This is a genomic window from Janthinobacterium sp. SUN073 (assembly GCF_030397665.1).
In the GTDB taxonomy this organism is placed as follows: Bacteria; Pseudomonadota; Gammaproteobacteria; order Burkholderiales; family Burkholderiaceae_D; genus Janthinobacterium.
This window is the reverse complement of record NZ_JAPUBT010000011.1, coordinates 56,480-112,896: the sequence shown is the minus strand read 5'-3', so window position 1 is coordinate 112,896 and position 56,417 is coordinate 56,480. Positions and strand designations below refer to the sequence as shown.

Genomic DNA, 56,417 nt, shown 5'->3' with positions numbered 1-56,417 from the left:
GGCAGACCGCTGCTTTTAATCTTTCGGACCGAAATAATTTCCCCAGTTGGCAGTTGCTCGATCTTGAACACGGCGCGCGGGTTGCCCGGCACGTCCGTGCTACCGCTGTACGCGATATTGCTCTTGATCTTGCTCGTCAGGGCAGCGACATAGCCGCTGTCCTTGCGTGGCGCGGTCGCTTTCGCGGCCGTGCCCGTTGTGCCATTGCCTGCCTGCGCCATCAGCCGCTTCATGGAATCGGCACGGATTTTGTCGGCGGCGGCATTTTCTGCTGCCGCTTTTTTTGCCTTGGCGGCTTTTTCGGCCGCCGCTTTTTTCTCGGCCAGTTCTTTCTCGGCTTTTTCTTCCGCCGCTTTCTCTTTGGCTTCCTTGGCTTTCTCCAGCTTGTCGGCTTTTTCTTTTTCCAGCTTGTCAGCCTTGTCTTTTTCTTTCTGTTTCTGTTTTTCCAGTTCGCGCTTTTCTTCCTCGCGTTCCTTCAATTCCTGCTTGCGGCGTTCTTCCGCTGCCGCTTTGTCTTTTTCTTCCTTCAGCTTGGCCTTCTTGCGTTCCAGGGCGATTTCCGCCTCGCGCAGGTCAACCTTCGGCTCGGGTGCTGCCACGGGCGGTGGCGGCGGCGGGGCCGGCTGCTCCACCTGCGGTTGCGGTGGAGGAGTCGGTGTCGGCTCCGGTTCGGTCGCCACGTCGGGCGGCGGCGCGGCCGTCTGCACTTTCAGGTCCCACACTTCCGCTTCGACGGCGACCGGTTCCGTATTTTGCCAGTGTACGCCCACCCACAAGAAAAACAGCAGGCCAAGGTGCATCGCCAGCGCCAGGCCCAGCGAGGGCCAGCGGCTGCGTTCGCGCGGCACGCTGTAAGGCTTGCCGAGTACATGGTCGATTTGTTTGGTCTGCAAAGTCTGGTCTATCTAAAAACGGTCAAGTCTGGAAACAGGGTAATGCGCTTACTTGGTGGCCAGGCCGACGCGGGTAATGCCCATCTTTTTCGCTTCCGAAATGAGCTGGATCACATCGTCGTACTTGCTTTCCTTGTCGCCCGCGATCATCACGGGATAGTCAGGATTGCTTTCGTGCAAACCGCGCAACTTGCGCAGCAAGGCGTCGCGGTTCGGCTCCGTTTCCGGCGACAGCTGTTCCTTGCCGATGACGCCGATCGACAGCGAACCATTCGGTTTCAACACGATCTGAATATAGTCATCGGGCGGTTTGGCCGACCTTTCCGCGTTGGGCAAGTTCACCACGCTGGGATTGTTCGACGATGGCATCACCATGAAAATGATCAGCAGCACCAGCATCACGTCGATATACGGCACGACGTTGATCTCGGACTTGAATTTGCGGCCACGGCCGCCGCGCATGCCGCCGCTATTGAATGAGGAACCCATGGACCTTGCTCCCTCTTAGCGCGACTGGCGCTGCAAGATGTTGGAGAATTCCTCGACGAAGCTCTCGAAGCGGATCGCCAGGCGGTCGATGTCATGCGAAAAACGGTTGTAGGCGACGACGGCGGGAATGGCGGCGAACAGGCCGATGGCGGTGGCGATCAGCGCTTCGGCAATGCCGGGCGCGACGGCGGCCAGGGTAGCTTGCTGCACGTTGGCCAGGCCGCGGAAGGCGTTCATGATGCCCCACACGGTGCCCAGCAGGCCGATGTAGGGCGAGACGGAACCGACGGAAGCGAGGAAGGCCAGGTGCGATTCGAGCACGTCCATTTCACGCTGGAAGGCGGCGCGCATGGCGCGGCGTGCGCCGTCGAGCACGGCACCCACGTCCAGCGCTTCGCGCGAACCGTAGGATGCCTTGCCCTTGATGAATTCGCCCATGCCGGCGTCAAAAATGCGGGCCAGCGCGCCGCTCTGGTCGCGGTTGCCGCTGGCGCTTTGATGCAGTGCATGCAGGTTGCCGCCGGCCCAGAAGCTGCGTTCAAATTCGATGGTCTGCTTGCGCGCCTGGCGCACGGCAAACATCTTGCGGAAGATGTAGGTCCAGCTGGTCAGGGAAATCAGCAGCAGCAGGGCCATGATCAGTTGCACGATCAAATGGGCATTGGAGATGAGCGCGAGGAAAGAAAGATCTTGTGTAACGTTCATTGGCTGGCAGTCTGTTGGGTGAATTGTCCGGGGGTGGCGGTAGGGCTCAGGCGGCGCGCATGCGGGCCGCCACTGCATCAGGCACGGCGCGCGGGCGCAGTGCCGAGTCGACGCAGCCGATCTTGACGCGGGCTGTGTTCAGCAGGCGGTCGCCGCACCAGGCTTGTTGCAGGAAAACGATGGAGGCGCGCCCCATTTTTTCTATGCTTAAGGTTAATCTTACCGTGTCATCGAGCCTGGCTGGCGCATGATAGTCGGCGTTGACGTTTTTGACAACGAACATCGCGTCGTGCTGTTCCAGCAATTCCTGCTGGCCCACGTCGATGGCGCGCAGCCATTCGGTACGCGCGCGTTCGAAGAATTTCAGGTAATTTGCGTAATAGACGATGCCGCCGGCGTCGGTGTCTTCATAGTAGACACGTACGTTCCAGGTAAAGACTGAAGGCATGTTTATTGCGCCAGTAGTGAGATTGAGCAACATTTTACGCGATTTTTCTTCTTGTGACTGTGGGCGCTTGCTGGAAAGCCATGCAAAAGCTGCATATAAGTTGCACCGCAGCATTGTAAATCCGGGGGGCGCAATGGCAAGCTTCGTAACATACGCTTACATGCCGCAGCCAGGTTTACGTTCAGCTTAAGAGCCGCAGTCACGCTCTGGGGCGGCCTGTGGCCATGCCCAGGCTGCGATGGCGCGCGGCGATTATAGCTGCACGGTTGCATTCCTTGCTCAATTTGGGCACTTAACTTACAATTTGATTTCCATTACGTCTCACGTGACTGGCGAAAAGTCGGGCGATCTCCATGGATGGCGATCGGCAAACCGGCGAAAGGTGGGCACCCACCGGGAAACGTGAGATTTTTCATCAGCCGTTCGCCTGGGTAGCCACTATGGAAAAGCACGAAGAGGCTGCCTGTCCAATGTTGTTATTCACTTAACGCCGGCTCCCCTCATTCGATCCAACCTGCCAGTACAAGCACCCTCATACTTGGAGTTTTTACATGTTTGCAAAAGATCACACCCTCGCCAACGTCGATCCTGAATTGTTCGCCGTCATTCAAAAAGAGAACACGCGCCAGCACGACCATATCGAACTGATCGCGTCGGAGAACTACACGTCGCCAGCCGTAATGGAAGCACAAGGCTCGCAGCTGACAAACAAGTACGCCGAAGGCTATCCAGGCAAGCGCTACTACGGCGGCTGCGAATATGTCGATGTGGCCGAGCAACTGGCCATCGACCGTGTGAAACAGCTGTTCGGCGCCGAATGCGCGAACGTGCAGCCGAACTCCGGTTCGCAGGCGAACCAGGGCGTGTTCTTCGCCATGTTGAAACCGGGCGACCTGATCATGGGTATGTCGCTGGCCGAAGGCGGCCACCTGACCCACGGCATGCCGCTGAACATGTCCGGCAAGTGGTTTGACGTCGTGTCGTATGGCTTGACGGCGGAAGAAGACATCGACTACGAGGCGATGGAACGCCTGGCCCGCGAACGCAAACCGAAGCTGATCATCGCCGGCGCCTCGGCGTTCTCGAAAAAGATCGACTTCGAACGCTTCGGCAAGATCGCCAAGGAAGTGGGCGCCTACTTCATGGTCGACATGGCCCACTACGCCGGCCTGATCGCCGCCGGCCTGTACCCGAACCCGGTGCCGTTCGCCGACTTCGTCACCTCGACCACGCACAAATCGCTGCGCGGCCCCCGTGGCGGCATCATCCTGATGAAGGCTGAGCACGAAAAAGCCATCAACTCGGCCATCTTCCCTGGCATCCAGGGCGGCCCGCTGATGCACGTGATCGCCGGCAAGGCCGTCGCCTTCAAGGAAGCGCTGAGCCCGGAATTCGTCGAATACCAGAAGCAAGTGGTCAAGAACGCCGACGTGCTGGCGAAAACCCTGATCAAGCGTGGCCTGCGCATCGTGTCCGGCGGCACCGAATCGCACGTCATGCTGGTCGACCTGCGCGCCAAGAACCTGACGGGCAAGGAAGCCGAAGCCATCCTCGGTTCCGCGCACATCACCTGCAACAAGAATGGCATCCCGAACGACCCGCAAAAACCCTTCGTCACCTCGGGCATCCGCCTGGGTAGCCCGGCGATGACGACGCGCGGTTTCAAGGAAGCGCAAGCGGAAGAAGTGGGCAACCTGATCGCCGACGTGCTGGACAATCCGCATGACGCCGCCACCATCGAGCGCGTCAAAGCGGCCGTGAAAGTGCTGGCCGACGCGCATCCAGTGTACGCATAATTATTTGTCCAGAATGTGTCATACAGAGTAAGATTCTGTATGACACATTCCTTCGTGCCCCAGGGCGCCCGGAGTGATTCGGGCGCCCTTTGTACAAGGGCGGCGATTTCCCGTAATTATTACTATAAAGTTGTAGCCAGCCCATGAAATGTCCATTTTGCCAGCACGGCGATACCCAGGTTCTCGATACGCGCGTATCGGAGGAAGGGGATGCCATTCGGCGCCGCCGCCGCTGCGGCAAATGCGACAAGCGTTTTACCACTTATGAACGCATTGAACTTATCATGCCGGCCGTCGTCAAAAAGAATGGCAGCCGGACGGAGTTCGCTGCGGATAAGCTGCGCGGCAGTTTGATGCTGGCCTTGCGCAAGCGTCCCGTCGCGGCCGCCTCCGTGGATACGGCTATCGCCTCCATCCAGGAAAAACTGCTGACCAGCGGCTTGCGCGAAGTCGATTCCGGCTATATCGGCGAACTCGTCATGCAAGAACTCAAGCGCCTCGACAAGATCGCCTACATCCGCTTCGCCTCCGTCTACAAGAATTTCGAAGACCTGGCCGAGTTCCAGGATGCGATCGCCGAAGTGGGGCAGGCGCGCAAGCCCTGACGTTCACTTTGCCGACAACGGGGCGCTCATGTGCCCCATTTTCGCGCCCCGTGTTCACCATGCCAGCGTTCGCCTGGCAAGCGGTCTGATCAATCCCAACGCTGTTCTTCTCACCTTATCGCCGTGCTGTTTGCGCCAGCGCAGACCCGTTTTTTTGCGCGCGCCTATCGTGTAGCTGGGCCGCCTGTTCTTGCGACTCTGTCTGCGGAAGGGAGTAGCGCATGCACAATGGCGGTCGCACGATGTTTCCTGTGGGTGGCAGCAGCCTCGTCGAGGTGCTGGTGTCGCTGCTGCTGTTGGCGCTGGGCTTGCTGGGCGCCAGCATCCTGCAACTACATTCTCTGCGCGCGCGCCACGAGTCAGCGCTGTTGTCGGCAGGCGTGCAACTGGCCGCCGGCATGGCCGAGCGCATGCGCGCGAACAGCGTGCTCATGAATGGCCCCGATACGGGCAATCCCTACCTGAACGTGGCCTATGCGGCGGCGGACGACACGGAAGCAGGCGGTGGCGCGCCCGACTGCCTCGGCGTTGCCGCCTGCAGCGCGGCCGAACTGGCGCAATTCGATATCGCCGAATGGAAACAACAACTGCAAGCGGCCTTGCCCGGCGCGCGCCTGCATATCTGCCGCGATGCGTCCGCCTGGGATGCCGCCGCCCAAGGCTTGCACTGGGTGTGCAGCGGCGGCAAGGGCGCGCCCATCGTCATCAAGCTGGGCTGGCGCGGCCGACAGCCCGATGGCTCGCCCGCCGTGAATGGGGCAGGCGAGTCGCTGCCCAGGCTGGCATTCCAGCTGGGCGGAGGCGGCGCATGAACACGGTCTTGCGCCGGCATCGCGGCATGAGCCTCGTCGAATTGCTGGTGGCCCTGTCGCTGGGCGCGCTGCTGATGCTGGCCGCCAGTAGCGTGCTGCTGGCGGCCAGCGGCAGTTATGGCGACCAGTCCGCCAGCGCGCGCCTGGACGACAACGGCCGCTATGCGCTCGACACCATCGCCCGCGCCGTGCGCCAGACGGCCTATGTCAACTGGGACAGCAGCGCCGCGCCCGTCGCCCATGCCGCGCACGACAGCGCGAATATCGCCGGGCTCGACGCGCGCAGCCTGGGCAAGAACAGCGACGGCATCAGCGACGCGCTGCCCGGCGCCCTGCATGGCAGCGACGTGCTGGCCCTGCGCTATTACGGTGCCGGCAAGGAAGAGGGCGGCGACGGTTCCGTGCTCAACTGCGCCGGCTTTGGCGTGGGCGCCGCGCAAACGCAGGCACAACGGGGCTGGAGCATTTTCTATGTGGCCCAGGGCGCCGATGGCGAAGGCGAGCTGCGCTGCAAATACCGTGGCGCGAACGGCTGGGGCGCGGACGCCATCATCCGTGGCGTCGACGGTTTCCAGGTGCTGTATGGCCTCGATACGGATATGCCGCCCGACGGCGTGGCGAACCGCTATGTCAACGCCAGCGCGCTCGACGCCTACGATGCGGCGCTGGTGCTGGTGGGTGCGGATGCGGCCGCGCGCCAGCGCGATTTGCACAGCCGCACGCACTGGAAGCGCGTGGCCGGCGTGCGCGTGGCGCTGCTGTTGCATGGCGAAGCGGGCCAGGCGGACAAGATGGCGGAACTGGGGCCGGCGCAGTTCGACCTGTTTGGCAAGGCGTATGCCGAGACGCACGGCGCTGGCGACACGGGCGTGCGCATCGCGCGTACGGCCTTGCCCGTAGCAACGCGCTCGCGGCTGCGGCAACTGGTGCAGATAAGCATCATGCTGCGCAACGGGCCGGCCTAGGCGGGCGGTGCGATGGCTGGCGCGGGCGTCCGCTGTTGCGAACCTTGGTGCGTAGCTCGTGTGCGTCACGGTGGCGCCACCCTCGTGTATGTGCTGTGCCTGCTGGTGATCATCTTGCTGCTGGGTATATCGGCGGCGCAGATGGCCTTGCAGGGCGAAAAGGCGGCACGCGGCGAGCGCGACCGGCAGATCGCGTTTCAGGCGGCGGAGGAGGCATTGGTGGATGCGCAGAACGATATCGAAGGCTTGCCCGGCGCGCCGGGGCGTAGCAGCCTCTTTGCACCAGGCAGTGCGGCCGGCTTCGCGGACGGCTGTGGCGAGGCAGGCGCACTGGGTCTGTGCCTGCCCGCAGCCCCGGACGCGCCGGCGCTCTGGTTAAGTACGGATCTCGATGGCGCCGAAGGGGGGAGCCGCGCCGTGCCATATGGCCAGTTCACGGGCGCCGTCATGCAGACGGGGCAGGGTTTCCTGCCGTCGCGCCGGCCCCGCTACCTGATCGAACTGCTGCCGTTCCACCCGCCCGGCGCACAGGCGGCGACAGTGACTGGCGGCCTGGCCACGGAAAGCTATGTGTACCGCATCACGGCCATCGGTTTTGGCGCGCAGGAAAGCACGCAAGTCGTGCTGCAAAGCTACTATCGCAAAGAGGCGGCGGGAGCGGGGCCATGAGGGCTTGCTCATCCGCTTTGTGGTCTGCCTGGCTGCTGCTGATCGGCCTGGTTTGCCTGGTTTGCGGCGGCGCCGTCGCGGCCGAACCTCCCGTGACGCTGGCGCGGGCCGACGCGGGCTTGCACGGCGCCAGGGTGCCGCCGAATCTGCTGCTCAATCTGTCCCTCACGCATGCGGCCGCCACGGCCGCGCATGGCGGCGACTATGCGCCGCAGCGCGAGTACCTGGGGTACTTTCATGCGCGCATGTGCTACAGCTATCCGTATCGCAGCAAGGATGGCGTCATGCAGCCGGACTTGCGCGTAGCGACCGCTTACTTCTCCGTGCTGAAACGGGCCGATGCGCTGCACGGCTGCGGCGGCGATAGTTTTAGCGGCAACTTTCTCAATTGGGCCAGCGCCAGCATGCTCGATATCGTCCGCTATGCCTTGACGGGCGGCGACCGCGTCATCGACGAGGTGCGCAAGACGGTGCTGCAGCGCGCCTGGCTGCCCGATACCGATGGCCCCGTCGACTTCTTTGCCCACCCTGTCTTTTTCCCGCGCAAGGTCCTGCAGGCCGGCGTGGCGGCGGCGACGCCGTTTGCGCTGGCGCAACTGGCTATCGTTTCCTGCCGCAACCGCCTGCTGTTCGGCGACGCCACCTTGCCGCCGGGCGGCAGTTGCGACGCGCCCGGCACTGCCGCCACGCATGGTGTGTTCCTCGCCCGCGTGCGCGTCTGCGACGTTGCCGAGGGGCCGCTGCGCGACGATTTATGCCTGGCATATGGCAAGCACTACAAGCCGGTGGGCGCCGTGCAGCGCCATGGCGGCAGGGTGCGCGTGGGCGTGTTTGGCCACTTGAGCAGCGTGTTTGCCAGCGCCGGCCCCGTGTATGGCGGCGTGCTGCGCGTGCCGCTGGCCCACGTGGGACGGCAGCGCTGGACGGCGCCCGACTATATGCCGCAAGACAATGCCGGCGCCGAATGGCATCCCGCCACTGGCGTGTATGTAGCCCAAGCTGCGGGCCAGGACGCGGGCCCTGGCGGCGGGGTGACCGCTTACATCAATGGCCTGGACCGCGGCAACACCGCGCATCCCGGAACCTACGCCAGGGCAGCTCCGCTGGCTGAATTGCTGTACGAATCGCTGCGCTACCTGCAGGGACGGCAAGCGAGCGCAGTGGTGCCGCCGGTCACGGCCCCGCCTGCCATCGACGACGGCTTGCCGGTCGTGACCCAATGGAGCGACCCGCAAACGGCCAGCTGCCAGCGCCACATCGTCGTCACCCTCGGCGATGCGGGCATGGCTGGCGACCGTTACGTGCCCGGCAATGTCCCGGCGACTCCCGCATCAAACGGCGACCTTGCCCGCGCCGCCGATGGCTTTGCGTCGCCGCCGTTTGATGCGATGGCCTGGACGCATGCGGTTGGCGGCCTGGAAAGCGGCGGCACGCAGGGTAATCCCGCGCCACGGGCCGAACTGGCGGCGCTGGAATTGCTGGCCGAGGGGGCGGGCGGCGCCAGCTACCATGCGGCAGGACTGGCCTACTGGTCGCATGTGCAGGCGCTGCGTCCTGGCGGCAAGAACGACGGCATGGTAAAGGTCGAGCACTATGCGGGCGACTTGCGCCAGAGGGACCCGGCCGGCGTGCCCGCCACCACTCCCGCCTCTACGCCTTTGTTACTGGCGGCAAAATATGGCGGTTTTATCGATGCGAACGGCGACGCCAACCCCTTCAAGAGCGCTACGGGCAGCGCGCTGGAGGAGTGGAGCGTGGATGGCCGCTGGCCCGCCCATTACTTGCCCGGCAGCGATCCCGCTGCCCTGATCGCGGGACTGCGCGCAGCCTTTGCGGCCACCGACAAGGCCACCTTGCCAGCGACGCTTGCCGGACCGGCCCTGATGGCGCTGGCCAGCGGGACGGAAGAGGCATACTGGTTTCAGACGCAGCTGCGCCTGGCCGATGGCAGCATGCGCTTGTCGCGCACCGCGTTTGCCGTGGGGGCCGATGGTGCACTGCTTCCTGGCAAGCCATGGTGGCGCGCCGGCGGGCAGGAGCAGCCCGTGCCGGATGGCACGCCCGCGCCCTTGCGTCCCGTCTACACGCTCGACGCCAAGGGCGCCCTGATGCCGCTGGCCTGGACGCGGCTCGGTGCGGAGCAGCGCAGCGCATTCGACGGCGGCGATGGGCAAGGAGAGGTGCGCCTGGCGTACCTGCTGGGGCAGCGCACGCACGAGGTGGGCCAGCCGGGCGGCTTCCTGCGGCGCAGGTCAGGCAGCCTGGGCGCGGCACCCTACGGCAATCTGCTGTACGTGGGCGCGCCGGGGCTGGGCATGCCGGGCGCCGGTTATGGCGTGCACCGCCAGGCGCTGCTGCAGCGGCGCAGAATGTTGTATGTGGGCGCCAACGATGGCTTGCTGCACGCCTTTGATGCGCGCACGGGCAGCGAAGTGTTTGCCTATCTGCCGCAGGCGCTGCTGCACACGGCGGCAGCCGCTGCGAGCACTCACTACAATCCGGGTCCGATGCTCGATGGAGCCGCGGCCACGGCGGAAGTGCTGGCGTCGGGACACTGGAAGACAGTGCTGGCGGCGGGCATGGGTGGCGGGGCACAAGGCGTGTTTGCGCTCGACATCACCGACCCGGCGCGCTTCGCGCAAGACGGAGCGCTGTGGGAATTCACGGGCAGCGACGACAAGCTGATGGGCAACGTGCGCGCCTCGCCCGCCTTTGCGCGCATCAACATGGGCGGCAAGGAGGGCGCGCCGGCCTACCGCGATTTTGCCATCGTCGCCAGCGGCTACAACAACCATGTGAATGACGGCAAGGAGACGACGGCGCCCGCAGCGGCCGCCGCCATTTTTCTGCTGGCGCTGGACAAGGCGCCTGGCACACCCTGGCTGTTGGGAGGTAATTACTTCCGGCTCAAGGTGCCCGTGGCCAGTGGCGGCGGTGGCGGCCATGATACTGATGCGGGCGCCGATGCCGATGCCGATGCCATCCTCCACGCGCTGGGGCCGCCCGCCGTGGTGCCGGGCGGTGACGGTGCGCTGGCGTACATCTATGCCGGCGATTTGCAGGGCAATATCTGGCGTCTCGACATGGCCGGCGGGCCGCCGTGGAAGGAGGGTCAGGGGCGCAAGCTGGTCTTTGTCGCGCGCGACGCGCAGGGGCGGCGCCAGCCCGTGACGCAGCAACCGAGCGTGGCTTACGCGCCCGGTGGCGGCTATGTGCTGCTGTTCGGCACGGGCAAGCTGGTCGAAGCGGCCGATACCTGGCCTTCCGCCTTTCTGTCACAGTCGTTTTATGCCGTGCACGATGATTTGCGGGAAACATCCCCCACGCGCAGCCGGGCCGACCTGGAGCCGCGCGGCTTGGGCGAGGCGGTGGGCGGCGTGCGCGTCGACGGCGCCGAACTGCGCTATACGGGCAGCGAGGCCAGGCGTGGCTGGTACCTCGATTTTATGAACACCGCGCAGACGGGCGAACGCAGCATCAATAGTCCCGTACTGGCCGCCGGCAAGGTGCTGTTCAACACCGTCCTGCCGGGGCGCGACGCTTGCGCCAAACCGGCCACGCGCCTGTACGTGCTCGATGTGCTGAGCGGCTTTGCCGCCGATGGCGCCGGTGTCGTGCAGGCGGGCGCACAGACGGGGCGCTTGTTCGATGGCCTGGCGCGCGCGCCGCCGCTGGCGCTGGAGTTGAACAGCACGGTGGGCGCCGCGACGGCGGCAGGGCGGGCCGAGGGACGCAAGGAACTGGCCGTGCTGCAACCTGGCTTGCCCGGTGCGGCAAGCGGGGTGGGACTCAAGGTCGTCAGTGCGCCGCTGCCGGCCCGGCGCCTCAGCTGGCGTGAAGTGGCGAACTGGCGCGAATTGCACGAGGCAGCCAAGAAAAAATAAGCCCAGCAAGGCTGGCGCATCGTATCGGCTGGCGTTTTTCGAAAAGAGGGAGTTCGCATGGGGACGTTGGTAAGGGGAAACTGGCCCGCTGCACACGGTGGCGCGCCTGCCGCCGCCCTTGGCTTCAGCCTGATCGAACTGTTGTCCGCGCTGGCGATCATGAGCCTGCTGCTGGCGCTGGCCGTACCCGCTTATCATGGCCATGTCGTGCGCGCCAAGCGGGTGCAGGGACAGGCGGCCCTGTTGCGGCTGATGCAGCAGCAGGAGCGCTATTATTCGCAAAATAATCACTATCTGGCATTTTCCTCGGCCTCGCCGGCGCCGCAGGTACAAGCGTTTCCGTGGTGGTCCGGCGAAGGGGGCGCGGCCGGCAGCGCGTATGAAATCGAGGCGCTCGCCTGCCCCGGCTTGACTATCGGGCAATGCGTGTTGTTGCGGGCCATGCCGGGCACGTCCAAGGTCGATGCGCAATTCCAGGATGCCGATTGTGGCGTCCTGTCCTTGAGCAGCACTGGCCAGCGCGGCAGCAGCGGCCCCACCAGCCATTGCTGGCCCTAGGCCATGGCCGCGCGGCAGCCGATACCGGACAGTGGGGCACAGCGCCCATGCAGCCTCTCGCTTTCTTACGGGAGCAGCCTGCACAGGCGGCCACCGTGGATCGGGTACACCTTCGGGCACACCATGCTCGAATTGCTGGCCGTGCTGGCGATTGCGGCGCTGCTGGCGGCCGCGGCCATGCCCAGCTTGCAGCAGGTGCTGGCGCGCCAGCAGGTGCGCGCGGCGGCGACGGACTTGTTCTCGGCCATCGAATTGACGCGGGCGCAGGCGATGGCGCGGGGACAGCGCGTGCTGCTGATGCCGGCCGGGCCTGGTGGCACGGACTGGGGCACGGGCTGGCTGGGATTCATCGACCGCAATGCCAACCTGGCGTTCGATGACGGCGACGAATTGCTGTTCCGTCAGGGGCCGCTGCCGGCGGGCATTGCGGCCCAGTTTGCGTTTTCCTCGGCCACGGCGCCGTTTTATATCGCCTACAATGGCGCAGGACGCAGTTGCAGCGCGACCAATAGTCTGGCGGCGCGCTGGGGTACCTTGTCCCTGACTTTGGGAAAGCAGGTGCGGCATATTAAAATCAATATGCTGGGCCGGGTGCGCGTGTGCGATCCCCAGCAGCAGGCGGCCAATTGCAGCGGCGTGGCCGACAGTTCGTAACCCGACTTATCTATTACTCACTATCAAAGAAGCCCGTGGAAATACTCAACGATATCGATGGCATGCGCCTGGCGCTGGAATGGGCTGCGCGCGGTTTATACACGACCTCGCCCAATCCCCGCATCGGCTGCGTGATCGTCCGGGATGGCCAGGTGATCGGCGCTGGCGTGACGCAGGCGGCGGGGCAGGATCATGCCGAGGTGCAAGCCTTGGCGAATGCGGCGGCGAGCGGCAACGACGTGCGCGGCGCCACGGCGTACGTCACGCTGGAGCCGTGCAACCACCATGGCCGCACGCCGCCCTGTTCCGATGCGCTCGTGCGCGCGGGGCTGGGGCGCGTCGTGGCAGCCATGACGGACCCGAACCCGCTGGTGGCGGGGCAGGGGCTGGCCAAGCTGGAAGCGGCCGGCATCGCCGTCAGCACGGGCGTGCTGGCCGACGTGGCATATGAAATGAATATCGGCTTCTTTTCGCGCATGCAGCGCGGCAAGCCGTGGGTGCGCATGAAAACGGCGGCCAGCCTGGACGGCATGACGGCCTTGCACAATGGACAAAGCCAGTGGATCACGGGACCGGCAGCGCGTGCCGACGGCCATGCCTGGCGCGCGCGCGCCTGCGCCATCCTGACGGGCATCGGCACGGTCAAGGCCGACGATCCGCAATTGAACGTGCGCGCCGTCGAGACGCCGCGCCAGCCGCGCCGCATCGTCGTTGACAGCCAGCTCGACATCAGCCTCGATGCGCGCATCTTGCAAGGCGGCGGCACGTGGATCGTGGCGGCCGTCGCCAACCCCGAGAAAGAGGCGCAGCTGCGCGCCCTGGGCGCGGAAGTCATCGTGTTGCCGAACGGGGACGGCAAGGTCGACCTGGCCGCGCTGATGCTGGAACTGGGACGCCGGCAAATTAATGAAGTCCACGTCGAGGCCGGCACCAGACTGAACGGCTCGCTGATCCGCGAAGGCTGCGTCGACGAGCTGCTGGTTTACCTGGCGCCCACCTTGCTGGGCGATGCGCAAGGCATGTTTGCCTTGCCCGCCTTGACGGATCTCAAACAGCAGCGCACTTTGCAATTTCACCAGGTTCAGCAAGTGGGCGAGGATTTGCGTATCCTTGCAAGATTCGCGCAGCGCAATTAATACACTCACACTTTTTATAAGGTTAGCTCCATGTTTACAGGAATTGTTGCCGCCATCGGCAAGATTGAAACCGTGCAAGCACTCGAAGGCGGCCTCGATGCCGGCGTGCGCCTGACCATCCATGCGGGCGGCTTGCCGCTGGCCGACGTGGCCCTGGGCGATTCGATCGCCATCAATGGCGCCTGCATGACGGTGGTGGAAAAGTCGGACACGGGCTTTGCCGTCGATGTCTCGCGCGAAAGCCTCAATTGCACCGTGGGCCTCGATACGACCACGGAAGTGAACCTGGAAAAGGCCCTGACCCTGGCCGAGCGCCTGGGAGGCCACCTGGTGTCCGGCCACGTCGACGGCCTGGGCATCGTGCGCAAGTTCGAAGCCGTGGGCGAATCGTGGGAGCTGGTCATCGAAGCGCCGCATGAACTGGCGAAATACCTGGCCTTCAAAGGTTCCGTCGTCGTCAATGGCGTATCCCTGACCGTCAACCGCGTGGAAGACCTGGGCGCGGGCGCCGTCAATGGCTGCCGCTTCTCGATCAACCTGATTCCGCACACCATCGCCATGACGACCCTGAAGCACTTGACGGTCGATGGCAAGGTCAACCTGGAAATCGACCTGATCGCCCGCTATGTCGAGCGCATGTTGTCGCTGGACAAGGTTGCCGCCTGAAATAAGAACTGAACACAGCAACTGAACACAGCAACACGTCCGCCGGCCTTCGCATCTTGCCAGGCGTGTGTTGCTTTTCTTGCAGACGCGCATACTATGAAGCTTTCCGCAGTGGAGGCTAGCCATGGACCCGATTTCGCGCGCAAGCGTGCCCAACACCATCCCGGCCACGTCCCGCGTGGGCGCAACTGCGCCGCTGGCGCCGGCGCTGCCCGTGCCGTCGTCCAGCGCGGCGGCGGCCCTTGCCGCTCCGTCATCGACCCAGGTCGACCTCTCTCCGCTGGGGCAGTTCCTGTCCGGCGTGGCCTTGTCGCGTCGGCAACTGCTGGCCTTGCAGGGCGCCGCAGAGCAGGCCGGCGCGGCAAATACCCCCGTGAATGTCAATGACGACTTGCTGGCGCTGGCGCGACAGCTGACGGAATCGTTCGCCCTGCTGCAAACGAGCGGCATCGATGCCAGCCAGCTGGCGACGGCGGGCGAGACGCCGGGCAGCCTGGCGCAGCGCTACGATTTGTTGTCGGGCGACGGCACGACGGATGCGGCGGCCGCGCTGGCGCAGGACGGCAACTTGCTCACCCAGGCGGGTCTGGCGCGCATCGGCATCGATTTGCGCAATGAAGATGTCGACGCAGCCACTTTACAGGCCGCGTATGCGGCCGACAGTAAGGTCACCCTGGATGCCTTGCAACAGGGAACGGACGTGCTGGCGCAGGTGGGTGCCGTGCTGGTCCGGCAGCAGGGCGCGCCGCTGGCGGCCGTGGTCGAAGCGGATTTGACGGGCGCAGCACTGCCGTCCAGCGCCGTGCAGGTCGCGCAGCCGCAGGCCGTCGATGCGGCGCCGCCGCAAACGGCTGCCATTGCACAGCGACAACTGGAGCTGCAGCAGCAACTGGACGCGGAAGAGCTGAATGTGGATTTGCAGGCGCAGCGGGCAGACAGCCTGCGTGTGGATGCCCAGCGCATCGACGGCGAACGCATGAATACCGAGCAGCAGGTGCAGCAGGAGGAAGCCGCGGGGGCGATACAGGCGGCGTCCGACCGGGCTCAGTCGCTGGCGCGCGCAACGCAGGGGCAAGCCGATGCGGGCCTGGCGACGTCGCAAGCCCAGCTGGCCCAGCAAAATGTGCAGGCGCAAGAGCTGGCCGCGCAAAACGCTGGCATGGCCGTGCCGCCGCCCTCGTCGCAAGACCCGTCCGTGGCGGCGGCCATCGCCGCGTATAACCTGAACAATGCGGCCCTGAATCCCGGTTTGATGAACCGCCCATTGCCGGCCAGCGACTCGCGCCTGCCGCTGGTGGCGCCCGTCGCTGCCGTGGAGCCCGTCAAGCCCGTGACGAAAATCTAGGGCAGCAGGGTAGCGTCCAGGGTAATGTTGGCTTTAAGTAATTTCGATACGGGGCAGCCGGCCTTGGCCTTGCCCGTCAGTGCTTCGAATGTCGCCTGGTCGGCGCCCGGTATCTTCGCTTTCAGGATCAGGTGGACGGCCGTGATGGCAAAGCCGTCGTCGACCTTGTCGAGGGTCACTTCGGCCGTCGTTTCCATCTTTTCCGCCGTCAGGCCCGCTTCGCCGAGGATCAGCGACAGGGCCATGGTGAAGCAGCCCGCGTGGGCGGCACCGATCAATTCTTCGGGATTGGTGCCGGGCTTGCCTTCGAAGCGGCTGGCAAAGCCGTAGGGATAGTCCCGCAAGGCGCCGCTGCGCGTGCTGATGGCGCCCTTGCCGTCCTTGATGCCGCCTGACCAGATGGCCGATCCGTTGGTTTTCATGTTGCCGCTCCTGTGTAGGGTGTCGCTGCGAGTGGGGTGCCAGCGCCGTGGCGATGACTGGCTGATCTTATGCTCTTCGCGAGGCCTGCGGCGCGCGTCTTGCCCCTCCGTGTGCGCCGGATCAGGGAACCGGCGCTTTGCGGGACAAGCTGCGGCATCCGTGCCGCAAAGCTGTCTTATTTCAGGTCTGCAAGCGCTAAATCCTTTAAAATAGCAGGTTATAAGAAAATTCCCGGAAATTCGCGGAATATTCGCACGCGATGTTTCAGTTTTTAGTCTCACTAAGAGGATCAATGATGTCTATATCCAGCACCGAAGAGATCGTCGCTGAATTGCGCGCCGGCCGCATGGTGATACTGGTCGATGAAGAAGACCGGGAAAATGAAGGCGATCTGGTGCTTGCCGCCGATTTCGTGACGCCTGAAGCCATCAATTTCATGATCACGCATGCGCGTGGCCTGGTCTGCCTGACCCTGACGGAAGAGCGTTGCGACGAGCTGAACCTGTCGATGATGACATCGCGCAACGGCACGGCGTATGGCACCAACTTTACTGTCTCCATCGAAGCGGCCGAAGGTGTGACGACGGGCATTTCCGCCGCCGACCGCGCCAAGACCATCCAGGTGGCCGTGGCCAAGGGCACGCAGCCCAGCGATATCGTCCAGCCTGGCCATATCTTCCCCCTGAAAGCGCAAAAAGGCGGCGTGCTGATGCGCGCAGGCCATACGGAAGCCGGTTGCGACTTGACGGCCATGGCCGGCCTGACGCCCGCTTCCGTGATTTGCGAAATCATGAAGGACGACGGCACCATGGCGCGCCTGCCGGACTTGCTGGTGTTTGCCGAGCAGCATGGCCTGAAAATCGGCACGATTGCCGATCTGATCCATTACCGCAGCCAGACGGAGTCGCTGGTCGAGCGCGTTGCCGAGCGCACCCTGCACACGGCGCATGGCGAATTCCGCTTGATCGCGTTCCGCGACAAGCCCAGCGCCTCGGCTCACCTGGCCCTCGTGCATGGCGACCTGGCGCCCGGCCTGGAAGCGCTGGTGCGCGTGCACCAGCCTGTTTCCCTGCTGGACGTGCTGGAAAGCGAAGCGACCACCCACTCGTGGACTGTAGCGGCCTCGATGGCCGCCATCAAGCAGTCCGAACGGGGCGTGATGGTCTTGCTGAACTGCGGCGAGACGTCGGGCGAGCTGTTTGCCCAGTTCGCCGCTCTGGACACGCCGCAAGCCAAGCCGAAAGGCCGTGCCGCCAGCATGGACTTGCGCAGCTACGGCATCGGCGCGCAAATCCTGCGCGACCTGGGCGTGAGCAAGATGCAATTGCTGGCCAGCCCCCGCAAGATGCCGTCGATGGCCGGTTTCGACCTGGAAGTAACGGGTTTTCAGTGCCATCCTGGCCAGCAGTAATTAATCACCTTCAGTGGCCCGGCGCACGGCGCCGCCGCTGAGCACATATAAAGAGGCATATGATGAGCGTAGGAACGTATGAAACCAATTTTGCCGGCGAAGGTTTGCGCGTCGGTATCGTCCAGGCACGATTCAATGAAATCGTCGGTGGTGGCTTGCTGTCGGCATGCCTGGAAGAGTTGAGCAAGCTGGGCGTGGCCGATGAAGATATCCTGCACGTGACCGTGCCGGGCGCCCTGGAAATCCCACTGATTCTGCAAAAAATGGCAGAAACCGAGCAATTCGACGCCCTGATCGCACTGGGCGCCGTGATTCGCGGTGAAACCTACCACTTCGAGCTGGTATCGAACGAATCGGGCGCAGGCATCACGCGCATCGGTCTCGATTACGGCATCCCCATCGCCAACGCAGTGTTGACGACCGAAAACGACGAGCAGGCGGAAGTGCGCATGCTGGTCAAGGGAGCCGAAGCGGCACGCGTGGCAGTGGAAATGGCTAATTTAGCGCAAGCGCTAGAAGAGTTGCAGGACACCGACGAAGATTAAGCGCGTGTGATAAGAATGCCATGGCTGCGTTGCAAGGCCTCGCCGTACTTTCGTACTGTCTTCGGCCTCGCGCCTTGCCCTGACATCCTTCTCACGCACGCTTGAATTGCGGCTGCGCTGCCTAAAAGCGCGCCGCAGTGTCTCGCCGGAATTTGTAGTGAACACGTACTTAAGAACAGGTAACAATCATGACTGAGAAAAATTTGCTCGCCAATCCCAGCAAAAACCGCACGCCGCGTCACCGCGCGCGTGAGTTTGCGCTGCAGGGCTTGTACCAGTGGCTGCTGAACAATGAAGACGCGACCACCGTCGTGAACAATATTCGCGCCGCGCATGGTTTCGACAAGGCCGATGGCGATCATTTCACGGTGCTGCTGTACGGCGCCATCAAGGATTCGCTGGCGCTGCGCGACAGCATGGCTCCCTTGATCGACCGCAACATCGCGGAACTGTCGCCCATCGAACACGGCATTCTGCTGATCGGCGCGTTCGAGCTGAAGAACAACATGGAAATCCCGTACCGCGTCGTCATCAACGAAGCGGTCGAGCTGGCCAAGTCGTTTGGCGGCATCGACGGCCACAAGTATGTGAACGGCGTGCTCGACAAGCTGGCAGTGAAATTCCGCGAGGAAGAAGTGGGCGCCAACAAGCGCAAGTAATATAGAGCGTAGTTCCTGCGGCTGCTGCCGCAGGGCAATAAAAAAGCCACCGGCACTTGCGTGCGGTGGCTTTTTCATTGGGTGCTATTTTTGGGTGCTGCTTTTTGGATGCCCCTGTGAGGGCTTTTAAAGGGTCACAGGCCAGCGATCTCGTTATGTGGTGCAATCTTGATGGTGATGCTGCCGCTTTCCGCTGCCGGCGCCTTGGCTGGCGCTGGCGTGTTCGATGCCATCACCGGCGTGCTGGTCGGCACGCGCTGGCCAGCCGATACTTGCTTCAGGCGGCGGTATTCGGCCAGCACGCGCGAGCCGTAGCCCGAGTCGGTGGCGAAATTGGCGGCGCCTACGTAGGTTTTCAGGCCAGCTTCGACGGAACCGCCACGCGTGACGTAGTCTTTCAGGATCAGCGAGCCGACGCGGATGTTGGCGACCGGGTTCAGGGCCGCTTGCACGCCGCCCATTTCCTGGAAGCGCTCATGGTGCACTTTCGACATGACTTGCATCAAGCCTTGGGCGCCGACGGGGCTTTCCGCGAACGGGTTCAAGCCCGATTCGATGGCCATCACGGCCAGGATCAGCAGCGGGTCCAGCTTGATTTCGCGGGCCGTCAGGTACGCCGTCGAGACGAGCATATTGGTCGCATCGTTGGCCACGCGGTAGCGTTTGGAGAGCCAGTTGGTGACCCATTGCTGCTGCTTTTGCGTGCCCAGCAAGGCTTTTTCTTCCTTGGTCAAAGGTGCCTCGTTGGCGGCGGCCATTTGCACGGATGCAGGCGCTTCCATCAGTGCCGACAGGGCCGGCGCTTCAACGGCTTGCGCCTCTGCCATCGGCAGCGGGAACAGGCTGTGCGTCAGTTGCTTGCCCAGGTCGGGGCGGAACATCAGCAGGGCGATCAGTGCCAGGGCGGAAATGCCGAAGACTGTCAGTGTGTGTTGCGCCGTGGTCAATACCCCACGTGCCGAAATGGCTTGTGCGCGGGCACGCAAACGCGCCAACGCTGGCTGGCCAGCCACGGTTGAAGCAGGCAATGCTGCTTCAGTGCTACGATGAGTCATAGAGTTCCCCGAAATGTCGCGTCAACAGGCAGTCCCTCCGCGGTCTCGCGGTGTTGTGGGTACTGCCAATGCCGTGCATCAGAAATATCATCGTTTCCGCCGCGTATGGATGCGTGCGAGAAACGCCGTCATTGCTTGCTTGAGCTGATCGGTCCCATGCTGGTATTGGATCAGTCGCAATACAACTTTTACCGGGGGTAAGGCAGACGCCTTTTGAAAACACTCCTTAAAATGTCATGTGGAGCCCCGACTCCGTGAATGAAAGAGAAACGCTAAAATCAAGCTCTGGGCCGGCGTGCTCTTTCAAGTTGGGCGAATTGTAGAAGCCGTTTTATATCAAGTCAATACTAACGAATCGATTCTTTATTACTTTTATGTCTTACTTTTTGTCTTGCATTGTGCCAAAAGCCAATAAAATCAATTACTTGGCATAGATCCTTCAGCAACGGCGTCCGACGTCAAAAAAAATTAAAAACACATGAAATATTCAGATTTGCGAGATTTTATTTCTCAACTGCAACAAATGGGGGAACTTAAGCCCATTTCGACCCCCATTTCGCCGATTTTGGAGATGACGGAGGTGTGCGACCGCACCTTGCGCGCAGGCGGACCGGCCTTGCTGTTCAATCATCCGACGGGCTACGACATGCCGGTGCTGGGCAATCTGTTCGGCACCACGCGCCGCGTGGCGCTGGGCATGGGAGCGGAAGACGTCAGCGAGTTGCGCAAGATCGGCCATGTGCTGGCGCGCCTGAAGGAGCCGGAACCGCCGAAGGATTTCAAGGATCTGCTGGGCCTCGGTTCGCTGGTGAAGTCCGTGTGGGACATGTCGCCGAAAGAGTTGCGCGGCGCGAAGTGCCAGGAAATCGTATGGGAAGGCAATGACGTGGATCTGGCGCGCCTGCCCATCCAGCATTGCTGGCCCGGCGACGTCGCTCCCCTGATCACCTGGGGCCTGGTGATCACCAAGGGGCCGAACAAGAAGCGGCAAAACCTGGGCATCTACCGCCAGCAAGTACTGGGACGCAACAAGGTCATCATGCGCTGGCTGGCGCACCGGGGCGGGGCGCTGGACTTCCGCGAGCATGCGATTCAAAGCAAGGGCAAGCCGTATCCGATCGCCGTCGCGCTGGGCGCCGATCCCGCTACTATATTAGGGGCCGTCACGCCGGTGCCGGATAGCCTGTCCGAATACCAGTTCGCCGGCTTGCTGCGCGGCAGCCGCACGGAGCTGGTGAAAGCCATCGGCAGCGAGCTGCGCGTGCCCGCCTCGGCCGAAATCGTGCTCGAAGGCCATATCTACCCGGATGAAAACCATCCGAGCGGCTATGAACACGCGCTGGAAGGGCCGTATGGCGACCACACGGGCTACTATAATGAGCAGGACAGTTTCCCCGTGTTTACCATCGACCGCATCACCATGCGCCGCGACCCGATTTACCACTCCACGTACACGGGCAAGCCGCCCGACGAGCCGGCCGTGCTGGGCCTGGCGCTGAACGAAGTGTTCGTGCCGCTGCTGCAAAAGCAGTTCAGCGAAATCACGGATTTCTATCTGCCGCCCGAAGGCTGCAGCTACCGCATGGCCGTGGTGCAGATCAAGAAACAGTACGCGGGCCACGCCAAGCGCGTGATGTTCGGCGTGTGGAGCTTCCTGCGCCAGTTCATGTATACCAAGTTCATCGTGGTGGTCGACGAAGACGTGAATATCCGCGACTGGAAAGAGGTCATCTGGGCCATCACCACGCGCGTCGACCCCATCCGCGACACCACCCTGGTCGACAACACGCCCATCGACTACCTGGACTTCGCCTCTCCCGTCAGCGGCCTGGGCAGCAAGATGGGCATCGATGCGACGAATAAATGGCCGGGCGAAACGACGCGCGAGTGGGGCACGACGATTGCCATGACGCCGGAAGTGAAGGCCAAGGTGGATGGCATCTGGCAAGAGCTGGGCCTGTAAGGCCAACCCAAGAGCAGATGCCGGGGTCGTACCCTCAGGGTACGACCCCAGATTTTGCCTTTGGGTTAGCATGGTCGCGCAGCAACTTCCCCAATCTTGCGCAGGTCGGTTATAATTGTCCCTGGCGGGCCCCTGCGCATCGTGGCATGGCTAACCTGGTCAGGTCGGGAACGAAGCAGCCACGGCTATTAACCATGAGTGCCGCAGATCAGGCTCGCCTCCTTCGGGAAACAAACAGTAAAGCTGCCGTTGGCGGCTTTTTTGTTTTGCGGCGCTGTGTTTTGCCAGTCCGCATGCTTGCCTGATTTTCCAGAATGCCACTCTCCATGTTATACAATTGCTGCTTTGCCGCGTTTGCCATATTTGAATGTGGCCCGGCCATGAGGCTTGCGCCCGCCGCGCAGGATCACCCGCAAAATCGCATGGTAAAATCTCAGCATGTCCTATCAAGTCCTCGCCCGTAAGTACCGCCCCAAGAATTTCGAGACGCTCGTCGGCCAGGAGCACGTCGTGCGCGCGCTCACGCATGCCTTGCACAGCGGCCGATTGCATCACGCCTACCTGTTCACGGGCACGCGCGGCGTCGGCAAGACGACCCTGTCGCGTATCCTGGCCAAGTCGCTCAATTGCATCGGCCCCGACGGCACGGGCGGCATCACGGCCCAGCCTTGCGGCGTGTGCGAAGCGTGCACGGCGATCGACGCGGGGCGCTTTGTCGACTATATAGAGATGGATGCGGCGTCGAACCGCGGCGTCGATGAAATGGCGCAGCTGCTGGAACAGGCGGTCTACGCGCCAAGCAATGCGCGCTTCAAGGTCTATATGATCGATGAGGTGCACATGCTGACGAACCACGCGTTCAATTCCATGCTGAAGACGCTGGAAGAGCCGCCTGAACACGTCAAGTTCATCCTGGCCACGACGGACCCGCAAAAGATTCCCGTGACCGTGCTGTCGCGCTGCCTGCAGTTCAACCTCAAGCAGATGCCGCCCGGCCACATCATCAGCCACCTGGACAATATCCTGGGACAGGAAGGCATCGATTTCGAACAGCCGGCCTTGCGCCTGCTGGCCCAGGGCGCCCACGGTTCCATGCGCGATGCGCTGTCGCTGACGGACCAGGCCATCGCCTACGCGGCCGGCGAAGTCACGCTCGATGCCGTGCAAGGCATGCTGGGCGCGCTCGACCAATCGTACCTGGTGCGCCTGCTCGACGCACTGGCGCAGCAGGACGGTGCCGATCTGCTGGCAGTGGCCGACGAGATGGCATCGCGCAGCCTGTCGTATAACGGCGCGCTGCAGGATTTGGGCACCTTGCTGCATCGCATTGCGCTGGCGCAAACCGTGCCGGCCGCCTTGCCGCAGGATTTGCCGGAATACGCGGACATCGTGCGACTTGCTGCCGCGTTTGACGCGGAAGAAGTGCAGCTGTTTTACCAGATCGCCGTGCATGGCCGCAATGAACTGGGCCTGGCGCCCGACGAATACGCGGGTTTTACCATGACCTTGCTGCGCATGCTGGCCTTTCGGCCCGGCATAGGTGGCGCCGATGGCGTGCCGGCGGCTGCACCGGCCGCTGCAACGGGCCACCGTCCCGCCGCTGTCGCCGCCGCGCGCGCCGCCGCTGGCGCATCCGCTCCTGCCGCCCGCGCCGCCACCAACAGCGTGGCCAGCCATGCAACCGTGACCCCGCCCGCCGTCGTTGCCGCCGCAGCCGCCAGCATGGCGCGCAGCGAAGCGCCGCCGCCACGTGTGGCTGCACCTGTCCCAGCCCCGGCACCGGCAGCGCCGCCGCCTGCTGCTGTGGCTGCCCCGGCAGCCTCGGGCGCGCCGATCAGTTCCGCGCGCGCCGCCATCAATGCGGCGCTGGAAGCGGCCCGCGCCGCCTCGAAAGGCCGTCCGGGCAGCGCGCCATCGGCGCCAACATCGGCGCCCAAGCCGGCTGCCCCCGCACCGGCCGCTGCCATCGCTGCGCCGGCTCCGGCAGCGCCCGTCCAGGCTGCACCGCCACCACCGGCCGCCGCGAAAGCGCCGGCACCGTGGGATGATGCGCCGCCCGTCGCCGTGATGGAAGCTCCCGTGGCCGCGCTCGCACCCGCGCCCGTGCAGCCGGCACGCCAGGCACCGCCACAGCAGGCGCCCGCCGACGACGACTTGCCGCCGTGGGTCACCGAATTTTCCGACGACAGCGCGTCGGCTGCCGTGTCGGCACCCGCCGCGCAAAGTTCCGAGCAGCCCGCCGTCGTCATGCCGCAGCGCGCCGCCAAGCAAGCCGCGCCCAGCGGGCCGTACGTGATCACGCCCGTGCCGGGCCTGGACTGGGATGGCAACTGGCCGGCCGTCGCCGCCGTGCTGCCCTTGCGCGGCGTGGCCCAGCAGCTGGCCGTGCAGGCCGAGCTGATCGAATGCCTGCACGATGGCCACAGCACCACGTTCCGCCTGCGCGTGCCGATCGACACGTGGCGCAGCCCGGCCAACGTGGAAAAACTGGCGGCCGCGCTCACCGAACGCTTCGGCCGCAAGGTCGCGGTCGACACGGAACTGGGCGCCGTCTGGTACACGGCCAGCGCGGAAGCGCAGGCCCACCGCGAGGCGTGCCAGCTGCAAGCGGAAGCAACCATCGCCAGCGATCCCTTCGTGCTCGACATGAAGCGTGCATTCGACGCTTTTGTCGTGCCGGGAACGATTACCCCTGCACCGGCCGGCTCCGCCGCGCCGACCCTGCATTGATGATTAACACACTCACAAACTGAATTAACGGAGCATTCTCATGATGAAAAATCAACTGGCTGGCCTGATGAAGCAGGCGCAAGCAATGCAAGACAACATGAAAAAGGCCCAGGACCAACTGGCGCTGGTGGAAGTGGAAGGCCAGTCCGGCGCCGGCCTGGTGAAAATCGTCATGACGTGCAAGAACGACGTCAAGCGCGTCTCCATCGACCCGTCGCTGCTGGCCGACGACAAGGACATGCTGGAAGACCTGGTGGCTGCCGCCTTCAACGACGCCGTGCGCAAGGCGGAAGCGACGTCCGCTGAAAAAATGGCAGGATTGACCGGCGGCATGAACTTGCCTGCCGGCTTCAAAATGCCATTCTGATGCAATCCCGCATGCGCTCGATCTGTGGCACGGGGCAGGGTTGATCCATGTCCAAGTCGCTTGAATTTTTGACCGAGGCGCTGCGGCGCCTGCCCGGCGTCGGCCCCAAGTCGGCGCAGCGGATGGCATTTCATTTGTTGCAGCATGATAGGGAAGGCGCGGCCATGCTGTCGCGCGCCCTGTTCCAGGCCGTCGATGCCGTGCATCACTGCGGCCTGTGCAATACCTTTACCGAACACGAAGTGTGCGAGACCTGTCTCGACGAAGAGCGCGACAAGCGCTTGCTGTGCGTGGTGGAAACGCCTGCCGACCAGCTGATGATCGAGCAGACGCTCACCTACAAGGGCCTGTATTTCGTGCTCATGGGGCGACTCTCTCCGCTCGATGGCATCGGCCCGAAAGATATCCACCTCGAAAAATTACTCGGCCGCGCCAACGATGGCGTGGTCGGTGAAGTGGTGCTGGCCACCAATTTCACGAATGAAGGCGAAGCGACGGCCCATTACATCAGCGAAATGCTGAAGGCGCGGGGCTTGCGCGTGAGTCGCCTGGCCCGCGGCGTACCCGTGGGCGGCGAACTGGAATACGTCGACGCGGGCACGATTGCCCGCGCGATGCTCGACCGCAGGGCAACCTAAATCATGCAAGAAAAAACGTCGGCTGGTCCTTTGGCAGGCATTAAAGTCCTGGAACTGGGCACCCTGATCGCGGGGCCGTTCTGCGCCCGCATGCTGGCCGAATTCGGCGCCGACGTGATCAAGATCGAGTCGCCCGATGGCGGCGATCCCATCCGTACCTGGCGCGTGCTGAAAGATGGCACCTCCTTGTGGTGGTCGGTGCAGGCGCGCAACAAGAAAAGTCTGACCCTGAACCTGAAGTCGCCCGAAGGCCGCGCCATCGCGCGCCAGCTGGCCCTGGAAGCGGACATCATCATCGAGAACTACCGCCCCGGCGTGCTGGAAAAGTGGGACCTGGGCTACGAACAGCTGAAAAAGGAAAAGCCCTCCCTCATCATGGTGCGCCTGTCCGGTTTCGGCCAGACGGGGCCGATGAAGGATTTGCCCGGCTTTGGCGCGATCGGAGAATCGATGGGCGGCTTGCGCTATGTGTCCGGCTTTGCCGACCGCCCGCCCGTGCGGGTCGGCGTGTCGATCGGCGACTCGGTGGCGGCCCTGCACGGCGTGATCGGCGCCATGATGGCGCTGCGCCACCGCGACGTGACCGGCGGGGTGGCCTCCGGGGAAGGCCAGATGGTCGACGTGGCCCTGTACGAATCCGTGTTCAACCTGATGGAGTCCTTGGTGCCCGAATACGACCAGGCGGGCGTGGTGCGCGAGCGCACGGGCGGTTCCTTGCCCGGCATCGTGCCCTCGAACACCTACACGACGGGCGACGGCGAAAACATCGTGATTGCCGGCAACGGCGACGCCATTTTCAAGCGATTGATGCTGGCCATGGGCCGCATCGACATGGCGGGCGACCCGCAACTGGCGCGCAACGACGGCAGGGTGGCGCGCACGCAGGAAATCGACGACGCCATCGGCGCCTGGTGCGCCACGCACACGATAGACAGCGCGCTGGCCGTGCTGAAGGCGGCCGATGTGCCATCCGGCAAAATTTACTCCGTGCGGGATATGATGAGCGATCCGCAATTTCTCGCCCGCGACATGTTCGAACAACACCATTTCGCCGACGGCACGCCCGTCAAATTGCCCGCCATCAGCCCGAAACTGTCCGCCACGCCGGGCAAGACGCAGTGGCTGGGGCCGACTCTGGGCCAGCACAACGACGAGGTGCTGGCGTCGCTGGGCTATGACGCGGCTGCCATTGCGCGGCTCAAGGCCGCTGGGGTGGTGTAGGTTTAGCTTGGCAAATCATTTTGACCCCAGGCAAGGACTGGGGTCGGACCCTCAGGGTCCGACCCCGGATTCTGCCCTTGGGGTTTGATTAAGGAATATCGTGAAGCAGTCATCCCTCCGTGCCCTGCGCGCGCGCCTGATCCCCGCGCTGGCGGTGTCCATCCTCCTCTCCGCCTGCGCCAGCTTCCCGCACGACGCGCCGATTGCCGGCCTGCGCCTGATCGGCGAGCAGCGCATCGCCTTGAAGCAGGCATTCGAGGGCACCACGGTGGGCGGCTTGTCCGGCATCGACTACGATGCGGCCAACAAGAGCTGGGTGATGGAAAGCGATGACCGCTCGGAAATCAATCCGGCCCGCTTCTACCGCGCTGCCTTGAACTATGACAGCAAGGCATTTACGGGCGTGACCTTGAGCAGCGTGCATTTCTTCACGCAGCCGGACGGTAGCCGCTACCCGAACCTGGCGCATGCAAAACTGGACCAGGGCGACCAAGTGCCCGACATCGAAACCATCCGCGTCGATCCGCAGGACGGCAGCCTGTGGTATGGCAGCGAAGGCAACCGCAAGGTGGGTCTGCACCCGTTCGTGCGCCACGCCGATAGCGGCGGCCACTACCTGGCTACCTTGCCCACGCCCGCCATGTTCAATGTCTCGCAGGAAGAAACGGGCTCGCGCAACAACATGAGCTTCGAGGCACTGTCGTTTTCCTCGGATGGCAAGAGCCTGTGGCTGGGCATGGAAGCGGCCCTGTACCAGGATGGCCCGCTGGCCACGCCCGACAATGGCTCCGTGGTGCGCATCACGCGCCTGGACCGCGCCGGCACCGTGCTGCGCCAGTATGCGTATCCGATTGAAGCCGTGGCCTCGCGGCCCGCGCCGGGGCGCGAAGCGGACAATGGCGTGTCGGAAATTCTTGCGGTGAACGACCACCAGGTGCTGGTGGTGGAGCGGGCCGGCGTGGAACACGCCGATGGCATCTACACCAACCATGTGCGCATCTACGCGATGGACACCGATGGCGCCAGCGACATCCAGGCCATCCCGGCGTTGGCCGGTGCTGCCTACGTGCCGGCGCGCAAGCGCCTGCTGCTGGACCTGGAAAAGATCGGCCTGCCCAAGGTCGATAATATCGAAGGTATCAGCTGGGGCCCGCGCCTGGAAAACGGCCGCCGCAGCCTGGTGATGATTTCCGACGATAATTTTAATCCGCAGCAAGTCACGCAAATCCTTGCCTTCGAAGTGCTCTAGTTTCCACGCTGGCCAGCTGGCCAGCCTGCCTGGCCAGCATGGCCGTGATCGTGTCGTGTGGCGACGGGTGGCCTAAAAAGTATCCCTGCGCCATGTCGCAGCCGTATTCTTCCAGCATCAGCAGTTGCTCGTCCGTCTCCACGCCCTCGGCCACCACCACCATCTTCAAGCCATGCGCCATGGCGATGATGGCGCGCGTGATGGCCGCGTTTTCCGTATCCTGCGGCAAGCCTGCGATAAAGCTCTTGTCGATCTTCAGGGCCCGCACGTCGAAGCGTTTCAGATAATTCATCGACGAGTATCCCGTGCCGAAGTCGTCGATGGACAGATACACGCCGATGCCGCGCAATTGCTCCAGCGTCACCATGGTGGCGCGCGCATCGTCCATCAACGTTCCCTCCGTCAATTCCAGTTCCAGCAGGCGCGCATCAAGGCCCGTGTCGGCCAGCGCCGAGAGCACGATCTGCATCAGGTTTTCATCCTTGAATTGCTTGGCCGACAGGTTCACGGCCATGCGGATGGCGCGCCCGCTGTCGCTTTGCCACGCCTTGGCCTGGTTGCACGCCGTGCGCAGCACCCATTCGCCGATGGGCACGATCAACCCCGTCTCTTCGGCCAGCGGGATGAATTCCGTGGGCGAGATGATGCCCCGTTCGGGATGGCGCCAGCGCACCAGCGCTTCCACGCCGACGATCTGCGTGCTGGGCACGTCGATCTGCGGCTGGTACAGCAAGTACAGCTCGTTGTTCTGCAAGGCTTTGCGCAGACCCACTTCCATCTTGACGTGGCTCATGATTTCCATCGTCAGCGATGAGCTGTACAGCTTGGCGTTGTTCTTGCCGCAGTTCTTCGCGTGGTACATGGCCGTGTCCGCATATTTCAACAGCGAATTGCAGTCCTCGCCATCTTCCGGATACAGCGAAATGCCGATGCTGGCCGTGACGAAAATCTCGTGCCCCTCGATCATGAAGGGCCGGCGCATGGCTTCCTTGACCCGGTGCGCCACGTTCAGCGCGTCTTCCACCCGCTCCAGGTCGGGTATCAAAATCGTGAATTCGTCGCCGCCCAGGCGCGCCAGGTTGCTGCCGCCGAAGCTGGCCTCAAACTCGTGTTCGGCGCGCAGCACCAGATCGCTGGGGCGGATGGTTTCGCGCAGGCGCTCGGACACCACCTTGAGCAAATGGTCGCCCACGTCGTGGCCCAGAGTGTCGTTGATGCGCTTGAAGGCATCGAGGTCCATGAACAGCACGGCGAATTTCTTGTCGTGCTCCTTCGAGCGCAGCAGTTCGCGCTCCAGGGTTTCCAGGAAGGCTTGGCGGTTGGGGATGCCCGTCAGGCTGTCGCAATAGGCGAGGCGGCGGATCTGCTCTTCCGTGCGCTTGCGTTCGCTGATGTCGCGCACCAGGCCCAGCACCTCGTCGGCCCCCGTCGCCACCAGGCGCGCCTCGAAATGGCGCGTGCTGTCTTCGTGCGTGAGCGTGTAGTCGACCGAGCCGATATGTTGCGTGGTCAGCACGGCGTGCGCCTTGTCCAGCAGGCGCGCGGCGATTTCGGGCGGCAGCACGTCGCCGATATGGTTGCCCACGCAGTCGCTGAGGGAAAAGCCGGCGCTGGCGTCGTGCCCCTGTTCATAGTCGAGATAAAAGCCTTCGCGATTGAGGCGAAAGAAGGTGTCGGGGATGGCGGCCAGCACGGCGCGGTTGTGCGCGTCGGCGATGCGCAGGCGGGCGATGGCGTCGCTGGCGCGCAGCACGTACAGCACGCGGTGGCCCAGGATGGGCCAGTTGATGGGCTTGGAAATGAAGTCCGTGGCACCCACCTCGTAGGCGCGCGTGACGGCTTCCAGCTCGTCGCCGCCCGTGACCATGATGATGGGCACCGTGCCGCCCACTTCCTGGCGGCGGATTTCGCGGCACACGGCAAAGCCGTCCAGGGCCGGCATGTCGACGTCGAGCATGACCAGGTCCGGCCCGCTGTGCTTGTAGCTGGCCAGCGCCTGCACGCCGTCTTCGGCCTCGATCACGTCCAGGCCTACCTGGGTGAGCATTTGCCGCATCAGCAGGCGCATCACGGGATCGTCGTCGGCGACCAGCACCAGGCCGCGTGGGGGAGGGAGGGGCGCTGTCATGTCAGTGTTCCTTCACGAGGATGGCGTTCAGCGATTCGCGTACGGCCAGGAAGGCTTGCTGCATCTGCTGCAGCAGGGCAGCCGCGCCTTCGGTACTACCGGCGCGGCCCAGTTTTTCCATCTCCTTGCACAGCTGCGCCAGGCCATCGGCGCCCACGTTGGCGCTGCCCGACTTGAGGCTGTGCGCCACCTTGCGCAGCGCTTCCGCATCCGCGCCGGCGATCGCTGCGCGCATGGCGCTCAACTGGCGCGGCGTCTCGCTGGTAAAAGCCAGGATGACCCGTTCCAGCAGCGCATCGCCATCGGTGCGCGACAGGGCGCGGATGTTTTCCAGCGCTTGCCGGTTCAGCGGCTGGCCCGCTGGCGGGGCGGCCGATGGCGGCGTTACCTCGGGCGGCGGTTCGGGCGGCACTTCCACAGGCGCTTGCGGTGTTTGCGCCTGCGGCGCCTCACTGTGGTGCACGGTGGCCGCGCGCGGCAGGGTGATCCAGCGCGCAATCGTGTGGCCCAGGTCCTGCTGCGTAAAAGGCTTGCTCAGGTAATCGTCCATGCCAGCCGCCAGGCATGCCTCGCGGTCGCCCTGCAGCGCATTGGCCGTGATGGCGACGATGGGCAACACGCGCGCGTGGCCGCACTGCTGTTCGTGGCGGCGAATTTCCGCCGTGGCGGCAAAGCCGTCCATCACGGGCATCTGGCAATCCATCAGGATCAGATCGAAATCCTCGGCCTGCGCCGCCTGCAAGGCTTCTTCGCCGTTGTGCGCGCAGACCACGTCCAGGCCCAGGCTGTCGAGCATGGCCAGCGCCACTTCCACGTTGACGGGATTGTCCTCGGCCAGCAGCACGCGGCGGCGCTGGCGCCGGCCCACTTGTCGGGACGCGCTCGGCGGATGGATGCGCATGCTCTCGCTGGCGCGCGGCGGCGTGACGATGCAGTCGAACAGGTCGCATTCGCGCGCCGGCTTGATCAGCTGGAAAGCCACGCCCGCCTCGCGCCGCTGCACGGGGTCGGCCGCCGCCTGTTCCGTGCTCAGCAGCAGTAATTTGAGGTCGGCCAGCAGCGGGTCGCTCTTGATGGTGGCGGCCAGGGCTAGGCCGCTGGTGCGCGGCAATTCCATGTCGAGCAGGGCCACGGCATACGGCGTGCCCGCCTGCGCGGCCGCGCGCAGCTTGCTCAGGCAGTCGCTGGCCGTGCCGGCGCTGTCGCAGCCGATGTGCCAGCTGGCCAGCTGCCGCTCCAGCACGGCGCGCGTGGCGGGGGTGTGGTCGACGATCAAGGCGCGTAACCCTCGTGTGGTTTTCAGGTTGAAGGACGGGTCATCGCTGTCGACTCGCCGCTTATCGAAATTTACTTCGAACCAGAAGATCGATCCTTGCGTTAAAGCATTATCGACGCCGATAGTGCCGCCCATCAGCTCCACCAGCTGTTTCGAGATCGTCAAGCCCAGGCCCGTGCCGCCGTGCTTGCGCGTGGTCGAACCATCGGCCTGCGAGAACGATTCGAAGATGCGCGTCTGCGCCTCGCTCGACACGCCGATGCCCGTGTCGTGCACCTCGAAGCGCAAGCCCACGCTGGGCGCGTCTTCGCTGCACACGGTCACTTTCACGGTGACCTTGCCTGTTTCCGTGAACTTGATGGCATTGCCCAGCAGATTGACGATGATCTGGCGCAAACGGTTCGGGTCGCCGCAAATGGCGATGGGAATGTCAAACGCGATATCGAATTCCAGGCTGATGTTCTTCGCTTCCGCCTGCGGCGCGAACACGTGTTCTATGTCGTCGAGCAATTCGCGGAAATTGAAGCGGATGTATTCCACGCTCAGCTTGCCCGCCTCGATCTTGGAAAAGTCGAGGATGTCGTTGATGATCACCAGCAAATTTTGCCCCGAGCGCTGCACCATGCTCGTGTAGTGGCGCTGCTGCGGGCTCAAAGGGCTGGCCAGCAGCAGTTCCGTCATGCCCAGCACGCCATTCATCGGCGTGCGGATTTCATGGCTCATGGTGGCGAGGAAGGCGCTTTTCGCCTGGCTGGCCGCTTCGGCCGCATCCTTGGCCTTTTCCAGCTGCGCCGTGCGCACGCCCACCTGGCGCTCGAGCTGGTCGCGGTAATTGGCCAGGGTACTGTCGCGGCTGTCGATCTGCGCCAGCATGTCGTTGAAACTGTCGATCAGCACGCCCAGCTCGTCGCTGCGCTGGTGCGCGATGCGGTGGCTGTAGGTCTGGCTGCTCGATACCTTTTGCGCCGTATCAATCAGCTTGGTGATCGGCTCGGCGATCACGCTCTTGAAGCGCCGCGCCAGGAAGACGGCGATCAGGAAGGACAGCACGGTGGCGCCGCCGATGGCGCCCACGTGGCGGCCGATGTCGCGCCACATGTGGTTCAGGTCTGCCTCGATCAGCACGGCGCCGATGATCTGTTGCGGCTCGCCGGGCCGGTAGACGGGACGGTACAGGCGCATGGCGGGCGCCAGGGTCGTGCCCGCGCCTTGCGTGACGGGCTGCACGGCCATGTCGGCCAGCAGGGCCGGGTCCATGTCTTCCGGTGCTGCCAGGCCATCCGCATGCTGCGGCGCGCGGTACAGGGCGAACAGGCGCCCGCCCCGGTCGAACAGGGCCGCCTGGGCCACCTCGTCGCGCGCGGCCAGCGCGGCCAGCACCTGTTCCGCCTGCGCCTGGGCAGGTTTGCCCGCCAGCAAGGGCACCGCGCTGGCCGCACCGATCACGCCCGCCAGCGACAGCAGTTGCTTGCCTTCATCGTTCTTGTGGTTGAGCACGGACGTCAGCGCAAACGCCACGAACACCAGCAGCAGCGCGCAGCCCGACGACAGTACGGAGATCATGGTCAGCTTCTGGCTGATGCTGGAGCGTTGGAAATTGAACATGAATTCGCTGCTTCCCCGGTCGTCCGTTGACTGTTATTTAATTCCTATTGGAAAAATATAGACGCGAAGACACACCCTGATATTGATGTGGGTCTAAGGGAGGAGAGGGGAGGGGAACTCCGGGGTCGGACCCTGTCGGGTCTGACCCCAGTTGTTGCTTTTGGGGTTCATAAAATCAAACCCGGTGAAAAGCTGGGGTCAGACCCGAAGGGTCTGACCCCGCTACTAACAGCAGCCGCCGCGCTTGCCGGCGCCGCCGTAGCGGGCTTCCTGGCGTTCGCGGAAGAACTCTTCATACGTCATCATCGGCTCGCCGGGATGGGTCACTTCCCGGTGCGCCACATAGGTGTCGTACTCGGGCAAGCCGCACATGAGCCGCATGCTTTGCCCCAGATACCGTCCAGCCTTGATGATTTCATCGATCATCATTGCACCGTGGGCATGGCCTGGAACGGCGTTTCCTTGGTGCTCGGCTGGCTGTCGGCGCGCGCCTTCATGATGGTGCGGATGCCGAAGAACAGCACGCTGATCACGACGATGACGAAGAAGGCGGCCAGGCCGGCGTCCAGGTAATCGTTGAAGATGATCTGCTGCATCTGCGCCACCGACTTGGCCGGTGCCAGCAGAGTGCCTTCATCGAGCGCCGCCGAGTATTTCTTGGCATGCGCGAGGAACCCCACGCGCGGATTGGCGTCGAAGATCTTTTGCCAGCCCGCCGTCAAGGTGCACAGCAGCAGCCAGATGGTTGGCGTGATGGTGACCCACGCATAGCGGCCTTTTTTCATCTTGAACAGCACGCAGGTGCCGAGGATCAGCGCGATGGCTGCCAGCATCTGGTTGGCGATGCCGAACAGCGGCCACAGGGTGTTGATGCCGCCCAGCGGATCGACCACGCCCTGGTACAGGAAGTAGCCCCAGGCCGCCACGCACAGGCCCGTGGCCAGCAGGTTGGCGATGACGTTTTCCGTCTGTTTCAGCGCTGGCACGAAGCTGCCCAGCAAGTCTTGCAGCATGAAGCGGCCCGCACGCGTGCCCGCATCGACGGCCGTCAGGATGAACAGCGCCTCGAACAGGATGGCGAAGTGATACCAGAAGGCCATCATGGCCTTGCCGCCGATGGCGCCGGACAGGATTTGCGCCATGCCGACCGCCAGGGTCGGTGCGCCGCCGGCGCGCGAGATGATGCTGTGCTCGCCCACATCCTTGGCCGTCTGCGTCAGCATTTCCGGCGTGACATAGAAGCCCCATTGCGAGATTGCCTGTGCGGCGGACTCGGCTGTCGTGCCGATCAGGGCGGCCGGGCTGTTCATGGCGAAATAGATGCCCGGCTCGATGGTCGAGGCGGCCACCAGGGCCATGATGGCAACGAACGATTCCATCAGCATGGCGCCATAGCCGATGAAGCGGGCGTGGCTTTCGTTTTCAATCATCTTCGGCGTGGTGCCCGAGGAAATCAGTGCGTGGAAGCCGGAGACGGCGCCGCAGGCGATGGTGATGAACAGGAAGGGGAACAGATTGCCCGACCAGACCGGGCCGGAGCCGTCGATGAACTTGGTCATGGCCGGCATTTTCAGGTAAGGCGCGACGACGATGATGCCGATGGCCAGGCCCAGAATCGTGCCGATTTTCAGGAAAGTCGACAGGTAGTCGCGCGGCGCCAGCAGCAGCCACACGGGCAGCACGGAAGCGATGAAGCCGTAGCCGATCAGCATCCACGTCAATTCCGTGCCGGTGAACGTAAACATCGGGCCCAGTACGGCCGATTCCTGCACATACTGGCCGCCGATGATGGCCAGCATCAGCAGCACAAAACCGATGATGGAAATCTCGCCGATGCGGCCCACGCGGATGAAGCGCGAGTACACGCCCATGAACAGGGCGATGGGAATCGTCGCCATCACGGTGAAGCTGCCCCATGGGGAGCCGGTCAGCGCCTTGACGACGATCAATGCCAGCACGGCCAGGATGATGACCATGATCATGAAGCAGCCCAGCAAGGCGATCATGCCGGGAATTTCGCCCAGTTCAGCCTTGATCAGGTCACCCAAGGAGCGGCCGTCGCGGCGCATGGAAATGAACAGCACGATGAAATCCTGCACGGCGCCCGCAAATACGACGCCAGCAAGAATCCACAGCATGCCGGGCAAATAGCCCATTTGCGCGGCCAGCACGGGGCCGACCAGGGGGCCGGCACCGGCAATCGCGGCGAAATGGTGGCCGAACAGCACATACTTGTTGGTCGGCACGTGGTCGAGGCCATCGTTGTGCTTGAAGGCCGGCGTCATGCGGCGTGCGTCCAGGCCCAGCACCTTGTCGGCGATGAACAGGCTGTAGAAACGGTAGGCGATCAGGTAGACGCAGACGGCGGCGATGACGATCCAGATTGCGCTGATCGGTTCGCCACGTTGCAGGGCGACGACGCCCAGGGACCCGGCGCCGGCCAGCGCAAGCGCTGCCCAGCCGAGCTGTTTGAAAATGCGGTTCATGCTTCCTCCAGAGATTGACGGGCGCTGTGCCGTGCGATGATGTGTGTTGCGGGTCCTGGTCGTCGCCAGTTTGATGTGACTTTTGGTGTATTTGCAGCTTATGGCAAGTATTCAGGAATCGTATAATTGCCGCAAGCGCACGACTACGCAGTAACGCTCAGTATTACTACGCAGAATGATCGCCGCGCCGCGACGTAAAATCACGTATTCCCACCAGCATCGACGCCGCCGAGCGCCAGGCCATGAAACTCAGACAGAAAGTCATCTTCCTGGCCATCACGCCGCTCATCCTTGCCCTGTGCGCCATCGCGTTTGCCGTGCGGCACCAGGCGATTACCCTGGCCGAGCAGCAGCGCGCCACCATCCAGCAAGCGTATCTGGCTAGTAAAGAGGCCGAGCTCAAGCATTACGTGACCCTCGCCAGCCATTCCATCGCCTCGTTATATGGCTCGGGCCGCAAGGATGCCACCACGCAAGAGGAAGCCAAGCGCATCCTGTCCGCCCTCAGCTATGGCGACGATGGTTATTTCTTCATCTATGATTTGCAGGGCAAGTCGCTGATGCATCCGCGCCAGCCCGAGCTGGTGGGGCAGAATCTGTGGGAGTTGCGCGACGCGGACGGCAACCTGACCATCCAGCGCCTGATGCAGCGCGCCAGGAGCGGCGGCGGCTTCGAGCGCTACAACTGGATCAAGCCCTCGACCAACAAGTCCGCGCCCAAGCTCGGCTATGTGATATTGATGCCGGAGTGGGGCTGGATGATGGGTACCGGCATTTACATGGATGACGTGGACCAGGCGTTGGCCAAGGTTGACGCCCAGCAGTCGCGCAATATCCGCTCGACCATGGAGCTGATCGCCGCCATCGCCATCCTCGGTTCCCTGCTGGTGGCCGCCTGCGGCCTGGTGCTGAACTTGCGCGAATTGCGCGTGGCCGACGCCAAGCTGAAAGTGCTGGCGCAGCGCGTGGTCGAATCGCAGGAAGAGGAACGGGCGCGGCTGTCGCGCGACTTGCATGACGGCATCAGTCAGTGGCTGGTCTCCATCAAGCTGCAGATCGAGGCGGGCATCGCGCGCCTGGCCGGCAATACGGAACAGAAAGAAAAGGCGCCCGCCACCTTCGAGCGGGCCGCCGAGCAGCTGAACAAGGTGCTGGGCGAGGTGCGGCGCATTTCGCACAACCTGCGCCCGGCCATCCTCGACGACCTGGGCCTGGCCGCCGCGCTCGACCACCTGGTGCATGAATTTAACGACAGCAGCAGCGCGCAGGCCAGTTTCACGGCCAGCCCTGCGGCGGCGGGCGAGGGCTTGCCCGACATGGTCAATACCGTGCTGTTCCGCATCGCCCAGGAAGCGCTGACCAATTGCGAGCGCCATGCCCACGCCAGCGGCGTGGAAGTGAGCCTGCGCGAGGCGGGCAAGGCGGTGGAATTGCGCATCCAGGATAATGGCGGCGGCTTCGATTTCGACGGCATCGCCCTGCATCCGCAGCGCGGCATCGGCCTGCGCAATATGACGGAACGCATGGAAGCCATCGGCGGCAGCCTGCACATCACCTCATCTCCGGCCGGCACCCTGGTGCTGGCGCGGCTCGGCCTTCCATCCACACATTGAATAGATATGCAACCATGACCGAGAAAATCAACATCCTGCTGGTGGACGACCATCCCCTCGTGCGCGACGGCTTGCGCGCGCGCCTGGAGGCGGTGGCGCATTTCGACGTGGTGGCCGAGGCGGGCGGCGCCGACGAAGCCCTGGCTCAGGCGCGCCTCCACCTGGTGGATCTCGTGTTGATGGATATCAATATGCGCGGCATCAACGGCATCGAAGCGACGGCGCTGTTCAAGCAGGCGTTTCCGCAGATTGCCGTGCTGATCCTGTCCATGCACGACAAGCTCGAATACGTGTCGCAAGCCATCGCCGCCGGTGCGCGCGGCTATGTGCTCAAAGATGCCCCAGGGAAAGATATCGTCTTCGCCATCGAGACGGTGATGTCCGGCGGCATTTATTACAGCGCGGCCCTGGCGCGGCAGTTATCGCGCCCGCAAGTGCACGATTCCTTCCTCACCACGCGCGAGCAGCAAGTGCTGCAACACATCGCGGCGGGACAGTCGAACAAGCAGATCGCCCGCGACCTGGACTTGAGCGTGCGCACGGTGGAGACGCACCGCCTGAACATCAAGCGCAAGCTGGGCATCGAAGGGCAGGCCGAATTGATCAAATATGCGGTCGAACATGCGCATGGCGGCGGTGCCTGAACGACCTTGGCGTCACGGCAATTTTTTCAAACCCGCATGACAGGCGGGTCTCCCGGGGAAATGTTTTTTTTGAATATTTATTGCCAAAATTAAACTGTTTCGCGGGTGAGATTCGGATAGAATGATTCTCGCTGTCGAAATGGCATCCCTGTCGGGCCAGGGTTGCCAATGCTGGTCAGTTTATTTACTATGGCGCCCTACCCACACTGAGATACCGATGTCAGCGTCTGAATCAAACCTGTTTCCGTTGGTGGGATTACAAGCAGTGGCCAATGCTCATAACGAGTGGGTCGCTGTCACCTTGCATGTACCGCAGGCCTCGACGGCGCCGCTGCTGGCGGCGCTGGCCACTGCCGATGCGTATGCCTTCCTTGCACCGCTCGACTGCATCATTCCCCTGGCCGACCCGCATGGCGTGGACGAGGCCGTGCTGGCGCAACTGGTGCCGCAACGCACCATTTTCCGTTTGCCGGCGCAGTTTGCCAGCGACAAGCAAATCCAGAAAAAATGCCAGCAATGGCGCGACGCCGGCTATCGCATCCTGCTCGATGGCGCCGATGCCGGTCCCGTGGTGGCGGCGCAGGTCGATGCGCGCGCGCTGAGTTTTGACGCGGCGGGCGCACGCCCGGCCTTGCATCAGCTGCTGCCCTTGCCGGGGCCGCACCTGGCCTACAACATCGTCGACGCGGCGCAGCTTGCCGCATTGCAAGAAATCGGCGTGAGCTGGTTTGCCGGCGACTACGCCTTGCGGCATGCGCGCCAGCAAAGCGAGCCGGAAGACGCCACCTCGCGCCGGCGCTTGCTGGCCCTGCTGGGCCTGCTGGCCCGCGATGCCGACGCGCACGAGCTGGAAGTGCCGCTCAAGCAAGATCCATCGCTCAGCTATCATCTATTAAAACTGGTCAATTCTGCCGCCTTCGGTTTCACGGCGCCGATTACGAGCTTCAGCCAGGCCATCACCCTGCTGGGCCGGCGCCAGCTGCAGCGCTGGCTGCAACTGCTGCTGTATGCGCGGCAACAGGACGATGGCAAGATCCACGCGCTGCTGCCGCTGGCGGCCGTGCGCGCGGCGCAGATGGAAGCGCTGTGCCAGCTGCGCGGCGGTGACCGCGATGCGCAAGACCTGGCCTTCATGACGGGTGTGTTTTCCCTGCTCGACGTCCTGCTGGGCATGCCGATGGAAGAGATCATCGCCACCCTGAACCTGGCGCCCGAAGTCAACGACGCCTTGCTTGAACGCAATGGCGAGCTGGGCACCTTGCTGGCGCTGGTTGAAAGCGCCACGCCGCCGCCCGAAGGCTTGCGCCGTGCCGGCATCGATGGAGAAACCTATTGGCGCAGCCTGCTACAGGCCTACCAATGGGCCATCCAGGTCAGCCGGAATCTCTAGCATGACCTTGCTGCCGGTGTCGGATTACCTCGGTGACAGCGCCGCCCTGTGCGATGCCGTCGTGCGTTTGCGCGGTCCCGCGCTGGTGGCTGAGCTGGGCCGTATCGCCAGCGCCGTGATGGCCAGCCCGCATGGCCAGTTCCTGCCTGCGGGCAGCATGGGCGCCGCTGTGCCAGCCGCGCCGTTTCCCCGCGATACGCCCGCCTTGCTGCAGGAAATCAGTTTTGACGGCCACTGTTTCGGCCATTACAGCGTGGCGGGACGCAGCCTGTACAACGACGCCGACCGCCGCCATCTGGCCAGCCTGGCCTCGCTGACGGCCGGCGTGCTGCAGGTGCATTCGCTGGCGCAACGCTCGACCCATGCGTTTGCGCAAGTCGAAGCCTTGCTGGCGCAGCAGACGCAAATCCTCGACCAGTTGCACGAATCCGTGTTGACGATGGACTTGACGGGCTACATCACCAGCTGGAACAAGGGCGCCGAGCGCCTGTTCGGCTACACCTCGGTGGAAGCCGTGGGGCGCAACATCCTGTTCCTGTACGACGACGAAGATACGGGCTTCCACGACGCCTTTCTGGAGCAGGGAGGGCGCCTGATGGAGGTGCGCCGCCGAAAGAAGTCGGGCGAGATCTTCTGGGCCAGCCTGTCCTTGTCGCCGCTGCAGGACATGGACAACAGGCCCATCGGACTCATCGCCTACCTGACGGACATCACGGAACGCAAGCTGGCCGAAGAGCGCCTGCACCACCTGGCCTACTACGACCCGCTGACCAGCCTGCCCAATCGCACCTTGCTGGCCAAGCTGGTCGACCAGGCCCTCTCCGTGGCGCAGCGCAGCAAGATGCTCGGCTGCGTGATGTTCATCGACCTGAACCGTTTCAAGCTGATCAACGACACCCTGGGCCGGCGCATCGGCGATGAATTGCTGCGCCAGGTTTCCTTGCGTTTCCGCAAGGTATTGCGCGACCAGGACCTGGTGGCGCGCCTGGGTGGCGACGAGTTCGCCGTGGGCCTGTTCGACATCGGCCAGCACTTCGAGGCCAGCATGGTGGCGCAAAAGCTGCTCGCTTCCCTGGTGCAACCGTTCCTGATCGAAGGCCACGACTTGCGCGTGGGCGCCAGCATCGGCATCAGCGTCTATCCGCAAGACGGGCAGGACGCGGAAACCCTGCTGCGCCTGGCCGACATCGCCATGTACCGCGCCAAGCAGGACAGCGGCGGCGAAGCGGAAAGCGTGGCCTTTTACAGCCAGGACATGAACCTGGGCATGCAGGCGCGCATGCGCCTGGAAACAGGCTTGCGCCAGGCATTATCGGAACAGCAACTGCTGCTGCACTATCAGCCGAAATATGCGCTGGGCAGCGGCCGCATCATCGGCGCCGAAGCGCTGGTGCGCTGGCACCACCCGCAGCACGGCATGATCCCGCCCGCCGAGTTCATCCCTCTGGCCGAATCGACGGGCCTGGTGGTGCAAGTGGGCGAATGGGTGTTGGAAGCGGCCTGCGCCCAGGCGCAAGCGTGGAAACTGGCCGGCCTGCCGCCGATCCGCCTGGCCGTCAACGTGTCCGCGCGCGAATTCACCTCGGCCCTGCCCGCCAGGGTAGCGGCAACCCTGGCCCGTTATGGCCTGGAAGCGGCCTGGCTGGAACTGGAAATCACGGAAAGCACGCTGATGCACAACATCGAGCGCGTGATCGGCATAATGGACCGCATCACGGCGCTGGGCGTGGCCCTGTCGCTGGACGACTTCGGCACCGGTTATTCAAGCTTGTCCTACCTCAAGCGTTTCCCCATCGACACCTTAAAAATCGACCGATCGTTTACCACCGGCATCCCCACGGACGCCAGCGACTGCGCCATCGCCAGCACCATCATCAGCATCGCCCAGCAGCTGCACCATAAAGTGATCGCGGAAGGCGTGGAAACGGCGGAGCAGCTGGCCTTCCTGAAGAGTTCAGGCTGCGACGAAGTGCAGGGCTATCTGTTCTCGCGCCCGTTGCCAGCGGTGGAGTTCGAGAAAGCGCTGCGGGAAAACTGGGGGCTGTAGAGCTTTGCTTTGGAGTGCCTGCGCAGGTATTGAACCCACAGGCGAAGAGCCGGGGGGGAAATAAGGCCACGGGAGTACTAGCCATTGGTAAGCCACGGACCTTTATGTATAATGCTGCCATCTGGAAGCGTGGCCGAGTGGTTGAAGGCACTAGTCTTGAAAACTAGCGACGGGTTACACTGTTCGTGAGTTCGAATCTCACCGCTTCCGCCAAGTACATAAAAAATTCGTGAGTATACTCAACCTATATTCCACCGAATTTCATTGAAAATCAACGACTTAGCTTGATTTTCATCCCTCCGAGTCACAGATTCAGAACCATCCAAAAACCATCCCACAGAATCACGCGTAGGCTGAAATGTAGGTATCATGCGGTTTTTCTCAAACCCGTACCTACAGGATTTCGCATGGCCATCAATACGCTTACCGATGCAGACTGCCGCCGCGCCACGCCGAACGACGGCAAGCTGCGCAAGCTCTTCGATGGCCACGGCCTGATGCTGGCCGTCCTGCCGAGCGGAAACAAGGTTTGGCGCATGGCCTATCGTAACGACGAGGGCAAGCAGCAAACCGCCGTCATCGGCCCGTATCCCCTGATCGGCCTCAAGGAAGCGCGCGAGCGCCGGGACGTTTTGCGGTTGAAACTGATCGACGGCGACGACCTCAAGCCGAAGCGCAAGGCAAGCAGCCCATCCATTACCCTTGATGCCGCCATCGATACCTACTGGGCGGGACGCACGGACATCAGCGCCGGCTACAAGGCAAATGCACTGCGCGCGCTGGCCATGTACATCTCCCCGACGCTGGGCGCGAAAACCGTGCGTGAAATTACCAAGGAAGACTTGATGGCCGCGCTGCGCCCGATGGATGCCGCCGGCCTGTCCGTGTACGTCCGGCGCGTGCGCATGTGGGTGGGCCAGGTGCTCGACTGGTCCATTCAGCACGGCCACTGCGAAGAGAACCCCGCATCGAACATCAATTCGAAGGTCGCTTTTTCCCGCAAACCGCGCGAAGGCTTCGCCGCCCTGGCATTGGCCGAGGTGCATCCGTTCATGGAGCGCCTGGACCTGGAAGATGAAATTCAGTCCGTGTTGGCCTGCAAGCTGCTGGCATTGACGTGGACGCGCACGGACGAGCTGCGTCGCATGACCTGGGCGGAAGTGGAGGGCGATGTCTGGCGGATACCGGGCAAGCGCATGAAGAAGGGCCGCGAGCACCTGGTGCCGCTGTCTTCCCAGGCGCTGGACCTGTTGGCGGAAATGAAGCTGCGTTCGCGGGGCAGCAATTACGTTTTCCCGAACGACCGGGGCGGCAGCCGCCCCATGAGTGAAAACGCGATTCTTTACCTCATTCACCGTATTGGCTTCAAGGGCAAGATGACGGGGCACGGTTGGCGCAAGGTCGGTTCCACCTGGGCGAACGAGCACGAGTACAACTCGGACCACGTCGAGGTGCAGCTCGCGCACAAGGACGGCGGCGTGCGCGGAGTTTACAACTCGGCAGAATACCTGAAGCAGCGCCGCGTGATGCTTCAGGCCTTCGCTGACTGGCTGTTAAAGAAGCCTGATTCCAGCGGCTTGGAGCGTTGAAAGGCGCCATCCCAGCGTGCGCTGGGTTATGGAAACGTCCGCCGGCGGCAGCTTGTTCTCCTTGACCCATCTGCGCAGCGTCTCCGAAGTGACGCCCAGCATTTTGTATAAGTCCTGGCGGTAAATAATTCGGTCTTCGTTCATTATTTGATTCCTTTCGTGGTGGGGTTTTTCTTGCGCTGGGCTGCTTCTGCATGTCCGCCTTTGTTTTGCACCGCCAAGGCGAATGCTTCGGCCTCGGTGTGGTGCGGCACTTCGACGCCAGGCTTGCGGTAGTCGCGCAGCCGGCAGAATTCTTTGTATTGGTCCATTTTTCTCTTTCGTTTTGAACGTCTTATGCTGCACACAAGAGGTCAGCCTGCACGTACTTGCGATCCCAGAACGGCGAACATTGAATGCCATCCCATATCTCGGCCATCTCACGCGGATTATTTTTCCGGTTGTGGTTGCGGGCAATATCGGTGCTGTCAACGCTGGCAAATGGGTAGCCCCAACGTGCGGCATTCATTCCGCGCAGCATGTGGAGCCAGTTCGGCACACGGCCGGTTTGACATATCGCGTTCATCGCTTCCGTCATGCGGTGATGCCAGTTCGCGGCGCCGACAACACGAAACTGTGCTGACGATCCGATGCAGACACGCTCCCACTCGTCACACAAGCGCTTGAGACGATCCAAGGGCTCATGCATGTGCCAAACCGGTGCACCGCGCTGACCATGCGGCCACTGCGCAATGAGGGCATCGTTAGCGCTGACATCGCCCATGATCGCGTCCGGAATAACTGCCCAGGTCGTTTTGTAGGTTAGCCAGCGTTCAGCCCAGGCGTAAAATCCCTGCCAGAAAGTGCCGTCCATCTCGACAATCGCTTCTCCACGGGCCTTGCGCTTCATGTTCTCCGTCCAGATGGAAAATGCCGAATTGTCGAGCATGTTGCTTTGCCCGTTTTCGTGGCACCACTCCACGTCATCCGGTCGAGCGAATGATATGCAGAACGAACGCCCCCTGAGCTGGGCCAGAACCTTGCGCGGCGTGATGGGCGTGCCATGGTAGTGCTGCGTCATGCACCACCCCGAACGGTCTTGATATCGACGCCGTGGTGATGCGCCATCAAGACTTGGCGACCGCCGAACTGTTTGTGCAGTGCGTCGGCGATAGTTTCGTGATAGCCGGTCCGGATCATTCTGGTCGCGGTGACGATGTGCTCGACCATGATGACAGCCGTGGAGTCGATTACCAGGTCATATAAGATGTGTTCGCCATTGTTCGGGCAGGTCGCGAGAAATCTTGTGCTGTAGGTATTCATCGTATTGCCCTCACGCAGTCGCACAGGTGCTGCATTCGTGGAGCTGATGCGACATGCTGGTTTTGCCGCATGCGCTGCCTTTGACGATCAGCACGGACGCGGGGCGGGTGAGGGAGGCCAGATGTTGGCGTTCAGTTTGAGCTGGCTTGATAGATACCAGCGCTGCCAGCGGCACGGCCCGAAACATGCCCGCCCACTGGTGGTCCAGCTCCACCCAAGCATGCAGCTCCCCATTGCCCACGTCGCGGCGCAGGTCGTTGACGGTGCCGGCCTGGCAGCCCTCGTCGGTATCGAATGTCACGCGGTCGCCCAGGGCGATTTGCCGCGGCGAATTGGTCAGGGTGTTCAGCATTGCGGTGCTCCTTTCAGTTTGGCGGTAACGCCGCACACGCCGTAGCGGTCGATGGCGGCGTCGATCACGTCGCCGCTGGATGCGGCAACCTCAAAAAATTCAAAGCGTTCGGTTTGCGTGCGAACGGTCACGGAAAAGGTGCTCATGTGCCATTTCCTTCTTGGGGTGGGGTGTCGGGGACGATCAGCCGGGGCCACGGGCAGGCGTTGACGGCCGCCCAGGCTGCAATCAGCGCTGTTTTTGCGTTGTCCGGCAGGTCAGGCACGGGCGCCGCAGGCGGCGTGGCCGGGGCAGGGCGGTCGGGGTGCGTACAGTTATTTACACGAGTCCGAGGAACGGCAACCCCAACAGCCACCCCGTGCCCGCCTGTGGCCTGTACCGGCGTCCACGTATGGCGCACGGACTTGAAGACCACGCCGATGAGATCGATGCAGCGCACGCCGTAGGGCGTGGTGCGCAGCGTTTCGCCGTAGCGGCCGATGACGGTTTTTTCGTCCTTGGCCAGGGTGACGACCAGTTCCTTGCGCGGCACCAGGGCGCCGCCTTGGGCGCGCAGGTATTCGGCCCAGCAGGCGCGCTTTTCGCCGTCGATCTTCTGCACGGCATCCCAGGCGCGGCGCATGGCGGCCGGGGCTTCATTGAGCATGCCCTCTTCGATGCGGCGCAGTTCGCGCCACACGGTGACGGGCGCGCCGCCCCATTGCTGGAATTGACGGATGCCCCAGCAGGCGGCCCAGGACTCGACGCGCGCCGATGGCGTCAGCTCGACATCGCCTTCGGTGTCGGCCGTGACGACATAGCCTTCCTTCGTCTTGTGCTCGGCCACGCCGTCGATGTTCTTGGCCACGTACTTGGCGATGTAGCCGGCGGCGCTGCCCTTGGCCCAGTCGATGCGCTTCACGTCCAGGCGGCGCGCGAAGGCGCCCGGTTCGCCACGGTCCACGCGCCATGCGTAGCGCTTCATGATGCGGATTGCGCGGCCCGCCACGTCCTGCAGGTGAGCCGTCTTGTATTTCGCGGTGGGGCGCACGAACAGCAGCAAGTGCCAGTGCGGGCAGCCATCGTGATGGGGTTCGGCGATGCGGAAGCCATACAGGCCGATGCCACGGCGCGCCAGCGCGGAGCGGCACAGCGATGTCATCTTGCTCAGGTAGGCGTTGGCCTCGCGCGGCGTGGAACCGTCAAACTTGTCGTTGGGCTTGCCGCTGTGCTGCATGGCGTGGAAGCGCGATGGGCACGTCCAGGTGATGAAAATGCCTTGGTCGCCGCACTCGCGGGCGATCTGTTCAAAGCCGTTGATGCGCAACATCAGCTCGCCGCGCCGGATGGCCTTGTTGGCGGTCGTTTTCTCTGCCAGCTCGGCGATGCTGAATTGCTGGCCGTTCTCGTTCTGCACCAGGGTGGCGGCCAGCGCGGCCGCGTTGCGGCGGTTCTGCGCCAGGCGCGACAGCACGGCATCGTTGCTGGCGTAGGGTTCGCCGCGATAGTTCACGTACCCCAGGCGGATATTACCGGCCTCGAAGGCGCGCTTGACCTTCTTGCGCAACTGGCGGCGCCACCAGCGGGCGTCCACCAGGCGGGCGATGGTGTCGGGGAGCTCGTCGAATTCGGGCAGCTCGATGCCATACGAGGCGCATTCGTCGGCCATGATCTGCAGGGCGTGCCTGTCCGACGTGGCAGACCAGAGAGCCTTGACCACACCAGCTGCCGCACGCTCTGCGGTGGCCACGATGTCGGCGTCGCTTTGCGACAGATCGACGCCGGCCGGCACGTACTGTTCGGCGAATTCGCGCACAAAGCTGGTGGCGACGGACTCATAGACTTTGTACCAGGACGACCAGGCCATTTTTGCCATGGCGGCCGTGATGACGCGGTTGCGCCATTTGAACGGGATGCGGGCCAGCTCGGGAGCGAACTGGGCGGATCGCAAAAAGGCTTCGTGGCGTTGCGGGGCAGGCAGCAGGATTTGTTTAGATTGCATTCAACAGTCTTTCGTACACACGGATAGCGGCAGAGGTGGCGGCGCGCAGCTCGATGCGCTCTTCCTCGGTAAATGAGTGGATGGGCGATTCCCAGCGGTCTGCGTCCATGCCGGCGGCAATCAGCACGGAGCGGCGCGCGCCACGCGGCGACAGTCCCCAGGCCTGTGCCATGAAGGGTGCCAGGTTGCGCGGCTTGATGCTGCGTAGCTGGGCCTTGGCTTCAGCGATGGCGGCCAGCGCATGCCCGGCGCCTGGTGGCGTCGGCATGTCCTTGTCGCGCGCGGCCAGAATCTCGGCGGCAGGCTGGAAGGACAGGTGGTTGTCGATAAGGGATGCCGGCATGGTTCAGTCCTTGATGGCGCCGATGGCCCGCAGCACGCCGGGCGCAATGACGATCAGGAGCGACAGCAGCCAGATGCCGCAGGTTTTGGCCAGGCGCAGCATCAGCGTGCCCCTGGCTTGAGAAAGTGTTCTGCCCAGTACGGGAGCGTGTGCGATGTGCCGCAGCAGTGCCGGGAACCCGCTTCATTGGCGAAAATGTAGTTCACCTCGATGGGCAGCTTGCCGACCAGGGCGCGTTGCTTGGCTGGCGCGAAAAAGCCGTCACGCTCCAGTGCCTGCGCATCGCCGACGATGAAGGTCAGATTGGCAGCGCCGTAGGCGTGATAGGTCTTGGCAATCTCATGGATGTGAGCGGTCAGCGCCGCGATGCCGATGCCCGCGCTGGCTTGCAGCAGAAAACACGTTGGTGCCACGGGGACAATACAATTTTGCAAGGTCGTGCTTGGTGCCATGGATTTGTCGGCATGATTGGTGGCGTGCAGCGTGTTTTCCATCGGTTTTCCTTATTTCAGGTTGAACGAATCCCGCACGCTCAAAAGGGAGCGCAGCAGGGCACAGCAAAAGAGGGGAGTTACGGCGGCCGGGCTACGGCGGCGCGAGTATCGGGATAGGCATCAGCAGCCCGCCGTCAGGTCCAAGGCCAGCTGGCTGGTGGCCGCCGTGCGCGCATGCTGGGACATCGGGATGCGGATATCCGGCTTGGGCATGGCGGACAGTGAGAGCGTGCGCAGTACTTCCAGGCCTGCCACGAAGGAGTGCCCGCATTCGGGGTTTTGGCACATGTAGGTGATCTCCTTGAACATGGCGGACATCGTGCGGCTCTTGACGGCGCGGACGGTGTATTCGCAATGCGGACAGGGCAGGCCGATGACTCTCATTTCAGCTTTCTTTCCACTTGGTACAGGGCGCGACCGCGACCTGTCATGTTTTTCGACTGTATGCGTAAGCGCGACTTGACGAGCCATTCCGCCGCCTGATCGATACTTGCCAGCCCCTGGCGCTGGCGCACGAGTTCCAGCACCGCGCGCTCTTCGTCATTGAGGTTAATTTGATGGTCTGGCATTTTCTGTAACTTTAGAGTTGCTCAAAAGTGACTCGGTTTAAACGCTGCGACGCTGTACGCTGTCGATGGTGGCGTCATCCAAGGCGATCACGGCCAAGGCTTCACGCATCACGATCTGGCGCACCAGCACCGCAAGCTCTTCGCCCTGGTAATTGGCGATCGAGGAAACGAGCTGGTGCTCATAGTCGTCGAGGCGCAGCATGACGCGGTGGCTGCGGATACGTTTTGCATCGGGGTACATGACGTTGTCCTTAGTGGGTGGGTTTGGATGCGAGTTCGCGCTTGTAGTCGGCGAGGCCGCGCAGGATCAGGAAACGGAGGAACCAGGCACGGGAGCGCTCGAGTTTCTTCGCGTAGCCCTCGACCTCGTCTACCTCATCAGGCGTCAGGCGGACGCCGAGAGGCCGAGAAGTGATGCCCTTCGCAATACGTCCGACTTTTGACAAATTATTCATAATGTTATGATCTGTAATCGCTACGGAATGGCGTAAATATATCACTCATTTGAGTGATTAGGAAAGGTATTTGTACTCAAATGAAGTATTTTTTTGATCGTCTCAAGGAAGAACGAAAGCGCCTCGGCCTCAATCAGGATGAGTTTGCGGCCCTTGGTGGAGTAAAAAAGGGTGCCCAGTTCAACTATGAAAATGGCTCCCGCACGCCAGATTCTGACTATTTGGCGGCCGTTGCTACGGCTGGGGTAGATGTGTTGTATTTGTTGACTGGCGAACATGCGCTCTCTGCATTGCCTGCTGACGAGCATGAACTGTTGACTGGCTATCGCAAACTGGATGTTCGTGCGAAAGCGAGGGTTCTTGGTGTAGTTGAGGGAAGTATTGAGCCTACAGCCACCCCGGCATCCAGATCAGTCGAACGCAATACGCAAATGGTTTTCCATGGCAAGGTTGGCCAGCAAATCCATGGTGATATTACTGCACCCCAAACGATCAACGTTGGTCGCAAAAAAAAATCACCAACGTAAATCGTGGCGTAATGGACGACTCCCGTTGCTAAAGGCCGCAACTACATGGAAAGTTGTCGCTCTAGCTCCATTATTTGTTGTTTGCTGTTGGCCGCAAAATAGATGTGAATTGATGTCTTCCGTGACCAACAGGTTTGATCGAAATACGTGCTATTACGACGGCAAGGCTTATACCGTCGGGATCATCATCGAAACGCCGCAAGGTGTGAAATGTGAATGTGCCGCTGCCGCATCAGGTACTTTGCCAACTTGGGTTCGAGGTAATTGGAGTTAGTTACGTCGCATACTTGATTTATTCTGTCGTATATTTGAAGTTTGAGGGCCATCGTTGAGTTGTGTTTTAACATTAAATATGTTGATCAGTACAATCTTTCATTGAGGGAGGTAGCATGGATTCAAAACCCCAAGTATTCATTTCTTATAGTTGGTCTAGCCCGGAACATGAGCAATGGGTGGTGGGTTTGGCCAACGATCTAGGAGACTCAGGGGTTTATGTTCATTTAGATAAGTTTGATCTTCGAGAAGGGCATGAATCAATCGCATTTATGGAGCGTATGGTTAATGATCCGAACATTAAGAAGGTATTGCTAATTTGCGATAAAGCGTACGCTGAAAAGACGAATACTCGGAGTGGTGGCGTCGGAACCGAGGCGCAAATTATTTCGCCCAAGATATATGCCGCGACAGATCAGAACAAATTTGTCGCTGTGCTTAAGGAGCGAGACAGTGATGGAAAACCATATCTACCTACTTACTACGCTTCCCGTATATATATTGATCTAAGCGGCCAGGAAGACTTCGCGGAAAATTTTGAGCGACTGGTTCGTTGGATCAATGATAAGCCACTATATCAGCGGAAACCTATTGGCGAGCGCCCGGCATATCTCGATGAGGATCCCGAAATCTCGCTTGGGACAACGCCGCTTTTTCGTCGCGCACTCGAAGCCATCAAAGGTAATAAGCTGTCTGCTGGGGGCGCTTTGACTGAGTATTTTCAGATAGTCGCTACAAATTTCGAGCGCCTTCGAATCGTCAGGGATCCAAGTAAAGAATGGGATGAACAGTTTATTGATAACCTTCTCCCTACGATATCTCTTAGAAATGAGCTGAATCAAATTTTCGAAGCTATCGCTGTTTATGATACGGCTGGAGACTTTGGCGCTAAGACACATCGTTTCTTTGAGTCGTTGATTCCCTACTTCTACATTCCTGCTCGTAATGGATCCTATTATGATACTGATGTCGATAATTTTAAATTCCTTGGGTATGAGTTTTTCCTTCATGCGGTAGCGATATTCATCGCACATGAACGATTTGATCTATGCATTCGTCTTCTGAACGACGGTTATTACTTCGAACGTAATCGAGAGTTCGGACTAGATCGGATGGTTGATTTCACCATTTTTAACCACGAGATTAAAACGCTCATTAATCGCGATAACCGTATGCAAACACGCTACCTCTCTCCTGTCGGGGTGTTCATGAAGGAGCGATTGGCGGGGACGGGGCTAAGCGAAGTGAAGTTGGCACAAGCAGATTTTGTTGCGTATCTTCGCGGTGAAGTGTTCTCTGTTGAAAACGATTCGTATGTCAGTTGGTGGCCTACAATGCTTGCATCCGCGAGTAGTAGCCATGGGGCGTTCGAGATATTTTCCCGTGCCCAATCCAAAGCGTACTTTGACCGCATTAAGGGCATGTTTGCTGTAAAAGAGTTGGACGACTTGAAACCTTTATTGGAGGTGCATAAGAATACTCAGCGCGCACCTCGCTTTGGCTATCGAACGGTTAGTATCTCTTCGCTCATTGGTATAGATAAACTCGCCACCCGAGATTGATAAGTGGTTATTTTTTTTAATTCTTCGATTGAGAATATTTTTCAAAAAGTCGTTTTAGAGTTTTTATTGCGTGGCACGCTGTATATTTAAATATGAAAAGAAAAATATGAAAAATGATGCTATAAAAAATGATTTTGAGAATTTGGTTGAGAATGGCATCGATTTTTTAGAAAAGGCCATAGCGCAATTGGAAGATGAAACGAAGCATTCGGTTATAAATTTCTATACGGGTGTTGAGATTTTTTTAAAAGCCCCTCTTGTTCTTGATCATTGGTCTCTTGTTGTTGCAGGCGGAGAGCGCGATAGGGAAAAATATGAAAGCGGAGACTTCGTTTCTGTCTCATTTGAAGATTCTTGTAAGTTGCTATCTAAGTCACTAAAGAACAAGAATGGATTGACGAAAGAAGCCAAGGAGGCATTTAATAAGGTTAGAATACACAGAAATAGAATGGTTCATTTTTTTCATAAGGCTAGTACGAAAAAAGAAAAAGAAGCCATTCGGTTGGAGCAAGCAGTTGCATGGTTTGAGTTGAATAAATTTATTACAAAGGATTTTTCTGAAGAGTTTAAGCCATTTCTTTCAAGGTTCCGAAAGATGGAGAGCCACTTATTGCTGACGCAGCATTATGCAGTTGCAAAATTCTCTAGCCCTGATATAAAAAATTTGATTGATGGTAAAACAAAGGGAGGATGTGCCTTTCTTAATTGCCCTAAATGCCATCAGAAATCGTTTGAAGAGATTTTCGATAAGAGCGTGCCAGATTTTAAGCAATATTATTGCCACGTTTGCCTTGAGAGGGATGAGTTTTTTGAAGTGCAGTGTCCTGAATGCAATGATCCTGATCAAGTTTTAAAAGTAGACACTACATTTGAATGTTCTAAGTGTGATCACGAGATTTCAACTGACGATTTTTATAGCCTGCTAGACCAGTCGAAGACGGATTACAATAATTATTATGACGCAAATACTCCTGCCAATTGTGATGAATGCCAAGGGTATCAAACTATTTGTGAGTACAAGGGGAAGTTTTTTTGTGTGAATTGTTTTACTTTATTTAGCAGTCTAAGTCAGTGTGAATGTTGTGGCGAACGTTGCACCCGAAATTGGGAGAGTAGTTATGTGACTGGATGTGAACATTGCGATGGACGAATGCCTCGTGATGATTAGATCGTAAGAAGTATCATGGGTGAAATTTCCCGATAAAAAATAATTAGCTTATTTTAAGTTTCTTAATGGACTATTGAGCCTTTTAAAAATTATCTATATTTTCACGGATGATGTCCCGCACTTCTTCAATATGCTTCCAGGCATGCAGGGCCGCCCGCTTCGCGGCCTGCTTGCTCTTGTAATGATGCTCCAGCGTCTTGAGCGTGCCCGTGGCCCCGGCCTGCTCCTGCCCCGCCTTTTTCTTCTTCGCCGCCACGTCTTTCCACTTGGCCACCACGCCCGTGATGCCTTCGTCCGGGTCTTTCTCGTCCTCGCGTTCCACCTCGACCGCTTCCATCTTCGTTTCAAACTCCACGTGCGTGGTAAAGCCGCTGCCGCCTAGGCTGTGCGTGACCTTGACCGATAGCCATTCGGTGGCGTCGATCTCGGGCTTGAAGCCTTGCACGGTCACGGGCGATTGCGGGAACAAGGCCGGGTTGCCCAAGGCCAGGTTCATTTCAAATGTGGCCAGGCCGCGCAGGATGCGTTGCCATTCGGCCACGGCCGCCGTGCGCGCGTCTGTTTCATTGGCGAAGGTGGTGCGCAGGCGCTTGCTGTTGCCGGGCACGCCGGCCACCACGCTGCGGCGGCGTGCGTGGCGCTCATCGTGCCAGAAGGCACGCACGCCTGTGTAGGCGTCGCTCTCGGCGCTGTGGTAGCGGTGGCCGTCGCCCAGGGCACGCGTGACGGGAATGACGGGCAGCGCCTTGCCGCTGGCGGTGCGGCTCTGGTTGATGGGGATGAAGAGCAGGGTGTCGTTCTTGACGGTGGCCACCGCATCGTATTTCCGGCCCAGCCGGCGCAGGAAGGCCGCATCGCTTTCGTGGGTCTGGTCGATGTGCTCGATGGCCGTGTCGCGCAGGCGTGCCGAGACGCCCGACGCCAGCTCGTTGCGGAAGGCTATGGCCTCGATGATGGCGCCCAGGGTAGTCTTGTGAAAGCTGTGTTCCTGCTGCTGTTTGAAGGTGTCGATCAGGTTGGCCGACCTGGCGCGCAGGGTGATGGTGTCGGGCGCGCCGCTGTGCTCCACCTCGTCGACGGTGAACTTGCCCATGTCCACCAGGCCGGTGGCTTGCCAGCCCAGCGCCAGGGCGATCTGCGCGCCGCGCGGCGGCAGGGCCAGCTTGCCGTCGGTGTCATCGAGCGAGATATCGAGCTGGTCGCTCTCGTCGCCACGGCACAGGGTCAACGTCAAATTAATCAGCCGCGGCGACACGATGGCCGTCAAATCCTTGTCCTCGATGCTGACCTTGAAGGCGGGGATATGCTCGCTCATTTGAACTTATCCGCCGCGCTGCCGATGGCGCCGCTGATGCTGCCGCCGATCTTGTCTTTCATCTCGCTGACCACGCCGCCATATTTCGACGTGATGCCGCCGACCACATTGCCGACCACGCTGCCCACGGCATTCCTGGCCGCACCGGCAATGCTGCTGGTCATGCCGTCGATGCTGAGCATGTTTTTCAGGTCGCCGATGTCGCCCAGGCCGACCATGGCCAGCACGCCGTCGTCATCGCGCTTGAGCGCAATCGAGAACTCGACGCGGCGCGCGCCGCCGCTGCCGTCCAGAATGGTGCGGCCCTCGGTCATGCTGGTGATGCGGTACGAGCCGAGAATGCGGCCCGTGCCCTGGATCAGAATCCACGATTTACCGGTGTCGGCCATCATGCGCAGCGCATCGAGCGAATACAGGGAGCCGGTCAGTTCCGGCGCCACCCAGCCCGACAAGGTGATGGTGTCGTCGCCTGGCCCCACATACTGGTGCGCGTCGCGCAGGCCCACGCGGGCCGTGCTGGCGTGCTTCCATTCCGTTTGCCGCTGCAGCTCGTGATACGCCAGGGTCGGCAGGCTGAAGACGAACATTCCTAAAATCATCATCATGGTGGTTATTCCTTCTTAATCGTGGTCGCGCAGGGACGAGCGGATGCGCGCCGCCTTTTCGCGGTCGCGTTGATCGAGCGCCGCGCTCACGGCGCGCGCGATGGCCTGGGGATCGGTGCCGGCCTGCACGTTGAAAGTGATTTCGATCTTGTCGCCCTGGATGGTCATGCCGGCGCCAAACGTGCCCTGGGACAGCGGGGCGCGCGTGTCAAAGGCGCTGGCGGGTAACGCCGTGGCCGCTCCGATGGCGATGCCGGCGCCAAGTTGCGTCAGGCGTTGCGCCAGGCCCGATACCTTGGCAATGGGCGCGCCTTCGCTGCGGTCCAGGCCCACGGCCAGGCCCTGCATGGTGTAGTCGCCCAGCTGGGCAAACACGCGGCTCGGGCTGTGGATGCCCAGCTTTTCCTTGAACCAGGCAATGGTGCTGGAACCGGCGTTGCTGATGGCGTCCTTGACGGCGCCCATGGACCCGGTGATACCGTTGACCAGGCCGCGCAGGATGTTGGCGCCGAATTCGGTGAACTGGGCTGGCAGCTGGATGCCGAACCAGCTCATGACGCCCGCGAACGCCTGGTAGAACACGCCGACAGGCGACCAGTTGATAATCAGGGCGCTGATACTGGCCATGCCGCCGGCGCAGACCGTGTGCAGGCGTGACCAGATATCGGCAAAGAAGGTGGAAATAGGCACCCAGGACGCGGTAATGCGCTGCAGGATGCTGGCGCCGAAGTCGGTGAACTTGGCCGGCAGCACGATGCCGAACCAGCCCAGCACGCCCGCGAAGGCGCGATAGAACAGGCCGAGTGGCGACCAGTTGACGATCAGGGCGCTGACGCCGCCGATGCCGCCGGCAAACGCCGTCTTGACATCTGACCACAGGCCGCCAAAGAAAGCCTTGATCGGCTCCCAGTATGTATAAATCAGGAAGGCGGCGCCGGCAATGACTGTGATGGCGATGCCAATCGGGTTCATCAGAAGAGCGCGGCCCAGCCACAGCACGGCCCGGCCTGCCCACATGAAGGCGCCGCCCAGGTTGCGCAAGATGGGCGTGAGCACGCCGCCCGTCACGCCCATTTTGGCGAACATGACGTGCAGCATGGCATACGGGCCGACCAGGGCGGCGATGCCCAGCATCAGCGGCCCGAGTACCAGCAGCAGGCCGGCCAGCACGGCAAAGGCGGTAATCATGACCTTGGCCGTGGTCGGGTTGCGCTCCATGAAGGCATTCAGGCGCGTGATGGCGCTGATCGCCATCTCCAGTCCCTGCGCGTACAGCGGCAGGATTTTTTCGCCCATGGTCAGTTTCAGGTTGGCCAGTCTGGCCGTCGCTTCCAGCTCCGCGCCGCCGGCCTGCTGCTTGCCCAGGTCATAAATCTGCTCGATGTCGTACGCGCCTGCGTTCAGCTTGGCGTTCTTGTGCATCTGGATGCGTTGCTTGAACATATCCAGAAACTGATTGCCGGCCGTGCGCGTCGAAAACAGGCTGCCGATGGTATCCTCAATTTTCTTGGGATCCGTGATGCCTTTCTTTTCCAGTTGTGGCAACAGCACCTGCTCCAGCCACTCAAATTGGCTGCGCCGGAAAATGTCACTGCCCAGCAGGGCGCCAGGGCCAAGCGTAGAGACTTGGCCGACTTTGTCGTGCTTCACTTTACTGTGGTCACCGATCAGTCCCAGGTTTTCCAGATTGGTCACGGCGCGCTTGGTGGTACGCCCCTGATACAGGTTCGAATAGCCGGACATCAGGGCCGTGCCGGCACGGTGGCCGCCGACTTCCTGCACCAGCGGTTCCATCTGGTAATAGAACTGCTTGTCGTCCATGATCTTGGCGGCGATGCCGCCCGTCTTGATGAAGTTCAGCCATTCCGTCGGCCCCACGCGCCCGCCCGTGGCCGTGATGACCTTTTGCATCATGTTGGCCTGGTCGTGGAATTTCTCCGAACTGGCCGTGCCGCCGCGTTGCTCGATGACTTTGAGCAAGTCCATGAAGATGCGCTCGTTCTCTTCGCCCGACTCGGCGCCAAAGAAAGCCTTGTTGGCAAACTTCATCTTAGCCAGGGTGGGCGCGACCATTTCCGCGTGGTGCAGGTCGCCAAAGATCGACATCGCGTCGCGTACCAGTTCCAGGTTTTCGTTCTGGCTGGTGCCGTAGGTCTTCATGTTCTTGGCGAACTTGATCGCCTGCTGGCTGGTTTCCGGCCCCAGGCCCAGCGCATTCACGCGGGCTTTTTCCAGCTGGTAATGCTTCGCCTCGTGTAGCCCCTTGGCGATAGGCATAGCCATGACCGCGCCGGCCGCTGTCGCGCCCGCGCCGGCCATGGCAATACTGCCCGCCTTGCTGCGCAGCTTGTCCGCATGCTGGGTGGCGTTGGTGACGCGCTGCTGCTTGGCGGCCGCGTTGGCCAGCTTCTGCTGCTGCAGCGTCATGGTTTTGTTTGTGGCCTCGATCTCGCGGCGCAAGGTGCGCTCGTGGTTGGCCAAGTCTTTGGTGCCGATGCCGGCGGCGCCCAGGCGCTCGCGCATGACCTGCAGTTGCTGGGCCTGCTGCTGGCCTGCCGTCTTCAAGGCGCCGGCCGCTTTGGTGGCGGCGTTAAACTCGCGCGTCATGGCCCGCGTGGGCGCCTCCGCCTGTTTCATCTTGACGGCAAGGCTGGCCACTTTCTGCTGCGCCGCTTCCAGCTTGGCGCGCGTGGCGTCCAGGCCTCCATGCAGTTCGCGGAATTTGCTGATGTTCTTTTGCTGTGCATTTAGATAGCGCAAGCGGTCGCTGGTCGCCTTCAAGGCCTTGGCCGTATCGCTCGAGCCGC

Annotated in this window: 53 protein-coding genes, 1 tRNA gene, 1 other RNA gene and 1 riboswitch (2 of these 56 running past the window's edge); of the genes, 30 read left to right on the top strand and 25 right to left on the bottom strand. The window is 61.9% G+C overall.

The window, feature by feature from the left end; translation table 11 throughout:
- The 4 genes in view from tolA to ybgC are tightly spaced (at most 48 nt apart) and all read right to left on the bottom strand, a layout consistent with a single transcriptional unit that may run on beyond the window.
- Window positions 1-893 carry the 5' portion of a cell envelope integrity protein TolA gene (gene tolA, locus O0882_RS23910; protein ID WP_289952114.1) on the bottom strand. 121 nt of this gene lie to the left of the window's left edge, so the window shows 893 of its 1,014 coding nt (coding positions 1-893); the start codon lies at window positions 891-893; its stop codon lies off the left edge, out of view.
- Between the two features lie 48 nt (window positions 894-941).
- On the bottom strand, window positions 942-1,382 hold the full coding sequence (locus O0882_RS23905; protein WP_242428498.1) for an ExbD/TolR family protein: 441 nt from the start codon (window positions 1,380-1,382) through the stop codon (window positions 942-944).
- Between the two features lie 15 nt (window positions 1,383-1,397).
- A complete protein-coding gene (gene tolQ / locus O0882_RS23900; protein WP_071078726.1) occupies window positions 1,398-2,087 on the bottom strand; it encodes a protein TolQ in 690 nt (229 codons plus the stop codon).
- A 46-nt stretch (window positions 2,088-2,133) separates the two neighbouring features.
- The gene (gene ybgC, locus O0882_RS23895; RefSeq protein WP_289952108.1) at window positions 2,134-2,535 is read right to left on the bottom strand and encodes a tol-pal system-associated acyl-CoA thioesterase; all 402 of its coding nucleotides are present in this window, start codon (window positions 2,533-2,535) and stop codon (window positions 2,134-2,136) included.
- A gap of 315 nt (window positions 2,536-2,850) precedes the next feature.
- Window positions 2,851-2,975: riboswitch (ZMP/ZTP riboswitch) on the top strand.
- 111 nt (window positions 2,976-3,086) lie between these two features.
- Here ybgC and glyA point away from each other — a divergent pair.
- The 11 genes from glyA to O0882_RS23840 all read left to right on the top strand — a co-directional run bounded on the left by glyA (window position 3,087) and on the right by O0882_RS23840 (window position 15,625).
- Complete coding sequence (gene glyA, locus O0882_RS23890) at window positions 3,087-4,331, top strand: serine hydroxymethyltransferase (protein ID WP_116743599.1); 1,245 nt, start codon at window positions 3,087-3,089, stop codon at window positions 4,329-4,331.
- 143 nt (window positions 4,332-4,474) lie between these two features.
- Complete coding sequence (nrdR, locus tag O0882_RS23885) at window positions 4,475-4,936, top strand: transcriptional regulator NrdR (RefSeq protein ID WP_034759169.1); 462 nt, start codon at window positions 4,475-4,477, stop codon at window positions 4,934-4,936.
- 221 nt (window positions 4,937-5,157) lie between these two features.
- Complete coding sequence (gene pilV / locus O0882_RS23880) at window positions 5,158-5,748, top strand: type IV pilus modification protein PilV (RefSeq protein WP_289952106.1); 591 nt, start codon at window positions 5,158-5,160, stop codon at window positions 5,746-5,748.
- Window positions 5,745-6,713 (top strand): PilW family protein, encoded by a 969-nt coding sequence (locus O0882_RS23875; protein WP_289952104.1) that lies wholly within the window; start codon window positions 5,745-5,747, stop codon window positions 6,711-6,713. Before pilV ends, O0882_RS23875 begins: the two co-directional genes overlap by 4 nt.
- 60 nt (window positions 6,714-6,773) lie before the next feature.
- Window positions 6,774-7,382, top strand: coding sequence for a PilX N-terminal domain-containing pilus assembly protein (locus O0882_RS23870; RefSeq protein WP_289952102.1), 609 nt, complete (start codon window positions 6,774-6,776; stop codon window positions 7,380-7,382).
- Window positions 7,379-11,266 (top strand): PilC/PilY family type IV pilus protein, encoded by a 3,888-nt coding sequence (locus O0882_RS23865; RefSeq protein WP_289952101.1) that lies wholly within the window; start codon window positions 7,379-7,381, stop codon window positions 11,264-11,266. Before O0882_RS23870 ends, O0882_RS23865 begins: the two co-directional genes overlap by 4 nt.
- Before the next feature lie 57 nt (window positions 11,267-11,323).
- On the top strand, window positions 11,324-11,824 hold the full coding sequence (locus tag O0882_RS23860; RefSeq protein ID WP_289952099.1) for a type IV pilin protein: 501 nt from the start codon (window positions 11,324-11,326) through the stop codon (window positions 11,822-11,824).
- A 123-nt stretch (window positions 11,825-11,947) separates the two neighbouring features.
- Window positions 11,948-12,478 (top strand): GspH/FimT family protein, encoded by a 531-nt coding sequence (locus tag O0882_RS23855; protein ID WP_289952097.1) that lies wholly within the window; start codon window positions 11,948-11,950, stop codon window positions 12,476-12,478.
- A gap of 35 nt (window positions 12,479-12,513) precedes the next feature.
- Complete coding sequence (gene ribD, locus O0882_RS23850; protein WP_289952095.1) at window positions 12,514-13,614, top strand: bifunctional diaminohydroxyphosphoribosylaminopyrimidine deaminase/5-amino-6-(5-phosphoribosylamino)uracil reductase RibD; 1,101 nt, start codon at window positions 12,514-12,516, stop codon at window positions 13,612-13,614.
- A gap of 30 nt (window positions 13,615-13,644) precedes the next feature.
- Window positions 13,645-14,280: a riboflavin synthase gene (locus O0882_RS23845; RefSeq protein ID WP_289952092.1), complete on the top strand. Its 636-nt coding sequence runs from the start codon at window positions 13,645-13,647 to the stop codon at window positions 14,278-14,280.
- 124 nt (window positions 14,281-14,404) lie between these two features.
- The gene (locus O0882_RS23840; RefSeq protein WP_289952090.1) at window positions 14,405-15,625 is read left to right on the top strand and encodes a hypothetical protein; all 1,221 of its coding nucleotides are present in this window, start codon (window positions 14,405-14,407) and stop codon (window positions 15,623-15,625) included.
- Here the strand turns inward: O0882_RS23840 and O0882_RS23835 are convergent.
- Window positions 15,622-16,047, bottom strand: a complete 426-nt coding sequence (locus O0882_RS23835) for an OsmC family protein (protein ID WP_289952089.1) — start codon at window positions 16,045-16,047, stop codon at window positions 15,622-15,624. The genes O0882_RS23840 and O0882_RS23835 overlap by 4 nt on opposite strands.
- A gap of 296 nt (window positions 16,048-16,343) precedes the next feature.
- Here O0882_RS23835 and ribBA point away from each other — a divergent pair, with 296 nt between their 5' ends.
- The 3 genes from ribBA (at window position 16,344) to nusB (ending at window position 18,663) form a co-directional block, all read left to right on the top strand.
- Window positions 16,344-17,459, top strand: a complete 1,116-nt coding sequence (ribBA, locus tag O0882_RS23830) for a bifunctional 3,4-dihydroxy-2-butanone-4-phosphate synthase/GTP cyclohydrolase II (protein WP_289952248.1) — start codon at window positions 16,344-16,346, stop codon at window positions 17,457-17,459.
- A gap of 62 nt (window positions 17,460-17,521) precedes the next feature.
- Window positions 17,522-18,004, top strand: a complete 483-nt coding sequence (gene ribH, locus O0882_RS23825) for a 6,7-dimethyl-8-ribityllumazine synthase (protein WP_071078714.1) — start codon at window positions 17,522-17,524, stop codon at window positions 18,002-18,004.
- A gap of 188 nt (window positions 18,005-18,192) precedes the next feature.
- Window positions 18,193-18,663: a transcription antitermination factor NusB gene (gene nusB / locus O0882_RS23820; protein ID WP_071078713.1), complete on the top strand. Its 471-nt coding sequence runs from the start codon at window positions 18,193-18,195 to the stop codon at window positions 18,661-18,663.
- A 134-nt stretch (window positions 18,664-18,797) separates the two neighbouring features.
- Here nusB and O0882_RS23815 read toward each other — a convergent pair whose 3' ends face one another.
- Window positions 18,798-19,718 carry a lytic transglycosylase domain-containing protein gene (locus tag O0882_RS23815; RefSeq protein ID WP_289952088.1) on the bottom strand — a complete coding sequence of 307 codons (921 nt, stop codon included), beginning with the start codon at window positions 19,716-19,718 and terminating at the stop codon, window positions 18,798-18,800.
- Between the two features lie 478 nt (window positions 19,719-20,196).
- Between O0882_RS23815 and ubiD the strand changes: the two genes are divergently transcribed.
- The 7 genes from ubiD (at window position 20,197) to O0882_RS23780 (ending at window position 27,886) form a co-directional block, all read left to right on the top strand.
- Entirely contained in the window at window positions 20,197-21,681 is a 1,485-nt protein-coding gene (ubiD, locus tag O0882_RS23810; protein WP_289952087.1) for a 4-hydroxy-3-polyprenylbenzoate decarboxylase, read from the top strand.
- A 123-nt stretch (window positions 21,682-21,804) separates the two neighbouring features.
- Window positions 21,805-21,903: signal recognition particle sRNA small type (gene ffs, locus O0882_RS23805), an RNA gene on the top strand.
- A gap of 216 nt (window positions 21,904-22,119) precedes the next feature.
- Window positions 22,120-24,411: a DNA polymerase III subunit gamma/tau gene (locus tag O0882_RS23800; protein ID WP_289952086.1), complete on the top strand. Its 2,292-nt coding sequence runs from the start codon at window positions 22,120-22,122 to the stop codon at window positions 24,409-24,411.
- A gap of 40 nt (window positions 24,412-24,451) precedes the next feature.
- A complete protein-coding gene (locus tag O0882_RS23795; protein ID WP_010396201.1) occupies window positions 24,452-24,778 on the top strand; it encodes a YbaB/EbfC family nucleoid-associated protein in 327 nt (108 codons plus the stop codon).
- Between the two features lie 47 nt (window positions 24,779-24,825).
- Window positions 24,826-25,416, top strand: a complete 591-nt coding sequence (gene recR, locus O0882_RS23790) for a recombination mediator RecR (protein WP_071078710.1) — start codon at window positions 24,826-24,828, stop codon at window positions 25,414-25,416.
- A gap of 3 nt (window positions 25,417-25,419) precedes the next feature.
- Window positions 25,420-26,637 carry a CaiB/BaiF CoA-transferase family protein gene (locus tag O0882_RS23785; protein WP_289952085.1) on the top strand — a complete coding sequence of 406 codons (1,218 nt, stop codon included), beginning with the start codon at window positions 25,420-25,422 and terminating at the stop codon, window positions 26,635-26,637.
- Between the two features lie 100 nt (window positions 26,638-26,737).
- Window positions 26,738-27,886: an esterase-like activity of phytase family protein gene (locus O0882_RS23780; protein WP_289952084.1), complete on the top strand. Its 1,149-nt coding sequence runs from the start codon at window positions 26,738-26,740 to the stop codon at window positions 27,884-27,886.
- On the opposite strand, the gene O0882_RS23775 is transcribed toward O0882_RS23780, so the two are convergent.
- The 4 genes from O0882_RS23775 to O0882_RS23760 form a co-directional block, all read right to left on the bottom strand.
- A complete protein-coding gene (locus O0882_RS23775; RefSeq protein WP_289952082.1) occupies window positions 27,855-30,014 on the bottom strand; it encodes an EAL domain-containing protein in 2,160 nt (719 codons plus the stop codon). The genes O0882_RS23780 and O0882_RS23775 overlap by 32 nt on opposite strands.
- 1 nt (window position 30,015) lies before the next feature.
- Complete coding sequence (locus O0882_RS23770; RefSeq protein ID WP_289952079.1) at window positions 30,016-32,895, bottom strand: response regulator; 2,880 nt, start codon at window positions 32,893-32,895, stop codon at window positions 30,016-30,018.
- Window positions 32,896-33,120: 225 nt separating this feature from the next.
- On the bottom strand, window positions 33,121-33,321 hold the full coding sequence (locus tag O0882_RS23765) for a YbdD/YjiX family protein (RefSeq protein ID WP_010396213.1): 201 nt from the start codon (window positions 33,319-33,321) through the stop codon (window positions 33,121-33,123).
- On the bottom strand, window positions 33,321-35,381 hold the full coding sequence (locus O0882_RS23760; protein ID WP_141172269.1) for a carbon starvation CstA family protein: 2,061 nt from the start codon (window positions 35,379-35,381) through the stop codon (window positions 33,321-33,323). The genes O0882_RS23765 and O0882_RS23760 overlap by 1 nt, the downstream gene beginning before the upstream one ends.
- Window positions 35,382-35,623: 242 nt before the next feature.
- Here O0882_RS23760 and O0882_RS23755 point away from each other — a divergent pair, with 242 nt between their 5' ends.
- The 6 genes from O0882_RS23755 (at window position 35,624) to O0882_RS23730 (ending at window position 42,664) form a co-directional block, all read left to right on the top strand.
- Window positions 35,624-36,994, top strand: a complete 1,371-nt coding sequence (locus O0882_RS23755) for a cache domain-containing protein (protein WP_289952074.1) — start codon at window positions 35,624-35,626, stop codon at window positions 36,992-36,994.
- 14 nt (window positions 36,995-37,008) lie between these two features.
- Window positions 37,009-37,638 carry a response regulator transcription factor gene (locus tag O0882_RS23750; RefSeq protein ID WP_289952071.1) on the top strand — a complete coding sequence of 210 codons (630 nt, stop codon included), beginning with the start codon at window positions 37,009-37,011 and terminating at the stop codon, window positions 37,636-37,638.
- A 265-nt stretch (window positions 37,639-37,903) separates the two neighbouring features.
- Window positions 37,904-39,028 (top strand): HDOD domain-containing protein, encoded by a 1,125-nt coding sequence (locus O0882_RS23745; RefSeq protein WP_354670288.1) that lies wholly within the window; start codon window positions 37,904-37,906, stop codon window positions 39,026-39,028.
- 1 nt (window position 39,029) lies between these two features.
- Window positions 39,030-41,075, top strand: a complete 2,046-nt coding sequence (locus O0882_RS23740; RefSeq protein ID WP_289952068.1) for an EAL domain-containing protein — start codon at window positions 39,030-39,032, stop codon at window positions 41,073-41,075.
- Between the two features lie 123 nt (window positions 41,076-41,198).
- A tRNA-Ser gene (locus tag O0882_RS23735) sits at window positions 41,199-41,288 on the top strand.
- A 194-nt stretch (window positions 41,289-41,482) separates the two neighbouring features.
- Entirely contained in the window at window positions 41,483-42,664 is a 1,182-nt protein-coding gene (locus O0882_RS23730; RefSeq protein WP_289952066.1) for an integrase arm-type DNA-binding domain-containing protein, read from the top strand.
- Window positions 42,665-42,807: 143 nt separating this feature from the next.
- Here O0882_RS23730 and O0882_RS23725 read toward each other — a convergent pair whose 3' ends face one another.
- The 12 genes from O0882_RS23725 to O0882_RS23670 all read right to left on the bottom strand — a co-directional run bounded on the left by O0882_RS23725 (window position 42,808) and on the right by O0882_RS23670 (window position 48,160).
- Window positions 42,808-42,975, bottom strand: coding sequence for a hypothetical protein (locus O0882_RS23725; protein ID WP_289952064.1), 168 nt, complete (start codon window positions 42,973-42,975; stop codon window positions 42,808-42,810).
- A 23-nt stretch (window positions 42,976-42,998) separates the two neighbouring features.
- Window positions 42,999-43,724, bottom strand: coding sequence for a hypothetical protein (locus O0882_RS23720; RefSeq protein WP_289952063.1), 726 nt, complete (start codon window positions 43,722-43,724; stop codon window positions 42,999-43,001).
- On the bottom strand, window positions 43,721-43,966 hold the full coding sequence (locus tag O0882_RS23715; protein WP_096234255.1) for a hypothetical protein: 246 nt from the start codon (window positions 43,964-43,966) through the stop codon (window positions 43,721-43,723). The genes O0882_RS23720 and O0882_RS23715 overlap by 4 nt, the downstream gene beginning before the upstream one ends.
- Window positions 43,967-43,976: 10 nt before the next feature.
- The gene (locus tag O0882_RS23710) at window positions 43,977-44,318 is read right to left on the bottom strand and encodes a hypothetical protein (protein WP_289952060.1); all 342 of its coding nucleotides are present in this window, start codon (window positions 44,316-44,318) and stop codon (window positions 43,977-43,979) included.
- A complete protein-coding gene (locus O0882_RS23705; RefSeq protein ID WP_289952057.1) occupies window positions 44,312-44,464 on the bottom strand; it encodes a hypothetical protein in 153 nt (50 codons plus the stop codon). The genes O0882_RS23710 and O0882_RS23705 overlap by 7 nt, the downstream gene beginning before the upstream one ends.
- Window positions 44,461-46,299 carry a replication endonuclease gene (locus O0882_RS23700; protein ID WP_289952055.1) on the bottom strand — a complete coding sequence of 613 codons (1,839 nt, stop codon included), beginning with the start codon at window positions 46,297-46,299 and terminating at the stop codon, window positions 44,461-44,463. The genes O0882_RS23705 and O0882_RS23700 overlap by 4 nt, the downstream gene beginning before the upstream one ends.
- Window positions 46,289-46,642, bottom strand: coding sequence for a hypothetical protein (locus O0882_RS23695; protein WP_034745810.1), 354 nt, complete (start codon window positions 46,640-46,642; stop codon window positions 46,289-46,291). The genes O0882_RS23700 and O0882_RS23695 overlap by 11 nt, the downstream gene beginning before the upstream one ends.
- A gap of 101 nt (window positions 46,643-46,743) precedes the next feature.
- Window positions 46,744-47,136: a hypothetical protein gene (locus tag O0882_RS23690; RefSeq protein ID WP_289952054.1), complete on the bottom strand. Its 393-nt coding sequence runs from the start codon at window positions 47,134-47,136 to the stop codon at window positions 46,744-46,746.
- A 120-nt stretch (window positions 47,137-47,256) separates the two neighbouring features.
- Complete coding sequence (locus tag O0882_RS23685; RefSeq protein WP_070300963.1) at window positions 47,257-47,520, bottom strand: ogr/Delta-like zinc finger family protein; 264 nt, start codon at window positions 47,518-47,520, stop codon at window positions 47,257-47,259.
- Window positions 47,517-47,705, bottom strand: coding sequence for a hypothetical protein (locus O0882_RS23680; protein WP_046682347.1), 189 nt, complete (start codon window positions 47,703-47,705; stop codon window positions 47,517-47,519). Before O0882_RS23680 ends, O0882_RS23685 begins: the two co-directional genes overlap by 4 nt.
- A gap of 37 nt (window positions 47,706-47,742) precedes the next feature.
- Window positions 47,743-47,946, bottom strand: coding sequence for a hypothetical protein (locus O0882_RS23675; protein ID WP_035820909.1), 204 nt, complete (start codon window positions 47,944-47,946; stop codon window positions 47,743-47,745).
- A gap of 10 nt (window positions 47,947-47,956) precedes the next feature.
- Window positions 47,957-48,160: a hypothetical protein gene (locus O0882_RS23670; protein WP_289952049.1), complete on the bottom strand. Its 204-nt coding sequence runs from the start codon at window positions 48,158-48,160 to the stop codon at window positions 47,957-47,959.
- Window positions 48,161-48,240: 80 nt separating this feature from the next.
- Between O0882_RS23670 and O0882_RS23665 the strand changes: the two genes are divergently transcribed.
- The 3 genes from O0882_RS23665 (at window position 48,241) to O0882_RS23655 (ending at window position 51,690) form a co-directional block, all read left to right on the top strand.
- Window positions 48,241-48,687, top strand: coding sequence for a helix-turn-helix transcriptional regulator (locus O0882_RS23665; protein ID WP_289952047.1), 447 nt, complete (start codon window positions 48,241-48,243; stop codon window positions 48,685-48,687).
- Between the two features lie 389 nt (window positions 48,688-49,076).
- Window positions 49,077-50,522: a toll/interleukin-1 receptor domain-containing protein gene (locus O0882_RS23660; protein WP_289952046.1), complete on the top strand. Its 1,446-nt coding sequence runs from the start codon at window positions 49,077-49,079 to the stop codon at window positions 50,520-50,522.
- A 106-nt stretch (window positions 50,523-50,628) separates the two neighbouring features.
- Window positions 50,629-51,690 (top strand): hypothetical protein, encoded by a 1,062-nt coding sequence (locus O0882_RS23655; RefSeq protein ID WP_289952044.1) that lies wholly within the window; start codon window positions 50,629-50,631, stop codon window positions 51,688-51,690.
- Between the two features lie 82 nt (window positions 51,691-51,772).
- Here the strand turns inward: O0882_RS23655 and O0882_RS23650 are convergent, their stop codons facing one another.
- The 3 genes in view from O0882_RS23650 to O0882_RS23640 are tightly spaced (at most 15 nt apart) and all read right to left on the bottom strand, a layout consistent with a single transcriptional unit that may run on beyond the window.
- The gene (locus tag O0882_RS23650; RefSeq protein ID WP_289952042.1) at window positions 51,773-53,005 is read right to left on the bottom strand and encodes a phage late control D family protein; all 1,233 of its coding nucleotides are present in this window, start codon (window positions 53,003-53,005) and stop codon (window positions 51,773-51,775) included.
- Window positions 53,002-53,610 carry a phage tail protein gene (locus tag O0882_RS23645; RefSeq protein ID WP_289952040.1) on the bottom strand — a complete coding sequence of 203 codons (609 nt, stop codon included), beginning with the start codon at window positions 53,608-53,610 and terminating at the stop codon, window positions 53,002-53,004. The genes O0882_RS23650 and O0882_RS23645 overlap by 4 nt, the downstream gene beginning before the upstream one ends.
- A gap of 15 nt (window positions 53,611-53,625) precedes the next feature.
- Window positions 53,626-56,417: the 3' portion of a phage tail protein gene (locus O0882_RS23640; RefSeq protein ID WP_289952039.1), read on the bottom strand. The gene runs 79 nt beyond the window's last position; the window shows 2,792 of its 2,871 coding nt (coding positions 80-2,871); the start codon falls outside the window, past its right edge; its stop codon occupies window positions 53,626-53,628.

Bases quoted from the DNA above. Each gene is read 5' to 3' on its own strand.
- O0882_RS23905 (WP_242428498.1), bottom strand. From the start codon at position 1,382: ATGGGTTCCTCATTCAATAGCGGCGGCATGCGCGGCGGCCGTGGCCGC.
- tolQ (WP_071078726.1), bottom strand. From the start codon at position 2,087: ATGAACGTTACACAAGATCTTTCTTTCCTCGCGCTCATCTCCAATGCC.
- ybgC (WP_289952108.1), bottom strand. From the start codon at position 2,535: ATGCCTTCAGTCTTTACCTGGAACGTACGTGTCTACTATGAAGACACC.
- glyA (WP_116743599.1), top strand. From the start codon at position 3,087: ATGTTTGCAAAAGATCACACCCTCGCCAACGTCGATCCTGAATTGTTC.
- nrdR (WP_034759169.1), top strand. From the start codon at position 4,475: ATGAAATGTCCATTTTGCCAGCACGGCGATACCCAGGTTCTCGATACG.
- pilV (WP_289952106.1), top strand. From the start codon at position 5,158: ATGCACAATGGCGGTCGCACGATGTTTCCTGTGGGTGGCAGCAGCCTC.
- O0882_RS23875 (WP_289952104.1), top strand. From the start codon at position 5,745: ATGAACACGGTCTTGCGCCGGCATCGCGGCATGAGCCTCGTCGAATTG.
- O0882_RS23865 (WP_289952101.1), top strand. From the start codon at position 7,379: ATGAGGGCTTGCTCATCCGCTTTGTGGTCTGCCTGGCTGCTGCTGATC.
- O0882_RS23860 (WP_289952099.1), top strand. From the start codon at position 11,324: ATGGGGACGTTGGTAAGGGGAAACTGGCCCGCTGCACACGGTGGCGCG.
- O0882_RS23855 (WP_289952097.1), top strand. From the start codon at position 11,948: ATGCTCGAATTGCTGGCCGTGCTGGCGATTGCGGCGCTGCTGGCGGCC.
- O0882_RS23845 (WP_289952092.1), top strand. From the start codon at position 13,645: ATGTTTACAGGAATTGTTGCCGCCATCGGCAAGATTGAAACCGTGCAA.
- O0882_RS23840 (WP_289952090.1), top strand. From the start codon at position 14,405: ATGGACCCGATTTCGCGCGCAAGCGTGCCCAACACCATCCCGGCCACG.
- O0882_RS23835 (WP_289952089.1), bottom strand. From the start codon at position 16,047: ATGAAAACCAACGGATCGGCCATCTGGTCAGGCGGCATCAAGGACGGC.
- ribBA (WP_289952248.1), top strand. From the start codon at position 16,344: ATGTCTATATCCAGCACCGAAGAGATCGTCGCTGAATTGCGCGCCGGC.
- ribH (WP_071078714.1), top strand. From the start codon at position 17,522: ATGAGCGTAGGAACGTATGAAACCAATTTTGCCGGCGAAGGTTTGCGC.
- nusB (WP_071078713.1), top strand. From the start codon at position 18,193: ATGACTGAGAAAAATTTGCTCGCCAATCCCAGCAAAAACCGCACGCCG.
- O0882_RS23815 (WP_289952088.1), bottom strand. From the start codon at position 19,718: ATGACTCATCGTAGCACTGAAGCAGCATTGCCTGCTTCAACCGTGGCT.
- ubiD (WP_289952087.1), top strand. From the start codon at position 20,197: ATGAAATATTCAGATTTGCGAGATTTTATTTCTCAACTGCAACAAATG.
- O0882_RS23800 (WP_289952086.1), top strand. From the start codon at position 22,120: ATGTCCTATCAAGTCCTCGCCCGTAAGTACCGCCCCAAGAATTTCGAG.
- O0882_RS23795 (WP_010396201.1), top strand. From the start codon at position 24,452: ATGATGAAAAATCAACTGGCTGGCCTGATGAAGCAGGCGCAAGCAATG.
- recR (WP_071078710.1), top strand. From the start codon at position 24,826: ATGTCCAAGTCGCTTGAATTTTTGACCGAGGCGCTGCGGCGCCTGCCC.
- O0882_RS23785 (WP_289952085.1), top strand. From the start codon at position 25,420: ATGCAAGAAAAAACGTCGGCTGGTCCTTTGGCAGGCATTAAAGTCCTG.
- O0882_RS23775 (WP_289952082.1), bottom strand. From the start codon at position 30,014: ATGACAGCGCCCCTCCCTCCCCCACGCGGCCTGGTGCTGGTCGCCGAC.
- O0882_RS23770 (WP_289952079.1), bottom strand. From the start codon at position 32,895: ATGTTCAATTTCCAACGCTCCAGCATCAGCCAGAAGCTGACCATGATC.
- O0882_RS23765 (WP_010396213.1), bottom strand. From the start codon at position 33,321: ATGATCGATGAAATCATCAAGGCTGGACGGTATCTGGGGCAAAGCATG.
- O0882_RS23760 (WP_141172269.1), bottom strand. From the start codon at position 35,381: ATGAACCGCATTTTCAAACAGCTCGGCTGGGCAGCGCTTGCGCTGGCC.
- O0882_RS23755 (WP_289952074.1), top strand. From the start codon at position 35,624: ATGAAACTCAGACAGAAAGTCATCTTCCTGGCCATCACGCCGCTCATC.
- O0882_RS23750 (WP_289952071.1), top strand. From the start codon at position 37,009: ATGACCGAGAAAATCAACATCCTGCTGGTGGACGACCATCCCCTCGTG.
- O0882_RS23740 (WP_289952068.1), top strand. From the start codon at position 39,030: ATGACCTTGCTGCCGGTGTCGGATTACCTCGGTGACAGCGCCGCCCTG.
- O0882_RS23730 (WP_289952066.1), top strand. From the start codon at position 41,483: ATGGCCATCAATACGCTTACCGATGCAGACTGCCGCCGCGCCACGCCG.
- O0882_RS23725 (WP_289952064.1), bottom strand. From the start codon at position 42,975: ATGGACCAATACAAAGAATTCTGCCGGCTGCGCGACTACCGCAAGCCT.
- O0882_RS23720 (WP_289952063.1), bottom strand. From the start codon at position 43,724: ATGACGCAGCACTACCATGGCACGCCCATCACGCCGCGCAAGGTTCTG.
- O0882_RS23715 (WP_096234255.1), bottom strand. From the start codon at position 43,966: ATGAATACCTACAGCACAAGATTTCTCGCGACCTGCCCGAACAATGGC.
- O0882_RS23710 (WP_289952060.1), bottom strand. From the start codon at position 44,318: ATGCTGAACACCCTGACCAATTCGCCGCGGCAAATCGCCCTGGGCGAC.
- O0882_RS23705 (WP_289952057.1), bottom strand. From the start codon at position 44,464: ATGAGCACCTTTTCCGTGACCGTTCGCACGCAAACCGAACGCTTTGAA.
- O0882_RS23700 (WP_289952055.1), bottom strand. From the start codon at position 46,299: ATGCAATCTAAACAAATCCTGCTGCCTGCCCCGCAACGCCACGAAGCC.
- O0882_RS23695 (WP_034745810.1), bottom strand. From the start codon at position 46,642: ATGCCGGCATCCCTTATCGACAACCACCTGTCCTTCCAGCCTGCCGCC.
- O0882_RS23690 (WP_289952054.1), bottom strand. From the start codon at position 47,136: ATGGAAAACACGCTGCACGCCACCAATCATGCCGACAAATCCATGGCA.
- O0882_RS23685 (WP_070300963.1), bottom strand. From the start codon at position 47,520: ATGAGAGTCATCGGCCTGCCCTGTCCGCATTGCGAATACACCGTCCGC.
- O0882_RS23680 (WP_046682347.1), bottom strand. From the start codon at position 47,705: ATGCCAGACCATCAAATTAACCTCAATGACGAAGAGCGCGCGGTGCTG.
- O0882_RS23675 (WP_035820909.1), bottom strand. From the start codon at position 47,946: ATGTACCCCGATGCAAAACGTATCCGCAGCCACCGCGTCATGCTGCGC.
- O0882_RS23670 (WP_289952049.1), bottom strand. From the start codon at position 48,160: ATGAATAATTTGTCAAAAGTCGGACGTATTGCGAAGGGCATCACTTCT.
- O0882_RS23665 (WP_289952047.1), top strand. From the start codon at position 48,241: ATGAAGTATTTTTTTGATCGTCTCAAGGAAGAACGAAAGCGCCTCGGC.
- O0882_RS23660 (WP_289952046.1), top strand. From the start codon at position 49,077: ATGGATTCAAAACCCCAAGTATTCATTTCTTATAGTTGGTCTAGCCCG.
- O0882_RS23655 (WP_289952044.1), top strand. From the start codon at position 50,629: ATGAAAAATGATGCTATAAAAAATGATTTTGAGAATTTGGTTGAGAAT.
- O0882_RS23650 (WP_289952042.1), bottom strand. From the start codon at position 53,005: ATGAGCGAGCATATCCCCGCCTTCAAGGTCAGCATCGAGGACAAGGAT.
- O0882_RS23645 (WP_289952040.1), bottom strand. From the start codon at position 53,610: ATGATGATGATTTTAGGAATGTTCGTCTTCAGCCTGCCGACCCTGGCG.